The organism is Mesorhizobium calcicola (assembly GCF_042682105.1).
In the GTDB taxonomy this organism is placed as follows: Bacteria; Pseudomonadota; Alphaproteobacteria; order Rhizobiales; family Rhizobiaceae; genus Mesorhizobium; species Mesorhizobium calcicola.
Genome location: NZ_JBHUGY010000072.1, coordinates 1 through 57671, shown reverse-complemented (window position 1 = coordinate 57671; position 57671 = coordinate 1). Strand labels below are relative to the sequence as shown.

General features: G+C 61.5%; 43 protein-coding genes and 2 pseudogenes (1 of these 45 running past the window's edge). 26 read left to right on the top strand and 19 right to left on the bottom strand.

Annotated elements, in window-relative coordinates:
- Positions 1-71: the 5' portion of a type II toxin-antitoxin system Phd/YefM family antitoxin gene (locus ACFSQT_RS35960; RefSeq protein ID WP_379026783.1), read on the bottom strand. Its footprint begins 115 nt before the window's first position; 71 of the gene's 186 nt are visible here — the first part of the coding sequence; the start codon lies at positions 69-71; the stop codon falls past the left edge of the window.
- A 64-nt stretch (positions 72-135) separates the two neighbouring features.
- Positions 136-1251 carry a 4-hydroxyphenylpyruvate dioxygenase gene (hppD, locus tag ACFSQT_RS35955; protein WP_379026782.1) on the bottom strand — a complete coding sequence of 372 codons (1116 nt, stop codon included), beginning with the start codon at positions 1249-1251 and terminating at the stop codon, positions 136-138.
- Positions 1252-1388: 137 nt separating this feature from the next.
- On the opposite strand from hppD, the gene ACFSQT_RS35950 reads away from it, so the two are divergent.
- Both ACFSQT_RS35950 and ACFSQT_RS35945 read left to right on the top strand, forming a co-directional pair.
- A complete protein-coding gene (locus ACFSQT_RS35950) occupies positions 1389-1856 on the top strand; it encodes an Lrp/AsnC family transcriptional regulator (RefSeq protein WP_379026792.1) in 468 nt (155 codons plus the stop codon).
- 51 nt (positions 1857-1907) lie between these two features.
- The gene (locus ACFSQT_RS35945; RefSeq protein ID WP_379026781.1) at positions 1908-2246 is read left to right on the top strand and encodes a hypothetical protein; all 339 of its coding nucleotides are present in this window, start codon (positions 1908-1910) and stop codon (positions 2244-2246) included.
- Positions 2247-2267: 21 nt separating this feature from the next.
- Here ACFSQT_RS35945 and ACFSQT_RS35940 read toward each other — a convergent pair whose 3' ends face one another.
- From ACFSQT_RS35940 to aztA, 6 genes are all read right to left on the bottom strand, one after another.
- Positions 2268-2606, bottom strand: coding sequence for a protein tyrosine phosphatase family protein (locus ACFSQT_RS35940; protein WP_379026780.1), 339 nt, complete (start codon positions 2604-2606; stop codon positions 2268-2270).
- Between the two features lie 68 nt (positions 2607-2674).
- Positions 2675-3112: a DUF6691 family protein gene (locus ACFSQT_RS35935; RefSeq protein ID WP_379026779.1), complete on the bottom strand. Its 438-nt coding sequence runs from the start codon at positions 3110-3112 to the stop codon at positions 2675-2677.
- A gap of 4 nt (positions 3113-3116) precedes the next feature.
- Positions 3117-3539: a YeeE/YedE family protein gene (locus tag ACFSQT_RS35930; protein ID WP_379026791.1), complete on the bottom strand. Its 423-nt coding sequence runs from the start codon at positions 3537-3539 to the stop codon at positions 3117-3119.
- Between the two features lie 154 nt (positions 3540-3693).
- Entirely contained in the window at positions 3694-4635 is a 942-nt protein-coding gene (gene aztC, locus ACFSQT_RS35925) for a zinc ABC transporter substrate-binding protein AztC (protein WP_379026778.1), read from the bottom strand.
- Positions 4636-4666: 31 nt separating this feature from the next.
- Positions 4667-5542 carry a zinc ABC transporter permease AztB gene (gene aztB, locus ACFSQT_RS35920; RefSeq protein WP_379026777.1) on the bottom strand — a complete coding sequence of 292 codons (876 nt, stop codon included), beginning with the start codon at positions 5540-5542 and terminating at the stop codon, positions 4667-4669.
- A complete protein-coding gene (aztA, locus tag ACFSQT_RS35915; RefSeq protein WP_379026776.1) occupies positions 5542-6366 on the bottom strand; it encodes a zinc ABC transporter ATP-binding protein AztA in 825 nt (274 codons plus the stop codon). The genes aztB and aztA overlap by 1 nt, the downstream gene beginning before the upstream one ends.
- Before the next feature lie 226 nt (positions 6367-6592).
- On the opposite strand from aztA, the gene ACFSQT_RS35910 reads away from it, so the two are divergent.
- The gene (locus ACFSQT_RS35910; protein WP_379026775.1) at positions 6593-6937 is read left to right on the top strand and encodes a RidA family protein; all 345 of its coding nucleotides are present in this window, start codon (positions 6593-6595) and stop codon (positions 6935-6937) included.
- 129 nt (positions 6938-7066) lie between these two features.
- Here ACFSQT_RS35910 and hutC read toward each other — a convergent pair whose 3' ends face one another.
- On the bottom strand, positions 7067-7807 hold the full coding sequence (hutC, locus tag ACFSQT_RS35905) for a histidine utilization repressor (protein ID WP_379026774.1): 741 nt from the start codon (positions 7805-7807) through the stop codon (positions 7067-7069).
- Positions 7804-9156 (bottom strand): formimidoylglutamate deiminase, encoded by a 1353-nt coding sequence (locus tag ACFSQT_RS35900; protein ID WP_379026773.1) that lies wholly within the window; start codon positions 9154-9156, stop codon positions 7804-7806. Before ACFSQT_RS35900 ends, hutC begins: the two co-directional genes overlap by 4 nt.
- 98 nt (positions 9157-9254) lie before the next feature.
- Between ACFSQT_RS35900 and hutI the strand changes: the two genes are divergently transcribed.
- The 8 genes from hutI to ACFSQT_RS35860 all read left to right on the top strand — a co-directional run bounded on the left by hutI (position 9255) and on the right by ACFSQT_RS35860 (position 27153).
- Positions 9255-10490 carry an imidazolonepropionase gene (gene hutI, locus ACFSQT_RS35895; RefSeq protein WP_379026772.1) on the top strand — a complete coding sequence of 412 codons (1236 nt, stop codon included), beginning with the start codon at positions 9255-9257 and terminating at the stop codon, positions 10488-10490.
- Positions 10487-12025, top strand: coding sequence for a histidine ammonia-lyase (gene hutH / locus ACFSQT_RS35890; protein ID WP_379026771.1), 1539 nt, complete (start codon positions 10487-10489; stop codon positions 12023-12025). Before hutI ends, hutH begins: the two co-directional genes overlap by 4 nt.
- 2 nt (positions 12026-12027) lie before the next feature.
- The gene (gene hutG / locus ACFSQT_RS35885) at positions 12028-12840 is read left to right on the top strand and encodes an N-formylglutamate deformylase (RefSeq protein ID WP_379026770.1); all 813 of its coding nucleotides are present in this window, start codon (positions 12028-12030) and stop codon (positions 12838-12840) included.
- 26 nt (positions 12841-12866) lie between these two features.
- On the top strand, positions 12867-14537 hold the full coding sequence (gene hutU / locus ACFSQT_RS35880) for a urocanate hydratase (RefSeq protein WP_379026769.1): 1671 nt from the start codon (positions 12867-12869) through the stop codon (positions 14535-14537).
- Between the two features lie 12 nt (positions 14538-14549).
- Entirely contained in the window at positions 14550-15137 is a 588-nt protein-coding gene (locus ACFSQT_RS35875; RefSeq protein WP_379026768.1) for a HutD/Ves family protein, read from the top strand.
- Positions 15138-15405: 268 nt separating this feature from the next.
- Positions 15406-24003, top strand: a complete 8598-nt coding sequence (locus ACFSQT_RS35870; protein WP_379026767.1) for a glycoside hydrolase family 94 protein — start codon at positions 15406-15408, stop codon at positions 24001-24003.
- A gap of 493 nt (positions 24004-24496) precedes the next feature.
- Positions 24497-26278: a glucan ABC transporter ATP-binding protein/ permease gene (locus ACFSQT_RS35865; protein WP_379026766.1), complete on the top strand. Its 1782-nt coding sequence runs from the start codon at positions 24497-24499 to the stop codon at positions 26276-26278.
- Between the two features lie 110 nt (positions 26279-26388).
- Positions 26389-27153 (top strand): heme ABC transporter permease, encoded by a 765-nt coding sequence (locus tag ACFSQT_RS35860; protein ID WP_379026765.1) that lies wholly within the window; start codon positions 26389-26391, stop codon positions 27151-27153.
- Positions 27154-27373: 220 nt separating this feature from the next.
- Here the strand turns inward: ACFSQT_RS35860 and ACFSQT_RS35855 are convergent, their stop codons facing one another.
- Entirely contained in the window at positions 27374-28432 is a 1059-nt protein-coding gene (locus ACFSQT_RS35855) for a D-TA family PLP-dependent enzyme (protein ID WP_379026764.1), read from the bottom strand.
- A gap of 186 nt (positions 28433-28618) precedes the next feature.
- Here ACFSQT_RS35855 and ACFSQT_RS35850 point away from each other — a divergent pair, with 186 nt between their 5' ends.
- Complete coding sequence (locus ACFSQT_RS35850; RefSeq protein WP_379026763.1) at positions 28619-29305, top strand: D-lyxose/D-mannose family sugar isomerase; 687 nt, start codon at positions 28619-28621, stop codon at positions 29303-29305.
- 9 nt (positions 29306-29314) lie between these two features.
- Here the strand turns inward: ACFSQT_RS35850 and ACFSQT_RS35845 are convergent, their stop codons facing one another.
- Complete coding sequence (locus ACFSQT_RS35845; RefSeq protein ID WP_379026762.1) at positions 29315-31000, bottom strand: tetratricopeptide repeat protein; 1686 nt, start codon at positions 30998-31000, stop codon at positions 29315-29317.
- Between the two features lie 784 nt (positions 31001-31784).
- On the opposite strand from ACFSQT_RS35845, the gene ACFSQT_RS35840 reads away from it, so the two are divergent.
- A complete protein-coding gene (locus ACFSQT_RS35840; protein WP_379026761.1) occupies positions 31785-32324 on the top strand; it encodes a hypothetical protein in 540 nt (179 codons plus the stop codon).
- Positions 32325-32523: 199 nt separating this feature from the next.
- Here the strand turns inward: ACFSQT_RS35840 and ACFSQT_RS35835 are convergent, their stop codons facing one another.
- The 3 genes from ACFSQT_RS35835 to ACFSQT_RS35825 form a co-directional block, all read right to left on the bottom strand.
- The gene (locus ACFSQT_RS35835; protein ID WP_379026760.1) at positions 32524-32952 is read right to left on the bottom strand and encodes a hypothetical protein; all 429 of its coding nucleotides are present in this window, start codon (positions 32950-32952) and stop codon (positions 32524-32526) included.
- A gap of 590 nt (positions 32953-33542) precedes the next feature.
- Entirely contained in the window at positions 33543-35000 is a 1458-nt protein-coding gene (locus tag ACFSQT_RS35830) for a hypothetical protein (protein WP_379026759.1), read from the bottom strand.
- A 115-nt stretch (positions 35001-35115) separates the two neighbouring features.
- A complete protein-coding gene (locus tag ACFSQT_RS35825) occupies positions 35116-37083 on the bottom strand; it encodes an HsdM family class I SAM-dependent methyltransferase (protein WP_379026758.1) in 1968 nt (655 codons plus the stop codon).
- Positions 37084-37820: 737 nt separating this feature from the next.
- Between ACFSQT_RS35825 and ACFSQT_RS35820 the strand changes: the two genes are divergently transcribed.
- From ACFSQT_RS35820 to ACFSQT_RS35795, 6 genes are all read left to right on the top strand, one after another.
- Entirely contained in the window at positions 37821-39488 is a 1668-nt protein-coding gene (locus ACFSQT_RS35820) for a TIGR04141 family sporadically distributed protein (RefSeq protein ID WP_379026757.1), read from the top strand.
- 504 nt (positions 39489-39992) lie between these two features.
- A complete protein-coding gene (locus tag ACFSQT_RS35815) occupies positions 39993-41165 on the top strand; it encodes a DUF6361 family protein (protein ID WP_379026756.1) in 1173 nt (390 codons plus the stop codon).
- Positions 41162-43003: a phospholipase D family protein gene (locus ACFSQT_RS35810; RefSeq protein WP_379026755.1), complete on the top strand. Its 1842-nt coding sequence runs from the start codon at positions 41162-41164 to the stop codon at positions 43001-43003. The genes ACFSQT_RS35815 and ACFSQT_RS35810 overlap by 4 nt, the downstream gene beginning before the upstream one ends.
- Positions 43000-45135: a DEAD/DEAH box helicase family protein gene (locus ACFSQT_RS35805; RefSeq protein WP_379026754.1), complete on the top strand. Its 2136-nt coding sequence runs from the start codon at positions 43000-43002 to the stop codon at positions 45133-45135. The genes ACFSQT_RS35810 and ACFSQT_RS35805 overlap by 4 nt, the downstream gene beginning before the upstream one ends.
- A gap of 85 nt (positions 45136-45220) precedes the next feature.
- Positions 45221-46353 (top strand): IS3 family transposase gene (locus ACFSQT_RS35800; RefSeq protein ID WP_379018563.1). Its coding sequence is split into 2 segments (ribosomal slippage): positions 45221-45485 and positions 45485-46353, totalling 1134 coding nucleotides; the frame shifts between segments, so codons are not numbered across the junction.
- A gap of 162 nt (positions 46354-46515) precedes the next feature.
- The gene (locus ACFSQT_RS35795) at positions 46516-47472 is read left to right on the top strand and encodes a helicase-related protein (RefSeq protein ID WP_379026753.1); all 957 of its coding nucleotides are present in this window, start codon (positions 46516-46518) and stop codon (positions 47470-47472) included.
- A 6-nt stretch (positions 47473-47478) separates the two neighbouring features.
- Here the strand turns inward: ACFSQT_RS35795 and ACFSQT_RS35790 are convergent, their stop codons facing one another.
- Positions 47479-48645 carry a hypothetical protein gene (locus tag ACFSQT_RS35790; RefSeq protein WP_379026752.1) on the bottom strand — a complete coding sequence of 389 codons (1167 nt, stop codon included), beginning with the start codon at positions 48643-48645 and terminating at the stop codon, positions 47479-47481.
- A 993-nt stretch (positions 48646-49638) separates the two neighbouring features.
- On the opposite strand from ACFSQT_RS35790, the gene ACFSQT_RS35785 reads away from it, so the two are divergent.
- Entirely contained in the window at positions 49639-49953 is a 315-nt protein-coding gene (locus tag ACFSQT_RS35785) for a hypothetical protein (RefSeq protein ID WP_379026751.1), read from the top strand.
- Between the two features lie 190 nt (positions 49954-50143).
- Here ACFSQT_RS35785 and ACFSQT_RS35780 read toward each other — a convergent pair whose 3' ends face one another.
- Positions 50144-50818 (bottom strand): NYN domain-containing protein, encoded by a 675-nt coding sequence (locus ACFSQT_RS35780; RefSeq protein ID WP_379026750.1) that lies wholly within the window; start codon positions 50816-50818, stop codon positions 50144-50146.
- A 283-nt stretch (positions 50819-51101) separates the two neighbouring features.
- On the opposite strand from ACFSQT_RS35780, the gene ACFSQT_RS35775 reads away from it, so the two are divergent.
- The 3 genes from ACFSQT_RS35775 to ACFSQT_RS35765 all read left to right on the top strand — a co-directional run bounded on the left by ACFSQT_RS35775 (position 51102) and on the right by ACFSQT_RS35765 (position 55242).
- Complete coding sequence (locus ACFSQT_RS35775) at positions 51102-53297, top strand: HigA family addiction module antitoxin (RefSeq protein ID WP_379026749.1); 2196 nt, start codon at positions 51102-51104, stop codon at positions 53295-53297.
- Positions 53272-54369: a hypothetical protein gene (locus ACFSQT_RS35770; RefSeq protein WP_379026748.1), complete on the top strand. Its 1098-nt coding sequence runs from the start codon at positions 53272-53274 to the stop codon at positions 54367-54369. The genes ACFSQT_RS35775 and ACFSQT_RS35770 overlap by 26 nt, the downstream gene beginning before the upstream one ends.
- 84 nt (positions 54370-54453) lie before the next feature.
- Positions 54454-55242: a hypothetical protein gene (locus ACFSQT_RS35765; protein ID WP_379026747.1), complete on the top strand. Its 789-nt coding sequence runs from the start codon at positions 54454-54456 to the stop codon at positions 55240-55242.
- 77 nt (positions 55243-55319) lie between these two features.
- On the opposite strand, the gene ACFSQT_RS35760 is transcribed toward ACFSQT_RS35765, so the two are convergent.
- Positions 55320-55568: a helix-turn-helix domain-containing protein gene (locus tag ACFSQT_RS35760; RefSeq protein WP_379026746.1), complete on the bottom strand. Its 249-nt coding sequence runs from the start codon at positions 55566-55568 to the stop codon at positions 55320-55322.
- 470 nt (positions 55569-56038) lie between these two features.
- Here ACFSQT_RS35760 and ACFSQT_RS35755 point away from each other — a divergent pair.
- Positions 56039-56291: pseudogene (locus tag ACFSQT_RS35755) on the top strand (substrate-binding domain-containing protein); the annotation flags it as partial.
- Between the two features lie 116 nt (positions 56292-56407).
- On the opposite strand, the gene ACFSQT_RS35750 reads toward ACFSQT_RS35755, so the two are convergent.
- Positions 56408-56626 (bottom strand): hypothetical protein, encoded by a 219-nt coding sequence (locus ACFSQT_RS35750; RefSeq protein ID WP_379026794.1) that lies wholly within the window; start codon positions 56624-56626, stop codon positions 56408-56410.
- Here ACFSQT_RS35750 and ACFSQT_RS35745 point away from each other — a divergent pair.
- Together ACFSQT_RS35745 and ACFSQT_RS35740 are read left to right on the top strand one after the other, a co-directional pair.
- The gene (locus tag ACFSQT_RS35745) at positions 56538-57185 is read left to right on the top strand and encodes an ATP-binding cassette domain-containing protein (RefSeq protein WP_379026745.1); all 648 of its coding nucleotides are present in this window, start codon (positions 56538-56540) and stop codon (positions 57183-57185) included. The two genes, ACFSQT_RS35750 and ACFSQT_RS35745, sit on opposite strands and share 89 nt — an antisense overlap.
- Before the next feature lie 97 nt (positions 57186-57282).
- Positions 57283-57671: pseudogene (locus ACFSQT_RS35740) on the top strand (hypothetical protein); the annotation flags it as partial.

The following is a 57671-nucleotide window of genomic DNA, read 5'->3' as shown; positions in this document are numbered from 1 at the left end:
TCCTCGCCGGCCTTCGCGCGCCTCACGAGTTCCGACAGTCTAGCTCTGGCTTCGGTTATGGAGACGTTCACGGCTCGACCTCTTATGATCCGAACTTAAATCAAAGCCGATCGAGCCGCAAACGAGCTTGAGATTTCAGGCCGCCTTGCCATCCACCTTGATCACGCCGCGCTTGATCTGGTCCTGCTCGATCGATTCGAACAGGGCGCGGAAATTGCCCTCGCCAAAGCCTTCGTCGCCCTTGCGCTGGATGAACTCGAAGAAGATCGGGCCGATCACGGTCCTGGAAAAAATTTGCAGCAGGATCTTGGTCATGCCGCCGTCGACGACGCCTTCGCCGTCGATCAGGATGCCGTGCTTCTTCATGCGCTCGATCGGCTCGTCGTGGCCGTTCACGCGGTCATAGGACATGTCGTAATAGGTTTCCGGCGGGCCCGGCATGAACTTCAGCCCGTTCTCGGCCAGCCTGTCGGTGGCGGCGTAGATCTCGTCGGTACCCACCGCGATGTGCTGGATGCCTTCGCCATTGTACTTCTTCAGATATTCGGCGATCTGGCTGGTCTCGTCCTTGGACTCGTTGAGCGGAATGCGGATCTTGCCGCAGGGCGAGGTGATGGCGCGGCTGATCAGGCCGGTTATCTTGCCGTCGATGTCGAAGAAATGGATCTGCTTGAAGCCGAACAGATTGCGGTAGAAATCCCACCATTTGTCCATCTGGCCGCGATAGACATTGTGGGTGAGGTGATCGAGATAGTAGAAGCCGACGCCTTGCGGCCGCGGGTCGCGCGCGCCCAGCCACTCGAACTCGGCATCGTAGGCCGAGCCCTTCTTGCCATAGGTCTCGATGAAATAAAGCAGCGAGCCGCCGATGCCTGCTATGGCCGGCACGTCGAGCGCCTTGTCGTTGCCTTCGTAAGGCGTGGCGCCCTTGGCGACGGCGTGGTCGAAAGCGTGTTTGGCATCGACCACCCGCCAGGCCATCGAGGCGGCGCAGGGGCCGTGCTTGTCGGCGAACTTCATCGCGTGCGAGCCGGGCTCGGCATTGACGACATAGTTGATGTCGCCCTGGCGCCAGACGGTGATGTTTTTCGTGCGGTGCCTGGCCACCGCGACATAACCCATGCGGGTGAACAGTTCGGCGAGCTTTTCCGGCTCCGGATGCGCGAACTCGACGAACTCGAACCCATCGGTGCCGGCGGGGTTGTCCTTGCTGATCTTGGCGGGCGGGGCGTCGTGCGGGAAGGGGCCCATGATATTCCTCCGGATCTGGCTTGGCCTGAAAAGGCCACCTGATGCCATCATAGCGCGGAGCCGATGCATGGTGCTTGCATTCAAACGCTTGAAATGATCAGTTCATGCGTGAAGCGTGCATGATGAAGGGCAAATCCATGGATGAGACGCGCATTGATCAGTTCGACCGCAAGATAATGGCGCTCTTGCAGGACGATGCGGGGCTAGGCAACAGCGATTTGTCGGAGCGAGTGAACCTGTCGGCGTCGCAATGCTCACGCCGCCGCCAGCGGCTCGAGGAGGACGGCTACATCAAGGGCTATCACGCCGTGCTCGACCGCGACAAACTCGGCTTCTCGCTGGTCAACGTCATTTCGGTCACGCTCGCGACCCACAACCGCGACAATGCCAGGCGCTTCGGCGAACTGGTGGCGCGGCTGCCGGAAGTGCAGGAGGCACATGCATTGACCGGCGAGATGGACTATATCCTGAAAGTTGTGACGCCCGACCTGAAATCGCTGTCGGAATTCGTCAACGGCGTGCTCCTGCCGCATGAATCGGTACAGCATGTGAAGACGGCGATTGTGCTGGAAACGCTGAAGGAAACCGGCGCGCTGCCGATTTGAACTCTTCGGCGGAGCCTGCGCAATATGGAATTGCCAGACCTGTGGTGAACCATGTCCAACTTTCAGCTTGCCGGCATAATCCTCTTTATGGTCGGGCTGGTGCCGTTCACGATCGCCGGCCTGATTTTCCTACGGTACGATTGCCCGAATTGGAACGCGTCGCTTTTGCGCGATACAAGTTGGTCATGGTGGGTTCGCAAGATTGGTTTTGAGGGCATCCTGGCCGATCCGAAGTCCCGCTGGTGGTGCGGAATCGGCTTTTCAATCTGTGTCTCGGGTTTTGTCTTGCTGGTCGTGAGCACGATCCCACTCGGTACGCTCGTGCCTTTCATCGCTCTTCTAGGGCTTCTTTTTGGCATCCGAAGCTTCGTCGCCAAAGGGCGCCAATAAGCTCACGCCGATCAGGTACGCTCACCCCTTAGACTGCTGGATCAGCCCGTAAAGGTTGGTGCAACGTGCGCCGGAACGGCAATAGGCGAACACCGGGCCGTTGAGCTCGTCGAGTGCCTCGGCCTGGTCCTCGACATTCTCGGCCGTGATCTGGCCGCTGATGACGGGAATGTAGCGGAAGGCGAGCCCCGCGGCTTCGACCGCTGCCTTGACGGTGTCGGCCGCGGGCTGGCCGGGCTGCTCGTCATCGGGCCGGTTGCAGATGACGCTCTTGAAGCCGGCAGCCTTGATGGCGGCGACGTCTTCAGGTTGGATCTGGCCCGAGACCGAATAGTTCTCACTGATCTCGCGGTATTCCATGGCAGCATCCTCGCAATCTGGTTTGATGGAGAGTCTTGCCACTCCCTGACGTGGTCGGCAACTACTTCCTATGCCGCGGCCGTCTGAGCAAGCCGTGCTCTGGCGAAACGCGCCACGACGATGCCGGCGATCACCGCCGCGACAAAGATCGCCGTCGCGGAGGAACCGAGACCAAGCGCGGGAATGGCGCCGCCGGGACAGAAGCCGGCAATGCCCCAGCCGATGCCGAAGACAGCGGCGCCGCCGGCCAGCTCCGCGTCGATGGGGCGCTTTGTCGGCAACGCGAACTCGGTTTCGAACACCGGTGCCTTGCGGCGCCGGAATATCAGGCGATAGCCGGTGAAGGCGACCGCAAGGCCGCCACCCATGACGAAGATCAGGCTCGGATCCCAGGTGCCAGCGATGTCGAAGAAGTTCAGCACCTTGGCTGGATTTATCATCCCGGACACGGCGATGCCGAGCCCGAAAATCCCGCCGATGAGAAATGCCGAGACGAGCTTGTTCACGGGCTCAGCCTCCGATCACATGGCGGATGATGAAGACGGTGACGAAGGCTGTGACCATGAAGATCGCGACGGCGACGATCGAGCGTGGCGATAGCCGCGCCATGCCGCAAATGCCGTGTCCGCTCGGGCAACCGCCACCGAAATGCACGCCGATGCCGACCAGGAAGCCGCCACCGACAAGTGCCAGCGTCGGCACGGGCACGCTGAAGGCGATGTGTCCGCCGACAGTCTGATAGAGAAGCGGCGCCGCCACGGCGCCGGCGAGAAAGGCTGCCCGCCAGCGCCATTCAGGCGAAAGCGGCGGGATGACACCGGTCAGGATGCCGGTCATCCCGGCAATCCGCCCATGCAGTGCCATCAAGAGCACCGCCGACAGGCCAATAAGAGCGCCGCCAAGCAGTGACTGGAAAGGCGTAAAGTCTGTCATGGCGATGCCGGCTTTTTGATCCACGGTCGATCCGCGTCTTTGCGTACTCGATACCATGGCGCAGATAGACATTTTCGGCGCGGAATCCAGCTCAAACTGCCAGAACGCAAACAGAAAGGCGGAGACCGGCTCCGCCTTTCCGGAGAGGGCCGCGTCAGCTGCCGAGGATGGCGCCTTTGATCTGACGGATGTTGTTGTGCATCATGTCGATATAGGTCGAGGCCGGGCCGTCGGGCTGCGACAGCGCGTCCGAATAGAGCGTGCCGCCCACCTTGATACCGGTTTCGCTGGCGATCTGCTCGATCAGGCGCGGGTTGGTGATGTTCTCGACGAAGATCGCCGCGGCCTTGTCCTGCTTCACCTGGGTGACCAGCTTGGCGACGTCGGCGGCGGACGGTTCGGAGTCCGTCGAGATGCCTTGCGGGGCGAGGAAGGTCAGGCCGTATGCGTGCTCGAAATAGCCGAAGGCGTCATGCGAGGTGATGACGACGCGTTTCGCTTCGGGGATCGACTGGATCGCGGTCTTCACTTCGCCCTCCAGTGCATCGAGCTTCTTGGTATAGGCGGCGGCATTGGTCTGGTAGCTGACACAGCCGTCGGAGTCGGCCGCGCAGAAGGCTTCGGCGATGTTCTTCACGTAGATCCTGGCATTGGCGATCGACTGGAACGCGTGCGGATCGGTGACCGTCTTGCCGCCGCCGGTGCCGGCGCCTTCGGCCGCGTCGGCGTCGGCGAATTCAGGTTTGAAATCGATCGGCGTCACGCCTTCGGTCAAGGTGACGATCGACGCCTTGGTGGCGCTGGCATCGACCAGCCTTTGCAGAAAACCTTCGAAATGCAGGCCATTGACCAGCACGATGTCGGCCTTGGCCATGGCCACCGCGTCGGCCGGGCTCGGCTCGTAGACATGGGCGTCGCCATCCGGACCGACGATGGTGGTGACATCGATGCGGTCGCCGCCGACATTTTTGGCAAAATCGGCAATGACGGTGAAGCTGGCGACCACTTTCAACGGTGCCGCGAAGGCCGACGATGCGCCAAAGGCGGTTAATGTTATAACGCTCATTGCCAGGGCGGCGCGGATCGATTTCAGCATGGGCGATCTCCTTCTAGGGGCGGGGGTGGGATCAGGCCGTTCTGTGACGGTGATGGATGATGCGGGCGCGCAGAATGCCGCGCGTGCCGAACAGGATCGAGGCGAAATAGACGACCCCGGCGGACAGGATGATGGCCGGGCCGGATGGCAGCGACGCGTGATAGGACAGAAGCAGCCCGGCGATGCACGAGCCAAAGCCGATCAGCACGGCCAGCACGCACATCGGCTCGACGCGCACGGTCCAGAAGCGGGCGGCAGCCGCCGGCAGCATCATCAGCCCGACCGAAAGCAACGTGCCGAGCGCCTGGAAGCCACCGACGAGGTTGAGCACGACGAGGCCGAGGAAGATGAAATGCACCGGACTGCCGAGCCGGCTGACCGAGCGCAGGAACAGCGGATCAAGGCATTCGGCGACCAGCGCCCGCCAGAAGATGGCGAGGCTGACCAAAGTGACGGCAACAATCCCGCCGATCAGCGTCAGCGCTTCGTTGTTCAGTGCCAGCACCGTACCGAACAGCACGTGCATGAGATCGACGCTGGAGCCGCGGATCGACACCATCAGCACGCCGATGGCGAGCGAAATCAGATAGAATGCCGCCATCGAGGCGTCCTCACGCTGGATGGTGAAGCGCGAGACGGCGCCGGCGCCGAGCGCGACGATGATGCCGGCGATCAACCCGCCGATGGTCATCGGCAGGATCTCCAGCCCATAGAGCAGGAAGCCGGCGGCGGCACCCGGCAGGATGGCATGCGCCATGGCGTCGCCGGACAGGCTCATGCGCCGCAGCATCAGGAAGACGCCGACCGGGCAGGCGCCGAGCGACAGCATCAGCGAGCCGACCAGCGCCCGCTGCATGAAACCGAAATCGGCGAAGGGCGCAATGAAAAGGCCGTAAAGCGCGTCCATCAGGCAGCCCTCGGTCCGGCGCCATGGTGATGATCATGCCCGGGAGCATGGCCATGATGGTCGTGATCGTGGCCATGATCATGAGCGTGCTCGTCTGGCTCGCACCAGGGCGCATTCTCTTCCCAGGCCTCGTGGAAACGGCGGGCGCGCAACAGGTTCTCCGGCTTCAGCGTTTCCCTGGTCTCACCCCAGGCGATCGGCTGGCGCGCCAGTAGCAGCGTTTCGGGGAAGTTCTGGCGCACCAGATCCAGATCGTGGACGACCACCATGATGGTGCGCTCCTCGCCATGCCAATGCTTGATCAATGCGATCAGGTCGCCAACCGTCTTGGCGTCGACCGCATTGAACGGCTCGTCGAGCAAGATGAGGTCGGCGTCCTGCAGCAAGACCCGCGCGAACAGCGTGCGCTGCAGCTGGCCGCCTGACAGCGTGTCGATCGGCCGCTTTTCGAAGCCGCCGAGACCGACGGCCATCAGCGCCTGGCTGACGGCATCGCGATCTTCCCTGGTGTGGCGGCCGAGCAGTCCGCGCCGTGGCCACAGGCCGAGCGAGACCAGGTCGACCACCCGCGCCGGGAAGGAGCGGTCAAGCTCCGACTGCTGCGGCAGATAGGCGGCACGCACGCCGGGCGCGCGGATGACCTCGCCGGCCATCGGCTTCAGGACACCGACAATTCCCTTCATCAGCGTCGATTTGCCGGAGCCGTTGGCGCCGACGACAGCGGTCAGCGAGCCCTTGCGGATCGTGCCGTCAAGGTGATGGATCGCCGGGTGGCTGTTGTAGCCCAGCGTCAGGTCGCGGAATGTCAGGCATGTATTTGTCATTCTGCGATCCGTGGAGGCAGCGAGATGCGGCTGCTGGCAGTGGGCGATTGGATATGTGATGTTATTACATTAGTCAACAAGCCAATCGGGCGGAATTGCGGCTGCCGGTCAACTTGCCGTGTGTGGATATCATAGGTCGTTGGCTCAACGGGAATTGCCGGGGCGACCTTGCCCGAAGCCGGCCGCAACTCTAAACAGGCGCGACCACAAAGGAAGGAACCATCCAATGAGCATTCGTCGCATCGATGTTGGCCCGCGCATGAGCCAGATCGTCATTCACGGCAACACCGTCTATCTGGCCGGTCAGGTCGGCGCGCCGGACGGGAATGTCGCTTCGCAGACCCGGGACATCCTGGCGGCCATCGACGAACTGCTGGCCAAGGCCGGCTCCGACAAGACCAAGATCCTGCAGGCGATCATCTGGCTGGCCGATATGAGCACCTTCGCCGAGATGAACGGCGAATGGGACAAGTGGGTGCCGCAAGGCAACACGCCCGCCCGCGCCACCGGCGAAGCAAAGCTCGCCGGACCGGAATATCTGGTCGAGATCATTATTACGGCGGCGATTTGACTTCTACCTCCCCCTCGTGGGGAGGTCGGACCGAAGGTCCGGGTGGGGGCCGGCGCCGCCCCCCGTTTCGCCAGCCTTGCTTCGCAATGCCGGCTCGCCGACCCTCCCCACGAGGGGGAGGGTAAAAAACTACCCCTGCGACGGCGTGAATCGCGCCACCAGCGTGTGGCTCTCCGCCGCGTAGGTGAAGCGGACATGGGTGACCGGATGTTCGGCGCTCCATGTCCGACGCTCGACCACCAGGCAAGGCGCGCCGGCCGCGATGTCGAGCGACGCCGCGATGTGCTTGTCGGCGGCAACCGCGCGAATGCGGTGCTCGGCTTCGCTCCACGGCACGCGGCCGATCAGCCATGGCCCTGGTGCCGAGCCGAGAAATTCCTCGTCGCCTGCTTCAGGCACGGCGGCCAGGTTGATCAGCCGCTGCTCATGCGCGAACGGCCGCTTGCCGGCGAAATGCCGGCATTCCAGTGCCAGCACCCGCGCGGCGGCACCGAGCTCCAGCAAGGCGCGGTCCTCGGCGTCGCTGCGCCTTTTGTGCCGCGCCACGCGCTCGTACCGATAGGGCAAGCCGAGTGCTTCGACCTCGACCCGGATGTCGTGGATTTCCAGCACCGCCGCTTGCGACTGCGGCTGGCGCACAAAGCTGCCGGAGCGGCGGCGTCGCTCGATCAGTCCGGCCTTGGCGAGCTGCGACAGCGCCTTATTCACCGTCATGCGCGAGCAATTGTATTGCGCGCTCAGCTCGTGCTCGAACGGGATGCGATGGCCGGGCGCCCAGGCACCGGACATGATGCGTTCCCTGATGTCGGACAGGATGCGCTGGTGCAGCGAGCCGCCACCTTCCGCATCCGCTGTCTCGATCACGCTCATGCCGAAAGCGCCGTCATCACGCTGCGAAACCGCTCGGCGATGGACCCGCGCCTTGCATGCCGGCCGCCGCTGACCTGTTTGTCGCCATGCACCCAGACGCAGTCGACCTTGCCGCCATTGGCGAAGATCCAGGCGTCAAGGATCGCGTCACCGGTCTTGCCGGCCAGCGAGGGATTGCTGGCGTCGAGCGAGACGAGATCGGCAGATGCGCCCGTGGCGATCTCCGAGGCCCCGGCACCAAGGGCGACACTGCCGCCGTCGAGCGCGGCATCGAACAGCCCGCGTCCGGTCGAGCCGCCGGCCACCGCCAGCACGTTGCGGGCGCGGTGGGCGAGGCGCTGCGAATATTCGAGCTGGCGCAACTCGTCGGGCAGGCCGATCAGCACGTTGGAATCGGAGCCAACGCCGAAGCGGCCGCCGTGCTCCCTGAACAGCGGCGCCGCAAAAGTGCCGTCACCGAGATTGGCCTCGGTGATCGGGCAAAGGCCGGCGATCGCTCCGCTTTTCGCCATGCCGACCGTTTCCGCATCGGTCATGTGCGTGGCGTGGATCAGGCACCAGCGCTTATCGACCTTCGCTTGGCCAAGCAGAAATTCGACCGGCCGCGCGCCGGACCAGGCAAGACAATCCTCGACCTCCTTCACCTGCTCGGCGACGTGGATGTGGATCGGCCCATCCGGAGCTATAGTGGCCACCTCGGTCAATTCCTCCGGTGTCGCGGCACGCAAACTGTGCGGAGCAACGCCGACGACAGCCTGATTCAACGCGCGAACCGATTCGCGGCTTTTCTCAACAAGCCGGGAGAACCTGCCCACATCGTTGATGAATCGCCGTTGGCCTTCGTTTGGCGCGGCGCCGCCGAACGAGGAATGGGCATAGAACACCGGCAGCAGCGTCAGGCCGATACCCGTTTCGCCGGCCGCGGCCGCGATGCGCTCGGCCATCTCGGCAAGGTTGGCATAGGGTTTTCCGTCGCGGTCGTGATGCAGATAGTGAAATTCGCCGACGCGGGAAAAACCGGCCTCCAGCATCTCGACATAGAGCTGCGCGGCGACCGCCTCGACCTGATCGGGCGTCATCGACAGGGCGAAGCGATACATCACCTCGCGCCAGCTCCAGAAACTGTCGGCGGAGGGGCCGCGAAGTTCTGCCAATCCGGCCATGCCGCGCTGGAAGGCGTGGCTGTGCAGATTGGGCATGCCCGGCAGCAGGATCGCGTGACGTTCGTCCCCGGCCAACGCCGTGGCTCCCGGCTCGACGGCTGTGATGCGCCCGTGGGCGAAAGTGATCCGCACATTGCTGTGCCAGCCATTGGGAAGGAGCGCCTGTTCCGCGAAGATATCAGTCACTTTTCTCTCCGGTTTCCTGTCTCGGATGCGATGATGGTACTTGCAGTGCGCTTCAATATGTATATACATAATCGCCACCGATTGAAACGGAAAAGATGATGGCTGCAGAGAACAAAAGCCGGGCAGGGGGTCTTCGTCTGTGGCGCAATGCGCGCCTGGCGACCATGGCCGAGGGGTCTGCCGGACTTGGCGTCGTAGACCACGGCGCGGTCGCCGCGCGTGACGGCCGCATCGTTTATGCCGGTCCGGAATCGGGGATGCCCGCAACGCTTGCCCAAGGTGCCGAGATGATCGATTGCGAGGGCCGCTGGATCACGCCGGGCCTGATCGATTGCCACACCCATCTTGTCCATGCCGGCAACCGGGCCAACGAGTTCGAGATGCGGCTGGCCGGCGCCACTTATGAAGAGGTCGCCAGGGCCGGTGGCGGCATTGTCTCCTCGGTCAAATCCTTGCGTGCCGCCAGCGAAGACGATCTTGTCGCGCAATCGCTGCCACGCCTCGACGCGCTGATCGCCGAGGGAGTTACCACCGTCGAGATCAAGTCGGGCTACGGGCTCGATCTGGAAAACGAAAAGAAGTCGCTGCGGGCCGCCCGCCAGCTCGGCGAACAGCGGCCAGTGACGATCCGCACAACCTTTCTTGGCGCCCATGCGTTGCCGCCGGAAGCCAAGGGCGACAAGGACGCCTTTATCGATCTGGTCGCAAAGGAAATTCTCCCGGCGGTTGCCGCCGAGGGGCTGGCCGACGCCGTCGACGGTTTTTGCGAGGGCATTGCCTTTTCGCCGGAGCAGATGACGCGCGTCTTCGACGCGGCCAAGATGGCAGGCCTGCCGGTCAAGCTCCATGCCGATCAGCTGTCCAACCTGCATGGTGCCGAACTCGCCGCCCGCTATGGCGCGCTGTCGGCCGATCATCTCGAATACACCGATGAGGCAGGCGCCATGGCGATGGCGAAGGCGGGAACGGTGGCGACGATCCTGCCCGGCGCCTACTACTTCATTCGCGAAACCAAGAAGCCGCCGATCGGCCTGTTCCGCCAGCACGGCGTCAGGATGGCTGTCGCCACCGACAACAATCCCGGCACCTCGCCGCTGACCTCGCTGTTGCTGACCATGAACATGGCGGCGACCCTGTTCGGCCTGACGGTCGACGAATCCCTGGCCGGCATTACCCGCGAAGCCGCCCGCGCGCTCGGCCTGCTGGCCGAAACAGGGACGCTCGAAGCCGGAAAATCCGCCGATCTGGCGATCTGGAACATCGAGCGCCCCGCCGAACTCGTCTACCGCATGGGCTTCAACCCGCTGCATGCCCGCATCTGGAGAGGACAATGACCGAACTGACCCTGAAGCCCGGCAATGCGACGCTGGCCGACTGGCGCGCCATCTACCGTGGCGCCGTGCCGAAGCTTGAGGATGCCTGCCGGCCAAAAATCAAGGCGAGCGCCGAGGCCGTCGCTAGGATCGTCGCCAAGGGCGAGCCGGTCTATGGCATCAACACCGGCTTCGGCAAACTGGCCAGCGTGCGCATCCCCGCCGGGGACCTCGAGACCTTGCAGCGCAACATCGTGCTGTCGCATGCCGCCGGCGTCGGCGAGCCGATGCCGGTCGCTGTCTGCAGGCTGATGATGGCGCTGAAGCTGGCCAGCCTGGCGCAGGGCGCCTCCGGCGTGCGGCCGCAGACCATCGAGCTGCTCGAAGCAATGCTGGCCAACGACGTCATCCCTGTGGTGCCGGCGCAAGGCTCCGTCGGCGCCTCCGGCGATCTTGCCCCGCTGTCGCACATGACGGCGGTGATGATCGGTGTCGGCGAATGTTTTACCCCGCACGGCCGCTTTCCAGCCAAGGTCGCCTTCGTCTCGCACGGGCTGGAGCCGGTGACATTGGGCGCCAAGGAAGGCCTGGCACTGCTTAACGGTACGCAGTTTTCGACCGCCTATGCGTTGGCCGCTCTGTTCGAGGCCGAAGTGCTCTACCAGTCGGCGCTGATCGCCGGTGCCTTGTCGACCGACGCGGCAAAGGGCTCCGACGCGCCCTTCGACCCGCGCATCCACATGCTGAGAAAGCATCGCGGCCAGATCGAGACGGCGGACACGCTGCGCAATCTGATGGCCGGCAGCGCCATCCGCGAGTCGCATCGGGTTGGCGACGAGCGCGTGCAGGATCCTTATTGCCTGCGCTGCCAGCCGCAAGTGATGGGTGCGGCACTCACCGTCCTGCGTCAGGCGGCGGATACGCTTGGCACCGAGGCCAATGGCGTCACCGACAATCCGCTGATCTTCGCCGAGGATGACACCGCACTTTCCGGCGGCAATTTTCATGCCGAGCCGGTGGCCTTCGCCGCCGACATGATCGCGCTCGCCGTCTGCGAGATCGGCTCGCTGTCGGAGCGCCGCATCGCCATGCTGGTCGATCCCGCGCTGTCCGGCATGCCGGCCTTCCTGACGCCCAAGCCCGGCCTGAACTCCGGCTTCATGATCCCGCAGGTGACGGCGGCGGCACTCGTTTCCGAGAACAAGCAGAAGGCCTATCCGGCCAGCGTCGATTCCATCCCGACCTCGGCCAATCAGGAAGACCACGTTTCGATGGCGGCGCATGGCGCGCGCCGCCTGATCGGCATGGTCGAGAATGCAACGGCGGTGATCGGCATCGAACTGCTGGCCGCGGCGCAAGGCTGCGACTTCCATGCGCCGCTGGCGTCGAGCGGTGCCCTGGAGGCGGTGCGCAAGCTGGTCCGGGCCGAGGTGCCGCACCTCGACAATGACCGGCATTTCCACCCCGACATGGAAAAGGCCATCGCCATGGTGCGCAGTGGTGCGACCATCAAGGCAGCCGGCGCGGTAACGCTGCCGTCGATCTCAGGAGCCTGAACATGACCGACTGGCTCACAGTAACCGAAGGCACGGCACCTTTGCTGGTGTCGATCCCGCATACCGGTATCGATCTCGCCGGCATCGACAACCGGCTGGTCTCGCCCTGGCTCGGCCGGCGCGACTGCGACTGGTGGATCGACCAGCTCTACGATTTCGCCGCCGACCTTGGCGCGACGGTTGTGCATACTTCGATCTCGCGCACCGTCATCGACGTCAACCGCGATCCCTCCGGCGCCTCGCTCTATCCGGGGCAGACGACGACGACGCTTTGCCCGACAGAGACTTTCGACGGCGATCCGCTTTACCTGCCCGGCGGGGAACCGATGCCGGCGGAAATCAGCCAGCGCTATCAGTCGTATTTCGCACCCTACCATGAAATGTTGGGGTACCAGGCCACCAGACTGCGCGGCATGCATCCGAAGGTCGTGATCTACGATTGCCACTCGATCCGCTCGGTTCTGCCGCGTCTCTTCTATGGCACGCTGCCGGTGTTCAATCTCGGCACCAATGACGGCCAGACCGCCGACCCGGCGCTGCAGGAGCTGGTCGTCCAGGTCATGGCCAAAACCGGCGACAGCTATGTCATCAACGGCCGTTTCAAGGGTGGCTGGATCACGCGCTACTTCGGTAATCCGCAAGGCGGCTTCCATGCGCTGCAGATGGAGCTTGCCAATCGCGGCTACATGCATGAGCCCGAGGGCAAGGGTGAACCGGACAATTGGCCGGTGCCCTACGATGCGGCGTTCGCCGCACCCATGGCCGCGAAACTGAAGAAGATTCTCGAGACCGCGATCACCTGGGCGCAGAGCTGAAATTCGATCCTTTATGGAGTGACGACATGAACAATCCTCGCCACAACATTCGCGAAGTCCGCAGCCCGCGCGGCACGGAAATCAGCGCCCGCTCCTGGTTGACGGAAGCGCCGCTGCGCATGCTGATGAACAATCTCGACCCGGACGTCGCCGAAAACCCCAACGAGCTGGTCGTCTATGGCGGCATCGGGCGGGCGGCGCGGACCTGGAACGACTTTGACCGCATCGTTGCATCCTTGAGGACGCTGGCCGATGACGAGACTTTGCTCGTGCAGTCGGGCAAGCCGGTCGGCGTCTTCCGCACCCATTCCGACGCTCCCCGCGTGCTGATCGCCAATTCCAACCTGGTGCCGCATTGGGCAACCTGGGAGAAATTCAACGAGCTCGATAAGAAAGGCCTGATGATGTACGGCCAGATGACGGCCGGCTCGTGGATCTACATCGGGACGCAAGGCATCGTGCAGGGCACCTACGAGACCTTCGTCGAGGCCGGCCGCCAGCACTATGGCGGCAATCTTCGGGGCAAATGGATCCTGACCGCCGGCCTCGGCGGCATGGGCGGCGCACAGCCGCTCGCCGCCGTCATGGCCGGCGCCTGCTGCCTGGCGATCGAATGCAACCCGGATTCGATCGATTTCCGCCTGCGCACCCGCTATGTCGACGAGAAGGCCGAGACGCTCGATGAGGCGATGGCGATGATCGAGCGCTGGACCAAGGCAGGCGAGGCGAAGTCCGTAGGCCTGCTCGGCAATGCGGCCGAGATCGTTCCGGAAATGTTCAGGCGCGGCATTCGCCCCGATATGGTCACCGACCAGACCTCTGCCCACGACCCCATCAACGGCTATCTGCCGAAGGGCTGGACGATGGCTGAGTGGCGTGAGAAGCGCGTCAGCGACCCGAAGGCAGTTGAAAAAGCCGCCCGCGCCTCGATGCGCGAACATGTCGAGGCAATGGTAGCGTTCTGGAACGCCGGCGTGCCGACGCTTGACTATGGCAACAACATCCGCCAGGTGGCCAAGGAGGAAGGGTTCGAGAACGCCTTCGCTTTCCCCGGTTTCGTGCCGGCCTATATCCGTCCGCTGTTTTGCCGCGGCATCGGCCCGTTCCGCTGGGCAGCCCTGTCGGGCGACCCGGAGGACATCTACAAGACCGACGCCAAGGTGCGCGAACTGACGCCCGGCAACACCCACCTGCACAACTGGCTCGACATGGCGCGCGAGCGCATCGCCTTCCAGGGCCTGCCGGCACGCATATGCTGGGTCGGCCTCGGCGACCGGCACAGGCTCGGCCTCGCCTTCAACGAGATGGTGGCCAAGGGCGAGCTGAAGGCGCCTGTCGTGATCGGCCGCGATCATCTCGATTCCGGCTCGGTCGCCTCGCCGAACCGCGAGACGGAATCGATGAAGGACGGCTCGGACGCGGTGTCCGACTGGCCGCTGCTCAACGCCTTGCTCAACACCGCGTCGGGCGCCACCTGGGTGTCGCTGCACCATGGCGGCGGCGTCGGCATGGGCTTCTCGCAGCATGCCGGCATGGTCATCGTCGCCGACGGCACGCGCGAAGCGGCCAGGCGCCTGGAGCGGGTGTTGTGGAACGATCCGGCGACCGGCGTCATGCGCCACGCCGACGCCGGCTACGACATCGCCATCGAATGCGCCAGGCAGCACCAGCTCAACCTGCCGGGCATCCTCGGGTGATTGGCTGAACCGATGCGCGTCCTGCGGGCAGCCGAATACCGGTCGATGCCGTGGAAGAACGGCGGCGGGGTGACGACGGAAGTCGTTGTCTCACCCGCAGGCGCCGGGCTCGACGACTTCGACTGGCGCGTCTCGATGGCGCGCGTCGAAGGCAGCGGTCCATTCTCGCAATTTGCCGGTATCGATCGCACGCTTGCCGTGCTCGAAGGCGAGGGCATCGAGCTCGATATTGCTGGCCGCGCGCCGATATCGGTCACCAGGGCGACCGACCCGATTTCCTTCCCGGCTGACGTGCCGACCGCGGCCGAGCTGATCGGCGGGCCGATCACTGACCTCAATGTCATGACCCGCCGCGGCCGGATGACGCATTCGGTCGAACGCCTGGTGGTTTCGAACCCTGTGGAAATCAGGACGGCGACCGGGACAACCCTCGTCCTGTGCCTGAACGGCGACGTCACCGTACCCGGCACCGAGCCGGTTCACCTCGGGCCGCTCGACACGCTGCTGCCCGGCCCGGACATCGCCAGCCTCTTTATCCAGTCCGTCCATGACACGACACTGTTCGTGATCCGGATCGGCGGCATCTCCGGCAACGATTAACGCTTGTTTCCAAACATGATCGCGGTGTCGGCCAAATATAGCGTAAGCTGCTGGCGGCATCACGAAAAAGCCTGAATCCTCTCCGTCGATCGCGCTTGACGGGAACAGGGGCGATCGTCGTTGAAACTTTTGCCGAGAGATGACGCCCTGTCGTGGTGCGGAAACAAACTTTCGGCAAGTGGGACTAATGCAACCAATTGCATTTGAATCGGTTTTAGGGCCATTGCCGTGGCGGTGACGCCGCTCAGTGCCGCATACGGAATTTTCAATGAATATTCAGACGACCCCTGCCCAAATCGAGAAGACGAGCGCGAGCTTCCCGGCCATCACGGAAGAGCCGATCCGTTCCAATTTCCTGCCCGAAGAGCGTCTTCGCCTGCTTGGCGAAAGCCTGGCAAAGGGCGATCTCACCGATCTGTTCGGCCTGACGCCGTTCGATTTTCAGGCCCGTATCCGCGACAGCGCCAAGAGGATTTTGGAAGTCTACCGCTCGACCAATGCGGCGCAGGCGAGGGGCGAGACCATCACGCCGGCGGCGCAGTGGCTGCTCGACAACAATTACCTGGTCGAAGAAACCATTTTCCAGGTCAAACGCGATCTGCCGCGTCGCTTCTATCGCCAGCTGCCCAGCCTGAAACTGCCCGATGGCGGCAGTGTGCCGCGCGCGCTGGCGCTGGCCTGGACCTATGTGGCGCATTCCGACAGTTCCGTCTCGGCGACGATGTTCAAGTCCATCGTCCAGGGCTTCCAGTCGGTCGAGCCGCTGAAGATCGGTGAACTCTGGGCGCTGCCGTCGCTTCTGCGCTTCGTCCTGATCGAAAATCTCCGCCGGCTGGCGGTCAGGGTCAACCGCACCCGGCAGATGCGCCAGATCGCCAACGATGTCGCCGACCAGGTTCTGGCGACCGACGACAGCCCGGACCGGCAGGCGATCCTGTCCAAGTTCAGCGCTCACGCACAGGACACCACCTTCGCCACCCAGCTGCTCTACCGCTTGCGCGATGGATCGCAAAATGCCGGCAAGGCCTTGGAATGGCTGGAAGGCGAGCTCGAAAAGACCGGCTCCGACGCCGAGGAAATCATCATTTCCGAACATCACACGCTGTCCAGCGGCAATGTGACGACCGGAAACATCATCCGCGGCCTGCGCCTCATCAACGACGTCGACTGGACGGTTTGGTTCGAAGGCGTCAGCCGCATCGACACCGTGCTACGGGAACGCACCGATTTCGCGGCGCTCGACTTCTTCTCGCGTGACCAGTACCGGACCGCGATCGAGGAACTGGCGCGCCGCTCCGACCTTTCGGAATATCGCGTCGCCGAGAAGGCCATCGAGCTGGCCGGCCACGCAGCCAGCGACACCATGCCAGGCGACGATGAAGTCGATGCCGTTCCGGTCGCATCCGCCCACACCGATGTCGGTTTCTTTCTCGTCGGCCCACGCCGGCTGGAACTGGAGAAATCGATCGGCTACCGGCCGACCATCAGCCAGACGGCCAAGCGTGCCTTCCGCAAGACCGGATGGCTTGGCATCGTCGTACCGGTCTTCGCGCTGACGGCCCTGCTTCTCGTCCTCTCCGGCAACGCGCTGGCCAATCTCGGCCTGTCGGTGCCGTCGATCGTCTTGATGCTGGCGCTGTTTGCCGTGCCGGCCAGCGAGGGCGCGCTCGCCTTCTTCAACACCGTCGTATCGCTGTTCCTGAAACCGACGCGCCTCGTCGGCTATGATTACAGGCACGGCGTACCGCCCGAGGCGCGCACGCTGGTGGTGGTGCCGTCGCTGATCGGCTCACGCGACGACGTCGAGGAGAACATCCGCAATATCGAGGTGCATCATCTCGCCAACACGGCGGATGAGATCCATTTCGCGCTGCTGTCGGACTGGCCCGACAGCAAGACCGAGATCGATGCGGCCGATACCGAAATCCTCGAATTCGCCCGCAACGAGATCGCTCGTCTCAACGCCCGCTACCCCTCAGAAGGCGCGCCGCGTTTCTACATCCTGCACCGGCGCCGGCTGTTCAATGCGGCGCAAGGATCCTGGATGGGCTGGGAGCGCAAGCGCGGCAAGCTGCACGAGCTCGACCTTCTGCTGCGCGGCGACAGCGACACCACATTCCTGCCGCTCGACGTGCCGCTGCCGGAGAACGTCGTCCATGTGATGACGCTCGATGCCGACACGCGCACCACCCGCGACGCGGTCGCGACCCTGGTCGGCAAGCTCTGCCATCCGCTCAACCGTCCGCATTTCGATGCCGCCAGACGCGTCGTCACGGCCGGCTACGCGATCCTGCAGCCGCGCATCACCGCGTCGCTGACGAGCGGCGACGACGCGTCGTTTTTCCAGCGGGTCTTCTCGGCCAATCGCGGCCTCGACCCTTATGTCTTTGCCGTGTCCGACCTCTATCAGGACGTCTTCGGCGACGGCTCCTTCACAGGCAAGGGCCTCTATCACGTCGACGCTTTCGAGGCCGCGCTGCAGGGCCGCATCGAGGAAAACACCATCCTCAGCCACGATCTTCTGGAAGGCGCGCTGGCGCGCTCGGCGCTGGTCACCGACGTCGAACTGGTCGAGGACTATCCGACCCGCTACTCGGTCGACGCCTCTCGCCACCATCGCTGGGCCCGCGGCGACTGGCAGCTTCTCGGCTTCATGCTCGATCCGCGCTCCGGCGTGCCGGCCCTGTCGCGCTGGAAGATGATCGACAATCTGCGCCGTTCGCTGACGCCGATCTTCTGGGTGATGGCGGCGATCGCCGGCTGGACGCTGCTGCCCTTTACGCAGGCCGCGCAATGGCAGGCCCTGCTGATCCTCAGCCTGTTCATGGCGCCGACATTCGATATCGTCAACGCCATCCTGCCCAAGAGCGGCGACCAGACGCCACGCGGCCATTTTTCGGCGCTCGCGCGCGACGTTGCCTTCGGCACCGCCATGGTGGCGCTCAAGATCGTGCTGATGGCGCACAACGCCTGGATGATGGGCGATGCCATCATCCGCACGCTCTACCGGCTGTTCTTCAGCCGCCAGAACCTCTTGGAATGGCGCACCGCCTCGCAGGCGCACAAGGCGGGCGACAACGATCTCGGCTCCTATTACGGCATGATGTATGGCGCCGTGATCATCGGCTTCGTCGGCCTCGCCATTCCGGTGCTGGCCGATTCCACCGGCACCTTCGTCGCCTTCTTCTTCGCCCTGTTCTGGATCGCTTCGCCGGCCATCGCCAGCTGGATCAGCCGTTCGGCGGAAACCGAGGATCGCTTGCGCATATCGCAAGCCGATATCCACGCACTGCGCACGGTGGCGCGGCGCACATGGCATTATTTCGAAAGCTTCGTGACCGCGGAACATCACAATCTGCCGCCGGACAATTTCCAGGAAAGCCCGGCGCCGGTCGTGGCGCCGCGCACCTCGCCGACCAATATCGGCGTCTACCTGCTGTCCGTCGTCTCTGCCCGCGACTTCGGCTGGATCAGCCTGTCCGACGCCATCACCCGTATCGACGCCACCATGACGACGATCGAGGGCATGCCGCGTGATCGCGGCCACCTCTTCAACTGGTATGACACGACGACGCTGAAGCCGCTCTATCCGCTCTACATCTCGGCTGTCGACAGCGGCAATCTTGCCGGCCATCTGGTGGCGGTGGCGGCAGCTTGCGCCGAGTGGGCGGAAGCACCCTCCGTTCATCTCCAGGGCGATTTCGAAGGCATTCTCGACACGGTGACCATCCTCAGCGAGAGCCTTGACGAGCTGCCTGACGACCGCCGCCAGCTGCGGCCCTTGCGCCAACGCCTCGCCGACCGTCTCGACGGCATGCGGCGCGCGGTCGACACCATCAAGGCGCAGCCGGAAATGGCGTCGATCCGCACCATCAATCTGGCCGTACTGGCCGGCGAGATCCGCAAGCTCGCGACCGCCATCCACACCGAGGCGGCGTCGCCACAGAGCGACGTCATCGTCGACTGGGCGGCCAGGCTCGAGGCCACCTGCGAGGCGCATGTCCACGACGCGCACAGCGACGACAATGCCGTCGAGGCGCTGCGCGCCAAGCTGCTCACCTTGCGGGAGCGCACGCGCCGCTTTGCCTTCGAGATGGATTTCTCCTTCCTGATGCGGCCCGAACGCAAGCTGCTGTCGATCGGCTACCGGGTCGAGGAACACCAGCTCGATGAAAGCTGTTACGACCTTCTGGCTTCCGAGGCGCGGCTGACCAGCCTGTTCGCCATCGCCAAGGGCGATCTGCCGACCGAGCACTGGTTCCGGCTTGGCCGGCCGATCGTCGAGATCGGTTTCAAGGGCGCGCTGATGTCCTGGTCCGGCTCGATGTTCGAATATCTGATGCCGCCGCTGGTGATGAAGGAAGCGCAAGGCAGCATTCTCAACCAGACCAGCAAGCTGATCATCAAGCGCCAGATCCAGTACGGCCGCCAGAAGAACGTGCCGTGGGGCATTTCGGAAGCGGCCTACAACGCCCGCGATCGTGAACTGACCTACCAGTACACCAATTTCGGCGTGCCTGGGCTCGGTCTGAAGCGCGGTCTTGGCCAGAATACGGTGATCGCACCCTACGCCACGGTGCTCGCGGCACAGTTCAACCCGCGCGAAGCCGTGCACAATCTCGCCCGGCTGCGGGAGATCGGCGCGCTTGGCCGCCACGGTTACTATGACGCCGTCGACTTCACACCGCAGCGCGTGCCGGAAGGCACCGATCATGTGGTCGTGCAGAACTACATGGCCCACCATTCAGGCATGTCGATCGTCGCGGTCGCCGACGCCATCTTCGAAGGCCGTATGCGCGATCGCTTCCACAGTGATCCGGTCATCGAATCGGCCGAATTGCTGCTGCAGGAGAGGGCGCCACGCGACATCCCGACCGCGACCGTCAGGACCGAGGCCGACGAACGCTCCAAGGACGAGACCGAAGTCGAGAGCCCCGACACCCGCATCGTGCTCGATCCGTCGCGATCGCTGCGTTCAACCAGTGTGATGTCGAACGGCCGCTATTCGGTGATGGTCACCGCGACCGGCTCGGGCTACAGCCGCTGGGGCGATCTCTCCGTCACCCGCTGGCAGCCGGACCCGACCGAGGACAGGCTCGGCTCCTACATCTTCCTGCGTGACGCCGGCACTGGCGACTGGTGGTCGGCGACGACCGAGCCGAAGCGCGCGGCCGAGGAAAAGGCGCAGACTTTGTTCTCCGACGACAAGGCGAGCTTCGTCAAATCGGTGGGCACGCTGCGCTCCGAGGTCGAATGCATCGTCATCTCGGAAGGCAATGGCGAGGGCCGTCGGGTCACGCTCTACAATGACGGGCCGTCCGACCGTCACATCGAAGTGACGTCCTTTGCCGAACTGGTGCTCGGTCTAGAGGCATCCGACAACGCGCATCCGGCCTTCTCGAAGATGTTCGTGGAGACCGAGATCGCATCGAACAACGCGCAGATATTCGCCGTGCGGCGCAAGCGCGAGACCAGCGAGCCCGATATCGCCATGGTGCATTTCGTCACCGATCCGTCCGGCTCGGCGCGCGATGCCGAAGCCGAGACCGACAGGCGCGCTTTCATCGGCCGTGGCCGCACCATCGTCGACGCGGCCGCCTTCGATCCGGGCGCCAGGCTTGGTGGCCATTCGGGCTTCACGCTCGATCCCGTCGCCGCGCTGCGCCGCCAGGTGCGCGTGCCCGCCAACAAGAAGATATCGCTGACCTTCTGGACCGTCGTCGGTGCCAGCCGCGCCGAACTGGAAGAGGCCCTTGCCCGGCTCGACCATCCGGAGAGTTTTGCCCGCCAGGCCATGCTCGCCTGGACCCGCAGCCAGGTGCAGACGCGCCATATGGGCCTTAGCCTGACCGATGCCGCCAATGTGCAGAAACTGGCGCGCTATCTGATCTATCCGGATCCGTTCCTGCGTCTTCCGGCCGAATCCATCGCTTCGGGACTGGGCAAGCAGTCGAGCCTGTGGCCGACCAGCATTTCGGGCGATTTCCCGATCTTCCTGGTCAGGATCGGCGACGTCGCCGATCTCGAAATCGTCGCCCAGGCGCTGCGTTTCCAGGAATACATGCGCACCCGCGGCATGATGATCGACTTCGTCGTCGTCAACGAGCAGGCGTCCTCCTATGTCCAGGACCTGCAGCGGGCGGTCGAGACGTTGTGCGAAAACAGCCGCCTGCGTGGCAAGGAACTCGGCCCTCGCCAGCACATTTTCGCGGTGCGCCGCGACCTGATGGACGAGACCACCTATAAGACATTGCTCGCTGTCGCCCGCGTGGTCCTGCACACGCGCAACGGCACCATCTTCGACCAGATCGAGCGGGCCGAGGCAGCGGCCCTGCAGGCGCGCGACGCCCTGCAGCCGGCAGCATTGCCGGTGCCGCGCGAATTGCCGTCGCCGGTGCCCGTGATGCACGCCTCTCTGGCAGTGGCGGATGTCAGCACCGATGGAAACGGGCTCAGCCAATGGAACGGCTTTGGCGGTTTCGACGGCGACGGGCGGCACTATGTCGTGCGGCTGGCTGGCCGACGCTCCACACCACAGCCGTGGATCAACGTCGTCTCCAACGCTTCGTTCGGCTTCCACACCTCTGCCGAGGGGGCTGCCTTCACCTGGAGCCGCAACAGCCGCGACTACCAGCTGACGCCGTGGTCGAACGATCCGGTCTCGAACCGGCCGGGCGAGGGCTTCTACATCTACGATCAGGCCAGCGGCAAGGCGTTCTCGCCGCTCGCCGCCATGGTGCGCGATCCCGCGATGACCTACGAGGCCTGGCACGGCCAGGGGTTCTCGACCTTCCGCTCGAAGCGCGGGCCGTTGTCGATGGACCTCACCCATGTCGTCGACCCGATTGACCCGGTGAAGATCTCGCGGCTGCGCATCCAGAATTCCGGTTCGGTGCCGGCGCGGCTGCGGATCTATGCCTATGCCGAATGGGTGCTCGGCGGGCATCGGTCGCGCACGGCGGCAACCATCGTCCCGTCGAGGGACGCCGCCACTGGAGCGTTGCTGGCGCAAAACCCTTACGGGCTCGATTTCAGCGAGCGGGTGGCCTTCCTTGCCGCCGACGGCGGTGTCCATTCGGTGACCACCGACCGCTCGGAGTTCCTCGGCCGGCATGGTTCCAGCGAGCTTCCACAGGCGGTGCTGAGCGGCGCGGCGCTGTCGGGTCGTGTCGAGGCAGGAGACGATCCCTGCGCGGCGATTGCCCGCGACGTCGAGATTCCGGCCGGCGGCGACGTGACGCTGCTCTGGCTGCTTGGTGACGCCGAGTCCGTCGAGGAAGCCAGCGCCCTGGTGGAGGAGCACCGGGTCAAGGATTTCGACCGGCGGCTTGCCGACAACGAGCGCGAATGGCGCGGTTTTCTCGACACCATCCAGGTCGAGACGCCGGACAAGGCGCTCGACGCCATGGTCAATCACTGGCTGCCCTATCAGAGCCTGGCCTGCCGCATCCGCGCCCGCTCCGCCTTCTATCAGGCAAGCGGTGCCTTCGGCTTCCGCGACCAGTTGCAGGATACGCTGGCGTTGCTCGCGCATGACCCGCAACTGGCGCGCGACCAGATACTCAACGCCGCGCGGCGGCAGTTCCCCGAAGGCGACGTGCAGCACTGGTGGCTGCCGCGCACCGGGGCCGGCGTGCGCACGCTGATCTCCGACGACGTGGTCTGGCTGGCCCACGCCACGGCGCGCTACCTGCTGGTCACCGGCGATGCCACCATCCTGAAGGAGCACCTGCCCTTCATCGATGGACAGGCATTGGGCGAGGGTGAGCACGATGCGTTCTTCACCCCGGAAATTTCGAAGAAGACGGCATCGCTCTACGACCATTGCGCGCGAGCGCTCGACCTGGCCATCAAGCGCAGCAGTCCCGCCGGGCTGCCATTGATCCTCGGCGGTGACTGGAACGACGGCATGAACCGCGTCGGCGAGAACGGCAAGGGCGAGAGCGTCTGGCTCGGCTGGTTCCTGCTGAAGACGCTGGGCGACTTCGCTGCCGTCGCCAAGACAGAAGGCGATGCCAAGCGCGCGCAAGCCTGGGCAAAGCATGCCGATGCGCTGAAGCGGGCGCTTGAAAGCACGGCATGGGACGGCGAATGGTACCGGCGCGGCAGCTTCGACGACGGCAGTCCATTGGGATCGCGCAACTCGCAGGAGTGCAAGATCGACTCGATCGCCCAGTCCTGGAGTGTGCTTTCGGGAGAGGGCGATCCGGCACGGTCGACGACGGCGATGGGGCAGGCGACCAAACTGCTCGTCGACGACAAGCTCAGGATCGTCAAGCTGTTCACGCCGCCCTTCTCGAAGACGGACAAGGACCCGGGTTACATCAAGAGCTATCCGCCCGGTGTTCGCGAAAATGGCGGCCAGTACACCCACGCCGCCACATGGTTCGTCATTGCGCTCGCCGAGATGGGGCGGACCGACGAGGCCTATCGCTGTTTCTCGATGCTGAACCCGGTCAACCATGCGACCGACGAGGCCTCGGCCGAGCACTATCGCGTCGAGCCCTATGTCGTGGCAGCCGACATCTACGCCGGGGACGGCAATGCCGGCAACAACAAGGGCGGCCGTGGCGGCTGGACCTGGTACACCGGCTCGGCCGGCTGGCTCTACAGGGCGGCAGTCGAAGGGATTCTCGGCATCGAACGGCGCGGCAAGCGTGTTCAGTTCAAGCCAAAACTTCCCGGCCATTGGGACGGATATTCGGCGACCCTCAAGATGCTGGGAGCCGAACTCAGGGTTCGCGTCATCCGCGACAACAAGGCCAAGGCGGTTTCGCTGGAGCTGAATGGGACAAAGACCAAGGCTTCGGCGGTCGAACTGAAGGAGGGCGAAGTCTCCGACGTCGTCATCAGAATCCCGGCCTGAGGCATTTTGCCCAAAAAAGCATGCTCCCGGGTTCAAGCCCGGGGGCGGTTTTCGGGACCACGACAGGATGAAAGGCGCCGTGCTGCCCGGCGTTTGCATCCGCCCCGGCAGATAGCCGCCGGGAAACAAGTAAAATCAAAGGCTTGATGTGTCCTATGGTCGGGACGTCGCGTCCCGTCGTCTGGAGCGCGCGCAAGGCCGCCTAGTTTCGCGCTATACTGCGCACAGGGCGATTTCGGCCTTGGTCATCCGCCCGACATTGTTGCTGATTAAATTTGTGGCAGCACGTGCCAGCTGCCATGATTTCGCCGCATGCATGACATTTTACCTGTCTTCTCAAACCGTTAGGTGATCACGGCAGATTTCGGAACGTCGCCATCTTTTGTTCGCTCTGAGGGAACTGAAGAGGTACACGGCCATTGTTTTGCGACGTATCAACCGATACGAGTCAAATGATGCAGTGCACAATAAACAGCATGGCGGAGTAACCGGGGTGACCCTTCTGCAAATCTACTGGCGAGCGCTTGGTTATCTAGCCGCGGACAGGAAACGCGTCGCGTTTATCTGTTCGGCCAATGTCGCTCTCGCCATCATCGCCATTCTCGAGCCGATCATGTTCGGACGGGTGATCGATGCGATTTCCGAACGCGGCTCGGTGTTTGCCACGCTTGCCCTGTGGGCTGGCCTGGGTGCCTTCAACATCGTCGCCTTCGTCCTGGTGGCGCGCGGCGCCGATCGCTTTGCCCACAAGCGGCGCAGCGAGGTGCTTTGCGAGTCATTCGAGCGCGTGATCACCATGCCGCTCGCCTGGCATCACCAGCGCGGCACCTCCAATGCCCTGCACACGTTGTTGCGCGCGGTCGAGACGCTGTTCAGCCTGTGGCTTGAATTCATGCGTCAGCATTTGTCGACGGCGGTTGCTCTGTTCCTGCTGATCCCGACCGCGATCAGCATGGATCTGCGCATGTCGATGGTGCTGTTGGCCCTCGGCGTGCTCTATGTCGGCATCGGCCGGCTGGTGATGAAGCGGACCAAGGCAGGTCAGGCCGCCGTGGAGCGCCACTACCACCAGGTGTTCGCGCATGTGACCGACTCAGTCTCCAATGTCGCCGTGCTGCAGAGCTACAACCGCCTCGGCCACGAGGCGGACACGCTGCGCCGCTATGTCAAGAACCTGCTCGACGCGCAGAATCCGGTGCTCGACTGGTGGGCGATGGCCAATGCGCTGCACCGTCTGTCGTCGACGATCTCGATGATGGTGGTGCTGTTGATCGGCGCCTACCTGGTCACCCATGGCCAGCTGCGCATCGGCGACGTCATCGCCTTCACCGGCTTTGCCACGCTGCTGATCGCCAGGCTCGACCAGATGTCGGCGTTCGCCAACCAGATTTCCGAGGCCCGTGCCAAGCTCGAGGACTTCTACCATCTCGAGGACTCCGCGGCCGACGCCGCCGAGCCGGACGGCTTGCGCGATCTCACCAACGTCACCGGCCATGTCCGCTTCGAGAATGTCGGGTTCGAATTCGCCAATTCGGGCCAGGGCATCGACGACGTGTCGTTCGAGGTCCAGGCCGGCCAGACGGTCGCCATCGTCGGCCCGACGGGTGCCGGCAAGACCACGCTCATCAATTTGCTGCAGCGCGTCTTCTCGCCGTCCCATGGCCGTATCCTGATCGACGGCATAGACACCCGCAGCGTGACCCGCAAGTCGCTGCGGCATTCGATCGCCACCGTGTTCCAGGATGCGGGCCTGCTCAACCGCTCGATCGAGGACAACATCCGCGTCGGCCGGGCTGACGCGACCAATGACGAAGTCCATGCCGCCGCCAGCGCGGCTGCCGCGCAGGATTTCATCCTGTCCAAGAGCAATGGCTACGACACGCCGGTCGGCGAACGCGGCGGCCAGCTGTCGGGCGGCGAACGCCAGCGCATCGCCATTGCCCGCGCCGTGCTGAAGGACGCCCCTATCCTGGTGCTCGACGAGGCGACCAGCGCTCTCGACGTCGAGACCGAGGACCGCGTCAAGGAAGCGATCGACGAATTGCGGCGCGACCGCACCACCTTCATCATCGCCCACCGCCTGACCACCGTTCGCGACGCCGATCTGGTCGTGTTCATGGACAAGGGCAAGGTGGTCGAAATGGGCGGCTTCGCCGAACTGTCGATGCGCAATGGCCGCTTTGCCAGCCTGCTGCGCGCCGGTGGCCTGCTCAACGACGAGGAGGTTCGCCGCCTCAGCCGCACCGTGCAGCAACAGCAGGAAGCCGCCGCCTGAGCAGGTGGCGCTTCTGCCTTCTCCCCCTGGGGGAGAAGGAAAGGCGCTATCTCGCCTGCGACACCGCCGCTCGATTGCCCCAGACGCGCCGGCGGTCTATGTAGAGCCGCATGAGCGACACGACTTCACGCCTGACCGGCTGGATGGATCTTGCCAACCCGACGCGCTTCGTCGGGCTGGCGGACAAGATCGTGCCATGGTTGGCGTCCATCGCGGCACTTGTCCTTGCCGTCGGGCTCTATCTGAGCTTCGCCGCCCCCGAGGATTTCCAGCAGGGCATCACCGTTCGGATCATGTACATCCACGTGCCTTTCGCCTGGCTCGCCATGATGTGCTACACGCTGATGGCGATCTCGGCGCTCGGCACGCTGGTCTGGCGGCATCCGCTGGCTGACGTCGCGCTCAAATCCGCCGCCCCCATCGGCGCCGTCTTCACCGCGCTAGCGCTGATCACCGGTTCGATCTGGGGCAAGCCGATGTGGGGCACCTGGTGGGTCTGGGACGCGCGGCTGACCTCGGTCTTCGTGCTGTTCCTGATGTATCTCGGCATCATCGCGCTGACCCGTGCGCTCGACGATGCCAGCCGCGCCGCCTGGGCCGCCGCCATCATCACGCTGGTCGGCTTCATCAACATTCCGATCATCAAATTCTCGGTCGACTGGTGGAACACGCTGCACCAGCCGGCCTCGGTGTTCAGGCTCGGCGGCCCGACCATCGATCCCAGCCTGCTGTGGCCGCTGCTGGTGATGGCCCTCGGCTTCACCGCGCTGTTCTTCGCGTTGCACCTGATGGCAATGCGCACCGAAATCCGCCGCCGCCGGGTTATTGCGATGCGCCGCGTCGCGGCCCGGCAGGCTGAGCGGCAGGCAGGCTGATCAGGATCAACCCTGCTCCGGTGGAGTTTCTTCCCACCCCCTCTGTCCTGCCGGACATCTCCCCCGCAAGGGGGGAGATCGGATGTCGTTTCTGCTTTCGCCAATCACAGACGTTGTAAAGTGAGAGCCGATGGCAAGGCTGCCAATCTCCCTCCTTGCGGGGGAGATGGCCGGCAGGCCAGAGGGGGGTGCTGTCCTGCCAGCGTCTCAAAAGAGGCGCTCACCCCATCCGGCCGCGCGCCGCCACCGGCAGCGTCTCCAGCACCTTGTCGCCGTCGATCAGATTGACCTCGTTGAACAGATTGGTCACCACGCAGCAATGGTCGGGCACGACGCGCACGCGTTCGCCGATGCGCAGCCTGGCATGGTCGGAAAGCGTGACAGTGCCGTGCTCCTCGCTCAAGCCCGTTACCCGCGCCCCCGAAACGCCCAGCAGCTCGCCGAAATCGGCGAGCCCCAGCGTGTCGCTGGACAGTGCCTTGCTGCCGGCATCGAGGATAGCGCGCGTTGCTGTGGGACGGCTGACCACCGTCGACAGCACCGTCAGCGCGCAATCGTCGAGAGTGCCGACGCCTTTGGCGACCTGATAGCGGTCGAGATAGATGTAGGTGCCAGGGCGATACTCGGTGACGACTGATGCCGCGCTGGAGCGCCACATGTCCGGCGTGCCGCCGCTGGAGATGCGGTCACAGGCGAGGCCCGAGGCGGCCAGCGCCTGCCTGGCGTCGGCAAGCCAGGCTTCCGCTTCCGCCGCGCGGCCGGCGGCCGGGTAGGTCATCAGCCCGCCGAAGGCGAGGCCGCCGGCCTTGTCGATCTGTCTTGCCAGCGCAACCGCTTCATCCGCCGTCTGCACGCCGCAGCGGCCCATGCCGGTGTCGAACTCGACCAGCACCGGCAGACGATGACCGGCATCGGTGAAAGTGGCGGCCAGCCCTTCGATGGTCTCCAGACTGTCCGCCGTCACCGACAGGGTGATACGACGATGCAACGCCAGAAGCCGCTCCAGCTTGGCGCGCCCAAGGATGTTGTAGGGAAGAAAAATATCGGTCAGGCCGGCGTCGGCCATCACCTCGGCCTCGCCGATCTTCTGGCAGGTGATGCCGACGGCCCCGGCCGCAACCTGCTTCTTCGCCCAATAGGGCAATTTGTGCGTCTTGATGTGTGGCCTGAGCTTCAGCCCGTTCTTGTCGGCATGGGCCTGGGCGCGGGCAATGTTGGCTTCGGCGCGCGCGGCGTCGATCAGGATCGATGGCGTATCGAGATCGTGGATGGTCGGCATCGTCTGTCATCCCATGGAAATCCGCAGGGTTATGACCCTGAAAGCGCGCGATGTCACGCGGCCAGCGCAGCGGATCGGTGGTCCATGCCAAGGCGCAAGGCGGAGCTGGGCGGCAAGTTGAATCGACACCGCATCGGCGTTCCGCTATGCGATTTGTCGAAAAAATCGACACGAAGGACCATGATCATGAAACGCTCCGCCATCAACGACATCATCCGCGAAGCCGACGCTTTCATTCGCTCGTTCGGCTACATCATGCCGCCCTTCGCTTATTGGTCGCCGCAGGAGGCGAAGGCGCGCCAGATCGATTCCTCGGCCGTGTTCACCTCGCGGCTCGGCTGGGACATCACCGATTACGGCCAGGAGAAGTTCGACGAACTCGGCCTGTTCCTGTTCACCGTTCGCAACGGCCGCTACGAGGACATGAAGAAGGGCATGGGCATGCTCTATGCCGAGAAGATCATGATCTCGCGCAAGGACCAGCTGTCGCCGATGCACCGCCATAACATCAAGGCCGAGGACATCATCAACCGTGGCGGCGGCAAGTTGGTGCTGGAACTGTTCATGCACGATCGCGACGGTGGCATCGATCCCAAGGCCGAAGTATCGGTGCCTGTCGACGGAACCATCCACAGGCTGCCGGCGGGCGGGCTCCTGAGGCTCGACCCGGGTCAGAGCGTCACGCTGCTGCCCGGCGTCTGGCACGCCTTCTGGGCCGAAGGCAAGGATGTGCTGATCGGCGAGGTGTCGACCGTCAACGACGATCTCACCGACAACGTCTTTCGCGAGCCGATCGGCCGTTTCTCCAACATCGACGAGGACGTCGCCCCGGTGCACCTGCTGGTGTCCGACTATGAGAAGTGGCTGGGGTAAGTTCGGGGCTCAATGACAGCAGCCTGGTGTTGACTGTACGCTCGTCCTGCACAGGCACGACGAGCTGATCGGCACGTCCGCCTTGGCCAGCGCCCTGGCAAGATTTGCCTGCAGCGCCGGCAGTTCTTCGGTCTCGCCGCGTCGTTTGAGGCATTCCACCAGCCCGTGCAGCGCCCAGACATTGTTCGGATGCTGGGCGCAGCGTTGCACCTTGCCGCTCAGGCCCAGATCGTCGCGATAGACCTGTTCGGCCTCTTGTGCGTGGCCCTGGTCGAGAAGCAGCGCGGCCAGCGCATGGCGCGGCGGGTGCATCCACGCCCATGGCTCGGTGTAGGACAAATTGTCGTCAAGTTCGACCGCTTGCCGCAGATGGCCGTACGCCTCGTCATGCCGGCCCTGGTGATAGGCAAGTTCGCCGTCGAGAAGAGCCGCGCCGACTGCCAGCGAGGCCCGGGTCGGGTTGCTGAGGAAGCGCCGCTCGGCAGGAATGCCTTCCAGATGCCGGTGGAATTTTTCGCGCTCGCGTTCCGCCTCCGCGAAATGCGTGAGCGTCGCATGCGCCACACCCTTGGCGTAATGCTGCATGGCGCTCGTCAGCACATAGAGGCCGGGCTCTTCGGTCACCGGCTCGTCGATGATCTCCCGCCAGCGGCCGAAGCGCACCTCAACATGCGACTTCATGGCGTGGTAGCCTTCCACCGTCTGGGTGAGCTTTGGCCGGTCGGGCAGGCTGACCACGTCGCGCGTCACCAGGCTGCGCACCTTGTCGGCGGCCCACAGTGCCGCCTTGGACTGGCCAAGGAACATGCAGGTGAACATCATCAGATGCAGGTCGTGGCAGCAGCCGAGCAGGTAGTAGGTCGGCTCGTCGGCATAGGCGAGATAGAGGTCGTTGGCGCGAACCGCCTTTTCGCTGGCAAGCTTCGCCTTCTCATACTCGCCGCACAGCACATAGATATGCCCGGGCATATGGTTCATGTGCCCGGCGTCGGGGCACATTTCGCCAAGCTGATCCGCCGAGCGCATGCCGCGTTCCGGCATGGTGGACATTTCCAAGAGATGGATGTGCAGGTGGACGATCGCCGGATGCTGTGCGATCCCGGCCTCGTCGGCGAGCTGGATCGACCGCTCGCAAACCGCGAGCGCCTCGACCACGTCCGAGTTTGGCGCCGGTGCACCGGTCTTGAGGTTCCAAAGCCGCCGCACCGTGCGCATCATCAGCGCTTCGACCAGCAGCGCCATCACGTCGTGGTCGTCGGGAAAGCTCTGGTAAACCAGCCGCATCGCGGCGGCGTAGGCGTCATCCCACTGCTCGAATTCCGGCGGCGTCACCCGGTGCGGCTTCTGGAAACGGCAGGCCAATGCCTCGATCAGCCGCCTTTCGATCTCGCTGGCGGAAGCAGCAGCGGCACGCGCCAGCCGGACATGCTCGAAACAACGCTTCGTCGCGCTGTTCGCCTCGGCCTCGCCATGCTCCTTCCAGGTCAGGTTGTAGAAAGGCCCGGCGGCATAGGCGATGCCCCAATGCACCATCGGGCAGCCGGGATCCGTCTCCAGCGCCCTCTCAAAGCACTTGATGCCTTCTTCATGGTTGAAGCCGTAGCACCAGTTCAGGCCGATATCGAACCAGCGCTGGGTTTCCGCCGAGCGGGTGGAGATGGGGCGGCGGTAGCTGCCGAGGTTGAAGCGGTCCATGGATTCTCGCGCAAGTCCTGGCCCGTCCTGCGAGCCAGTATTGGATTCATTCGCAATCAATGTGTGCTGAAATGCGCAAGGATGGAACTACAGGTGTTTGACCCAATGCTCTTCCGATACGGACGAGATCGGAACGCCACGGTAGCGCTATTGGCAGGCCTGAAGGATCTTGTTGCCGGACGAGGAGTGCTTCCAAGATCCCGTCGCACCGATGGCGAGGTATTGGACTTCCTGTCGTCTTTCAAACATCCGCTCGCCCCAGCGGCCCGGCGTCGGGGGGGTATCGAGGGGACTGGCGCCGAGCCTAACCGGCTTGCGAGGGGGGGGCAGTGCCGGCTGTCTGAATTGTAAGCCTTTTTATGCGTTACTGCTAATTTAATTCAACGGAGCATGTTCGCAAGCCATCAGAGGCGCGGGGCTTTCGCATCCTGCATCGCTGCAGGATTTCCGGGACGGGTAAATCGGGCCGTTTTCGAGAAATATGTGGCTGGGGTTCCTGGAAGCTTTTCGAACTTTCTGGGTCGCGCCTCAGCCCGAATTGCGGGTGCTCATGGACAACGTAGGGCACTAGATTCGGTTTTTGGATAATTTCGACGGTGTCGAACTCTTGCACGGGTGCCTTGCTGATAGCGCGCGTTAGCACGCTCCTCCAAGTTCTTTACGTCGTGAACGCCGGGCAAGAGTTCACCGTCGGTTAGCTTCGTTCTCCCCTGACTAGACGATTCCGCTTGACCGATGCCATTGACCGATCATGGTTGGCTCATTCGCGCAAGGAGCCGACATAATGCAGCTGATTAATCCGTTCCGCGCTGGGCTTCTCAAGGATTGCGAGAAGGGCGAGCTGATGGTGCTGAGCTACGGGCAGCAACGACCGGCCTATGCTGTGCTGTCGCATTTCATTAGCCCTGACGGCGACGATCTCGCAGTTCTGGCAGTCCTTCGACCGTCAGACCAGGACGTGCCACATATCACGGTGATCAATAGCCACAACGACTGCATCAGCCTCGGATCGAAATGGATATTCGAAGTCGAGATGCCAGATCCGGCTTCCGGTCAAGGATTTGATGATGACGGATCCAGGCCAGGTATAGTGACGATCGCTGGCAACGAGCCCGTTATCAGGCTCGGTCGCGAGCCGGGAGACAGCCGTTCTGCGCCGCGACACTTCAATCTTTCCACGATGCAGGCGGAAGCCGCCGCGCCGCGTGGATACACCGTTTCGGTAGGCAGATGGGCTGTTTGGCTCAATGAGGAGCAACGGAGCAGAGTAAACGCCGAACCGCTGTTTCGGTGGCCTCCGTCGGCGGCCCGGACGCCGGCCTGATGTCACCTCTGCCCATTCCGGAACAGCAAGCGAAACCTTGGGATCGAAGAATACAAGCTCTACGCGGTACGCAAGGCTAGTGAAATTCCGTATCTAGGGCTCGGCCGGAAGCGGTTGGCGCATCGTCCCGCAGTACGACGCCGTCTAGTTGCGCAGCGAAGCTGAAAGCCATAAGGAAGCCCGCTTGGAACGAGGCGGGCTATCCGCCACCCATTGCTTGTGCCAAACCGCCAAGAAGTCCGCCGACTGCAGACCCAATCTTAGCATAGACGTCGGCGCCTAGGCCTCCCTTGGGCGGCTCCTGGATCGTTTTCACGATAGAGTACTCGAGGTCGGATCCCTCCGGTGGCTTGGCTTGGACTATTGCAATTCCCTTCGATGTGAGCTGCACGCCATTGAAGTAATCGCATGGATCGCCGTCTTGAATGCTATCGGTTCGGATCAAACCTTCGTCGATCATCCAGTGAAGGACATCGTTGAAGGTGGCGTGAACTTCGTCCTCATCACCTGCACGATAAAGCATGACCTCCATGGAATTTTCGGCCGAATAGTTGACCTTTCGAAGCCCGTGATCGAGTAAGTCCTTCAAAATGAAGCCGATCGTTTGGAAGTGGTAGTCCAGAGCCATCTATGTTGCATCCCATGTTGCATCGACTCGCCAAGTGTCGCAGCAAACCCTTGAAGATCAACGGTAGCCGGTTGCAACGCGGCGCGATATGCAGGCGCCCAGCCTAGTAGGCTGACCATCCGTCAGGAAAGCAATGTTTGAGGGAGACCGCCACATCGCCAAACTCCACTATCGAGGAGGGCGGTGTTTTACTGTCGGCTACGGTCCGAGTAGACGCTGAGTCGGAAATCCACTATTGAGCGAGCGATAATCAGCTTTTGGCGACGTCCAACTTCGGTGCAAACGTCGCCACATGCGGGACATTCGTAATTTCCCAGCGTTGCCGTCCTTGTTAGGTTACTTCAGGGCGCTGTATACGAGAACACGCCGATGCAGGCCGAACTTAGTGACTGTCGAAAACGTAGGCTTAGCCGATGAGAGTGTGACGAGCGATATACGACAGCTCATCGGCAAATAGAATTCTGCACTTGGTGTCCGTTTACAAGCCACTGTGAGAACCCTCAAAATTTCCATAGTCATTCTGACTTTCTGGAAAGCGGTCGTTTGTGGACGTAGAGCGCGTCGCATGAATCCGTTTGACGCGACGCACTTTAATTCAATTTGCGAGACGATTTTACGGTTTTTTGCGCGGCAAGGGCGTTCTTTCGGCAAGCCTGGAACCAGTGTCTTCTAGCAATTTCTACAACCTCTGAAATGGCCTCCTTGCCGGAAACGTATTTTGCCGCGTTTTCAGACGCCAGTTCATGGAAGCGTCGCTGCTCCTTCTCAAAGAGTTCGACGATCGCCGCCGCTTTGGTTGCGGAGGTTGGCACCTCAATGTTTCCGACCAAGCCGAGTTGGCGCAACATCGACACATAGCGCACCCGCTCATACGACTTCAGATCTACGGCTTTGGTTTTCGTTCGTATCGTTCCCTCTTCAAAAAGCGGGCGCGACACTTGGATCGAGGCGCCTGCCGGGATGTTTACCAACTCCAAAATCTCTTCGTTTGGCAAAAACGCGCGCGGGAAAAGAGAGACTAGATGTTCCAATTCTTCCCACACGCGCTTGCCGGCTGTTTCCGCAGGGCGCTGGTTTCGATTTAGCCCCGTGACATTCATTTGGCGGCGGTTAACCCGCATCTGGGCCTCAACATCTTCGATGTTGCCGCGCCATCTGCCGTAGCTGGCATATAGCGGATCGAGAAAGGCGGCGGCGAGGCCGCGAGACATTCCCAGGGCGACGAGTAGCGAGCTATCGAGGTCGCGCCTGAGCTGCAATACGTTCCCCGTTCGCGACGGACATGGCAGCATCTCACCATTCTCTCGGATCGCTTCGAAGGCAGCCAGCACCAATTTTCGTCCTTGCTCGTCGAACAGACGAATATCAGGTACCTTGATTTTGCGAGCGGCGGGCGGGCCAACGTCAAAGGCTCCTTCCACGCCAGTTGCGACACCTTCAATAAGGCGGCCCATCGCCGCAAACGTGCTGTTGAGCACGGCGCCAATAAGCTCTGAATTGTTTTTGTCGATCGGCTCCGCCCCCACGAAGCGGCCGTTCAGAACCGCCGCATGAGGATTGTGCCAGGCCCCATAGTCATAGGCAGAATTGTAGGGGAGTACCCATTCGCTTGTGACCAAGGAGCGAACCTGCACGTACCAGCCAGCGTCACTGCCGTTACTTTGCACAAGCTCGCCCTGGTGGATCCCGATTAGCTCACCAAGACGCACATACTCGGCCAATCCGTGACGTAGCCTGCCTGACTGCGGGCACAGGTATAGATGCTTCGTGTCCTTCGAAATAGCGAAGAGCCGCGTGTCGCCGACGAATAGCTGATGGGGATTGAGAATAGCGGGACGCAAGTCTGCAGACGCGATTTCCCCACGCCAGCCATCTTGGCCTTCCACTAGAATAATTCCGCGGCGGGACAAAAGCTCCCCGCCAGAACTTGGATTAGGCAAGCGTTCGACGAAGAAAAACCCATCCGCCCCCGTCTTCAAGCCGAGCTTCACGGTGGCAAATGTATGCAGAGGGACAAAGTCCTCCCGCACGGCGAGTTGCAAAGCCATCTTTGGGGCGCGTAAGAACCGAGCTCGCCAAGCCGATCCTGCATAGCCGACGGCAGGGCTGTGATCATCCAATGCTAAAGAGTCTGTGATGTCGGACGAATTCACCATCGCGGACCTATTTTGCGCCCAATACGCGCAACTGCCTTTGCGAGACCGCACTCCAGTCCATATCCGCTCCCTCACCATCTCCACTTAGGGCTAGAATTCGATCGCGGAGCCTGTCCACCGCTCCCATATGTTCGATCGCAGAATCGTGCAGTCCAATCAGGTTGCGCACGGTCTTACGCAGTGTAACAAACCGCACCGTGTTTTCATCCCGCGTTGCCTTATCGGAGCATTGCCGAGCGATTGTTACCACAGTTCCAACGCGCGCTTCGGAAAACCAAGCCTCTGCACCGCTTTCAATAAAAGCTTCAATCGCAAAATTGTTGAGAAGCCATTCCTGCAGCGGCGCACCATAGTCGCTGTCGAGCCACTCGCCAGATGTTAGAAGTGCCAGGTAGCCTCCCGGCTCGAGAAACTGGGCACCATGAAACCAGAAATAGACATGGTAGTTCGCGGATTTTGGCAATTTTTGAGGGGACCGCACGCGACTACCTTTACCAAGCACGCCGGCAACTTCCGCCTGACGCTCCTTTCCCAGCTTGTGGATGCGGATATAGGGCGGGTTTCCTACAACTGCCCGCATCGCAGGCAGGGCGATGGTGACCATCTCCCGCGGCTCTGCGGAGGCATCCAGCGGCAGTTGCATGAACTTGTCGCCTGGCTCGATGCTGAAGAAACTTTTCGTCGCAACGCGCGGGTAGTTATTCTCAAATTCCAGCTGCTTCGCCGCAAGGTTGACCGTCGCGATTGTGGCCGCGAAATGAGACACGTCCACACCGAACAATTCGGTGAGGCGATCTTGATGCGACTGCGTTGGGCAGAGCGCCTTCTTTCTCGTATAAGCGCGAACGAGAAATGTCCCGCCGCCGGCGGCAGGGTCAAGAAGATTTCCTTCACCATTCGGCAGAGCAAAAGAGAGCATCAGGTCTACGACGTCCGAGGACGTATAGTGTTGACCCCATTCATATCGCTCATTTGGTTCGATCAAGCGCTCAAAGAGCCTTCCGAGTATGTCGTGATCGATAGTACTTAAGTCAAAATGCTCAATGTGCTCCACCATCCTCCTCCAGAACGGCACGCAGCTATCAGCTATGAATGCATACTGCGAAACACGATCCCATGAAAATAGGGTCTCGTAGTCTCCGGAGATTCGTCGAGCCTCCCCGAATTGGAAGCTTAGCATCTGGGCCGCCAGCTTTGCATTGGTGGAAGGAGGTGCAGGTAAAGACAGCGCTTCTAATCCAAGCTTTGATCGCCTCAATGCTTCATAGAACAATAAGCGGGTAACGAAGACATAAGCTGTCAGTTTTGCGGCGCGATTAACTTCGGCTTCCCATTTAGCAGGATCGTGCGTCCATCCTTGCTCGTCTACCATCCATTGAATCAATGCGCCTTGGAATGCAGGATCGGATGCGCGCTGCGCATGCATCGCATCTCGGATCGCTGCGACGGGAGCAGTCATCAATTCGCGCAAGGCTTCGACAAAGAGCTCATCAGGAGCCATTCCGGCAGGTTTCGAGAGCCCGGTAATGATAGGGGCAAGATCGTGAAGCGCACTTACCCAGGCCTTGGACATCCGTGTGAGAACGATAGGATCATCAAGCTCTTCGCGGAGAAAGGCCTCCCCGAGCACCTCCTTGTGAACGATCTTTGTAATGAGGGAGCCGGTTTGCTGGGTGTCGATCAGGTAGAGCGATTTAGCATCGGACGTGAACGCCCATCGGCATCCGTGCGCCAGAGCTTTGGACACGGCATCTCGGAGATTTTCAAAATCGAGCGGCGAGGGATTGGCGTGATCAGGAAGCCGAATTTCTCCACATAGCGCCGCTTGATCCCCTTGTATGATCAGGTCGCTCCTCTGCCTGCTGCCCGGTACATGTTCCTCAACTTTCACCTTGTGAAATCGCCACGCCGGATTGGCAGCGGCGGTCTGCTCCCACCACTTGCTGACCTCGGCCGCAAAACCCCATTCATTCACGATTAATATCTCCGTACGTGCACATTGGTTACGCCGGAGAGCTTTCGGAACAATTAACCATCTAAATATTAGATTTAATTGGATATTGCTTTGTCAGACTAGGGCCCATTTTGGGGAAGTCCGCTAAGGTTGGCTGTCCAGTTCTTAGGCACGCGCCAGGTTCTATGGCTCCAGTTTCTTGCACCGAACGCGCCATGGTGGCCTGTGCCCGCGCGCATGGCGCGCTTGCCACTCGGAACAAGGAGTGAGCACAATGAACACGACGACCATCATCAACGGAGAGGGCAATAGTAAGCAGAAGCCGACGTCCAGCGGCTTTCTCGTTAATATCTCGCGTGGCGAGAATCGGTCGGGACATATCGGAATCATTTTCGCGTCCAGGCGGCCGACGCGGTTCCGCCTCGCCGTCTTGGGACATTAGATTTGGGGAAGATCGACGTTCTGCCGCGCGTGCTTTTCTCGCTCATGCACGTCAGCTCGATCCCCACTGTAGTTCCACCTCCTGAACGGTGGCCATGCGCGTCAGACTGGACGTTATCGCAACTCTTACCCTACCACAGCAGTTTTCGTAGGACGCAAATCCCAGGGGAGGCAATGGGTGGCGGACGGAGTGCCCTGCAAATGACGCCAAGCAAGGCTGGCGCAGAGTTTCTGACCTCTGTACGTATGCAGCGATATTTTGCTGCTATCCGGTACCCAGCCGACTAGTGTATTCGGAATTTGGCTGGGAGGGGACTGTGACGGAAGAAAAACGGAAATTCGCTCTTTATTTGGGCGCTGCAACGGCGACGCGACAGACAATTCTTTCTGCTTCATTCCTTGCCAAGATTGAAGAAGGCGAGGCAGAGAAGCTAGTGCCACACAACGCCGGTGACGCCGACTACGATGCTTACTTCATGGTGTCTAAGGCTAAGACGCCACGCTGGATGCAGATTTTATCTGGTGTGTTTAATATGCCACAGTTCAAGAAGGGTAGTCCGGCCTCAGTTGTAATTTTCGAGGAGGCAGGACGTATATTCGCGGTGACCTTTGGATACGGGTCAAAGCTATTGAACGAGTATCAAGTCGAAGGCGACTTTGGTATTAAGGTAGCTATCAACGCTGTTGCCGATACGGCATTGAAGGCCGTCCAAAAATCAAATGTCGCCAGCGCTATTCAGCAATTCGCGCAGTCTGCCTTCAAAGCCCGCTTCGGTTCATTTGGCGGGCAGAACAAGTTTGAGATTCTGAAACGCGTATCCGGCGCGGTGGCTGCGGACGACGACCTGAATTCTGTGGTGGGCGCTGCGGGCCTTTCTCTCACAACGAAATTGAATTTCGCTGACATCAAGCAGATCGCAAGCAAGGCTCTTACTTTCTATGCGTCCGACGCTTACAAAAAGACTGCCTTTTCCGTGGTTGACGAATTTAAGCCGGTGTTGGCTTTGGCGGAGGTAGAGCGGCTCGATGCTCTGCTATTACAGAGCGTTCAGAGTCAGCAGAGTACCTTTGAAATATGTCTCCCCCAATTGAATGTTGAGGATAGCGGATACGTAAAAATATATGGCTCGGGTTTGAAGGGCGATTTCCCGGACGTTAGTCTCGATCTTTACAAGACATCGTTCGATAATCTGGGCGACATAACTCTTGCTGACCTGAAGGACGATAGCGTCTGTCTCTACAACGACGAACACGTCAACGTGGGGAACTGGTCGGTCTATAAGTGCCTGATAGGTGGCCTCGATGATGCTGACGGGACCCGCTTCGTACTCAACGATGCGCACTGGTACATTCCGTCGGAAGCTATTGTTCAGTTGGTGGAGAAATATTTTGATGATCGTAAGGCAGCCTCAGATCCGAAGCTCGCGACGTTTGAGGTTACGGAATGGGAAAAAGAGGTAGGCAAGAAGGGTAAGACCAAAGCCGTGCCCGTTTACGAACGCGAGGAGACTTATAACGAGCGAGTAGCCAATGATTCGGGATATGTGCTGTTCGATCAGATATGGCACGTGGCAGACGATGGCACTTTTCAAAAGCTAGAAGTCTGTGATTTATACGATCCTGTGAGGCTGCGGATGATCCATGTGAAGCGCACATCCCGTCAGCCGAGCATGCTATCTTACCTATTTGAGCAAGGACAGCGGGCTGCCGATTTGTGGCAGAGAGATGATGTGAGAGCTCAGTTTATCGCCCGCGTCAGAGCCGAAGCAGGCGATGCGGCCGCGGACAAGCTGGCTGCAGTAGCCCTTGAACCTGGCGCATTGATCATAGAATTTGCAATTGCCGATCATGAGAATGCGCAAGGGCATCACACCATTCCGTTCTTAGGTAAGCTCTCGTTCGAGAATAAGGCGCGGGATGTGGAGCTTCGTGGGTTCAAGTCGCAGGTACGTTTCATTACGTTAGAGAAGCCTCACGCGATTTAGCCGTATGAGGTTTTGCGGTGAACGCAGGATATGTGGGTGCTACCGTGCCGGAACCGCAATCTCGGCAAAGGGATCATTGCGCTCCAGTTGCATGCCTACGCCCCGTCGTGACATTCGGCATCAAGCCTGGCGAGCGAAAATCGCCGCGAGACTGCTATTTTGATCTTTAGAGTTTGTTGCGGTGCAAAAAAAACCAGAGAAAAGCCGAGAATATATGCACTGCGAGCATTTGTTGACAAAGCTCAATCCCAAAGCCATTTCGGGACAATACCCGGGTTTCATTGACTGTACTGTTGACTTTCAATAGTGGCCGTGGATATTCCGTTTGCAGTGAACATCCCGGTGCCGCTACAAAATTGAATCATACGTCATCGGGGACGACTCACAAGCCGGTAGATCAGATCGTGCGATCATGCCGGGCCGGCAAGGTTCCCTTGTCCGGAATGGGGGCACGCCGGAACTGGTCGACAACGCATGAGAGGCAACGCGCCGATCGAGCCGTCCTTGGGATGGACCTATTTGTCGCGCGCAGCGCTGGCTCGCGCCAAGGCGCAGATGGATGAAGAATCCACAGGTGTGCGCGACGAGATCGGTTTCCTGACGATCCATCAGCGATATGCAGACCGCTTCTTCCCGGGCACCTCGGTGCTTCACACCCGCGCCCGGTATGCAATTTTCGTCCCCTGGCTGTTCGAGGATTTAGCCGGCCTGATAGGACCGGCCGCCGCGCGGGCGTTGCGCGAGCGTGAAAGGGAGCTGGCTGGCCGGTTAAAGAACGCGGGCGAATCCCAGGTGATCGGAGGGCGTGTTTTTCCCAAAGCTTCAAGTCAGCCGCCGTCTACCGTTTATTGGAACGCGCTGGCGGTTTGGGGGATTCTACGGTCGCGTGCCGACGGGCGAACGATCTCCCGGTCACAAGCTCATCGGCAGCTGAAGGGTGCCGGCGCAGCGATTGATGACGATGGCCAGCCGCTCCTGAGTCCCGAGCCGCCATTCCTTGCGCTTCCCGAACGGCCGGGTAGCTGGCGAAGCGGCCCCATCACGCTACGGCTGACCTCTAAAGAGGCATCGTTCCTGCGCGAACACCTCGGCCAGCTGCGTCCCATTGGTGGGAAAGAACTTTCCTTGCTCTCCAGGCTGGTGCGGGCAGAGATAGGCGCGCCCTCTGGAATGTGGGCCGCTGAGACGCGGGCGCTGGCTGGCCCAGACCAGTTCGCGCTTGGCCGGGCCGAGCAGGTCGCAAGTCTCGCCGGTATAGGCCGAGCGGTCTATGACGCACTGCTGGAACATACACTTGAGGCGGTTGACAGGCGCGAGATGTCGACGCGCCATCGCAACCATCTCACAGCGATCGCCAGGGAAGTCGGTCCTGTTGCGGCGAATCTCGATGTCAAGGGGCTTGAGGGCGATATCGGGGCGTTGCCGGTCAAACTGCGGGCTGTCGTCTTAGCCACGAAGGACTGGATAGCCTCAAAGACACAAGATCCCGTTCCGCTCCTTGACATTTACACAGCGGCGGAAGCTCGCAAGGGGCCGCGGGCACGCCTGGCGCCGACGCCCAATGGTCGTGCCAGACGTCTGGAGTGGTCCAGCGATGAACATGGTCTTGCAACTCCACTCCATTACAGATGGTCGCAGGTCAGCACGCTTCTCAACGACCTGGTGGATGCAGAATGAGCGCTGCCGTCGATAACTGGCCGGCGCTGTCGTTCCTCGAGGCTCTTCGCCCCGGTCCTGATGAACATATCGAGCTGGCGCTTTTGGCCTCCTATTCCGCTGATCTGACCTCCATTGGCGCCACTTTGCTTGCCCTGGCAGGCAAGGACAGCGATGCGGGTCGTGGCAGTCCGAGCGATCTTGCCGACGCGGTCGAACGGCTCCGTGGCAAGATGCGCATCGTTATCCAGCGTGGCCGCCTGGCAAAGATGCGCCGAACGCCGCGCATCGCCGCCGTGCTTGACCAATTCGTGCGTGAGGTCGATTTCGACGAGGCGAAGCATAGCTGGCATCCCAAAGCCGCCCTGGTGCGCACACGAAACAACAAACACGAGGTCGGCTGGCGGCTGTGGATCGGAAGCCGCAATCTTACCGAATGCGTCAACCGCGATATGGGTCTGCTGCTGGTCTCGGGCCGAGACGGCGCAAAGCCGATAAGTGGGTCTGGCGATCTCGCACGTGCTCTGGCCGAGCGCGCGGCGCTCAATGGCATTCGTCCGGCGTCCTTGGCGTCGGCAGTCTCGAAGATCGCTTGGCGCGCACCGCCCGGCGTGACAGTTGAGCGGATCCGCTGGTCGACCGGGTCCGGCGCCCTGCCGCTACCGGTTCCGCCGGTCAATGCCGATGAGGTCGTGGTTGTCAGCCCGTTTATCGACAAGAGCTTCTTGGCCAGCCAGACGCCAAAGGAGAAGAAACCGCCGCGGCGTGTGCTGTTGACGACCATGCGCGAGATCGAGCGGCTAGGCCCCTCGCTCATCGCATTTGACGAGCTTCTGGCCCTCGACGCACCGGACTATCCGGCCGGCGATCCCGAACCGGAGGCGCCGCAGTCTCACGGCACAGCAGAACCCACGGCGGAAGACGACGAAGAGGAAGAGATCGGTCTTGGCCTACATGCTAAGCTCTTGTTCGTGCGTGTGGGACGCGACCGGACCTTGTGGGTTGGAAGCGCCAACGCCACCAATCGCGCTTGGTCGGGTCGCAATGTGGAGGTGATGGCCGAACTGCGGGTCACCGAGGCAGTCGAAAAAGGGCTCAAGGCGCTCACCAACTCAGCAAGGCTCGTTAGCGCGCCGGAAAAAGAATATGAGCCGGATGCCGCCGTGGTGGAGGAGGAGGCCCTCGAACGCGCCCGCGCGCAGGTGGCTGCGCGATGGGCCGCCACGCTCAGTTTCGATGGCGACGAGGCCCGCCTGCAGCACATCTCTGATATCCATCCCGACGGTCCTCATCCGGAGGAAGTCGACTTCGTGCTCGAGGCCGGCTCTCTGCAGGGGCAACTCACGGTGTGGCCGCGGGATTCAACAAGGTTGCAACTTGGAGCCATGCCGCTGTCGGAACGGAGCGAGTTTGTTCGCTTGCGCGTCAGCCGCGGGGAAAAAGGCCTCTCCTGGCTGCAGCGTGCGCCGGTCGATCCACCTTTTGGTGAGGAGCGCGATCGTGCCGCTTTCGTGCGTTTGCTGGGGGCGAGGGGGTTCTTGCTTTGGCTGGCCGGACTGCTGGCCGATGACGGCCGCGACGAGGGAGACTGGACGACCGAAAAGCGAAAAGAGCCGACACTTCCGAGTCAGAAGATCGGACTCGATCCTGGTTTGCCGACGCTGGAAGAGATACTGGCGGCCTGGTCGCGCGACCGGCAAAAGTTTCGTGAGATCGAGCGAAGGGTCTCCGAGTATCTGCCGGCGGTGCGGGAGCAGGCTAAACACGAGGACGCGCAAGCCGGGGAACTGCTTAGGCGTTTCGAAAATCTCTGGAGGAAGCTCAAAGAGGGTCTTGGCGACAAGGGCAAAGGCCGATGAGCGCGTCGCCCAAATCGTTTCAGCAGGCGGCCGTCAAGGCAGCACTATCGAATTTCGCCGACCTAGGCGGACGGCGGCGCTTTCTGGTCGCGGACGAGGTGGGCCTGGGCAAGACCGTTGTCGCCAAGGAGATCGCACGTTCGATGTCGGAGGGTGGCAGGCGGCCGCTCGTCATCTACTATATAGCCAACGGTCACGCCGTATCTCATCAGAACAAGGGACGAGTGGTCGATTTTCTCGAGGAGGACGATCGCGAGGCGGCCATCAACACGCCGGATCGACTGTCCCTGATCGCCGTTTCCCCGCGACCGAGGAACCCCGTATTGATTTATGCGCTGACTCCGGCGACGTCGTTTCCCGGTGCCCGTGCACGCCTCACCGGTGGTCGAAAGGAAGAGCGCGCCTTCCTGCAGGTACTCCTGGCCCGTGCATACCCTGCCTTCGCGGGTGATCTCGATCCGGGCATCTTGCGACTTTCGGTCGGCCGATCGTGGGACTGGCTTGTCGATGACGCGGGAAGGAAGCTGGCCAACGCGCCTCCGGGTTTGGCGCAGCGGTTCAGGGACGCGCTCGCGCTAGAGTTCGGCGATCCGGTCCGCCCCGCGATGGAATTGGCGCTCGACGGCGATCAGGCGCGAAAGATCAAGCCGCTCAAGCCGGCCACTTTCGTAGGCCGTCTGCGCCGGGCGCTGGCGTTGGCGACACTGCGCCATCAACCGCCGGATCTTGTCGTTCTGGACGAATTCCAGCGCTACCAGCACATTCTCGATGAAAAGGATGCCGATCCACTTCTCAAGGCGCTACTTGAGCCTGAAGGGTCGACTCTAACGCCGGCAATCCTGCTCTTGAGCGCTACGCCGTACCGGCTGCTAGGCACGAGATGGGAGGAAGCACGCGGTGCTCTCGCCCAAGTGGAGCTCTTGAAGCTGATTGAGTTCCTCGGTGGCGCGCACGTACGTGAACGCGCAACCAGGTTGTTCTCCGATTTCGGGGACAGGCTGCGCGACATTGCAGCCAACGCCGACGCGAACCATTCGGAGCTGGCGCATTCGGTGGCGGAGGCAGCAAGGCTCAGGAATGAGTTGCGCGGCCTGTTGGTGCCGGTGATGTCGCGCACGGAACGGGACAGTGTGACGACTGCGGATCCGCTCGCAGCGACGAAATTTCTCAACGCCGATCCTTTGCCGGAGGATTTTCGGATCTACCGGCATCTGGTCGACAGCTTTCCTGAACAGATCCGCTATGAAGCGCTGCCCTACTGGTCGTCGGTCCCGCTGCCCGCCCAATCTCTTGGTCCGCGCTACGTAGCCTGGAGGCGAGCAAATATCAGGCCGGCGCCGAACCTGACACGCATGACAAGGGATCGCCGCAACAGACTGGATGCGCCCGCAGCCTGGCCAGATGCCAAGTTTCGCGCGCTCGGCAGAATTGCCCCACCTGAGCTGCTGGCGCTCCCATGGGTTGCTCCATCGCTGCCGTGGTGGCCGCTGCGCGAAGGCTGGAGCGCCCAGGCTTTTGATCCCAAAATCTTGATGTTCAGCCGCTTTCGGGCAACGCCGCCCAGCGTGGCCGCACTTCTCAGCTTTGGGTTGGAAGCGCATCGCCTTCCCGAGCACCGAGGCGGGTATGAGAGGGCCTACAAGCGCCGCCGCTTTAAATTATCCGCCGTCCCCGGGCCCGTCATGGCCGCCTTCCATCCCTCGCCATGGCTGATCCGGCATACAGATCCGCTCGCCAAGGCCGGAGCAACGCTGCGTGCAATTCGCAACAGGGTGAAGCGGCAGATCCTCAAGGCCCTTCCCAAGGGCATCGCTGAGAACGACACGGTCAAAGCTCAGGAGCGCCACAGATCGATTGCGCAGGTGCTGGCTTCGATCGAGCAGGCAGCAGGCATGGCGGAACGATCCGCGGCAGCCTGGGCGAGCGCGATCGGCGTTGATCGCGCTGCACGTTCCGCGATTCGCAAATGGCGACAGGCAAAGCGGATCGACAGCATTTCCGAGCGGGAACTCTCAGATCTCGTTGATTATGCAATCGGGGCGCCAGGTGTCGCACTCGGCCGCGCGTTGCTGCGCCACGACCCGACGATCCTGGATGAAGCACGGTATCCGGAACTGGTTCACCTTAGCTAGAGCTGGCTTGGGGAATCTGGACAGAGCGATAAGTGGATTTTCCGCCTGACAACGGCAACGTGGTTGCCGCGAATCAGGAGAGACCATGACGAAGCGCACGCGCCGGAACCACACACCGGCTTTCAAGGCCAAGGTGGCTTTGACTGCCATCAAGGGCGAAAAGACGCTGGCCGAGTTGGCTCAGCTTTTCGATGTTCACCCGAACCAAATCACAGCCTGGAAGGCGCAACTGCTTGATGGCGCCGCCGGCGTCTTCGGCTCGGGCGTTGCGAGCGCCGAGGCGCCATCGGTGGATTTGAAGGCGCTTCACGCCAAGATCGGAGAGCTGGCGCTGGAGAACGATTTTTTGGAAGGCGCGCTCATCAAGGCCGGCATGCTGAGCGTAAAGCGATGATAGACCGCAACCACGACCTTCCCATCGTCCGTCAGGCCAAGGCTCTGAACATCAGCCGCGCCAGCGTCTACTACAAGCCGCGGCCGGTGTCGGCCGAGGACCTCGCGCTGATGCGCCGCATCGATGAACTGCATCTGGAATACCCGTTCGCGGGCAGCCGGATGTTGCGCGACCTTCTCAACCGCGAGGGCGTCGAGATCGGCCGCCGCCACGTCGCCACGCTGATGAAGCGCATGGGCGTCGAGGCGATCTATCGCCGACCGAACACCTCGAAACCCGCGCCGGGCAACAAAATCTATCCCTATCTCCTGCGCGGACTGAAGGTCGATCGTCCGAACCAGGTCTGGGCGATGGACATCACCTATATCCCGATGGCGCGCGGCTTTGTCTATCTGGCCGCCGTCGTCGACTGGTTCAGCCGGCGCGTGCTCAGCTATCGCGTGTCGATCACGATGGAAGCGGACTTCTGTGTCGGGGCGCTGGAGGAAGCCCTGACAAAATATGGCGCGCCCGGCATTTTCAACACCGATCAGGGTAGCCAGTTCACCAGCGAGCCCTTCACCGACGTTCTGATCGCCAACGAAATCGCGATCAGCATGGATGGTAAGGGCGCATGGCGCGACAATGTCTTCGTCGAGCGCATCTGGAAATCGGTCAAGTATGAAGAAGTCTATCTGCATGCCTACGACAGCGTCGGCGTGGCGCGCGCCTCGCTTGGCCGATATCTGGATTTTTATAATCGACTGCGCCCCCATTCCAGCCTTGACCGGCGCACGCCGGACGAGGCCTACTTCGATCCGACGCACTTCATGGCGGCGGCATGAATTTTCCGCCGCCGGGTGTTGGATGCGACTACGGTCGGGCTATCGCCCTCCCTGCGTCACACCCAACACCCGGCGCAATCGAATGAACGAAACCCGGCGGAACGCCACTTATCATTCGCGGGAAACTGTTCAGACAACCGGAGCCAGCGCTGCTGGCACGGTTTGCGGGCCTATCTCGACAATCCGGTGATCCTGGCGTCGCTACCAGGCGAGACGGCCGTCGAGCAGGTGATGGGGGCGGTCGTTGATGGTGGCTTTGAAAGTGTCCTCGATGAGCATTTCTGGTTGCGGGCACAAAATCTTTATGACGGAGCTGCTGGTCTCGCCAAGGATTTGAAATCCTCGCTGGGGCTGCGCGCCGGCGGTTTCAGCTTTCACGGCATCGGCGGGCAGCCACACAAGATTCCGGTGCGCTGCCACGTTGCCGTGCCTTTTGGCGATGCCGAGGCCGAGCCTCTCGTCAAAGTCAGAGACGGGGTTGCCCAGGCCGCGCCGGTTCGTCCCGACGAGGTTCGCCGCAGCTTCAACACGCCCTTCTGGCCGCACGTGCTGGCGACAACATCCGTGGGTCAGGAGGGCCTAGATTTCCACCCTTGGTGTTCGCGCGTGGTCCATTGGGACCTCTCGTCCAACCCACTTGATCTTGAGCAGCGCGAAGGCCGCATTCAACGCTATGCCGGCCTGGCGATCAGGCGCCAGCTCGCGACCGTGTTGCGCGACAAGGCGTTGAAAGACCTCGAGCAGACCGGCGGTTCACCCTGGCAGAGTTTGCAAAGACAGGCAGACCTCACCGTCGATGCGAGCGGGCTTCGCCCTTGGTGGGTGCTCGACGGCGCCGAAATCAGTCGTCACATTTTTGAGCGCCCGTTTGGCCGCGATGTCGCGCGTTTTCATCAACTTCGCGGGCAACGTATGATCTACCGCTTGGCGCTAGGACAGCCCAACCAGGAAGACTTCATTGACGTACTGGCGCGTGGTGGGGAGGCAGCCCGCAGATTGCTGCGACCACTCGTGCTCGATCTTTCGGCGATGGGATTCCGGCAAATGGTGTTGGCACCGGGAAATGACCCTTTGGTATCATCGGATATTGTCGACATCTTTCCGGCTGCGGCCAAGTGAGACAACCTATCGATTCCTGGGAGCGTGCAGATGGGTCATAATTTGACCGGACCGTACCGGATCAAGGCGGTCAGCCTCTGCGAGCGCCCAACTTTGCCATGCGTCCAGAGCCGAGGCATCGATGTCAGTCAAACCTCCATCGATCGCGCGACGGACGCGCTCAACAAGCGCGCGAATGTCTTCAGCCTGACGCAGCAGCTCCCCGCTGGTCCGCAGGTTTTGCAGGCGCTTTTGGTTGAGTTGAACCTGCCATTCCTGGCGTTGCTTCTCCTTTTCAATCCGTTCCCGCTCTGCACGCTCCTCGGCGTCCCGCAGGCTAAGTCGGAACTTCTTCTCGCCCGCCACGATGATTGCAGCTGTGATCTCAGCGATCTTTGATTCAAGCTTGGTGTCACCGTCATCCTGCCACGAAACCGTATTCTTGCGGTCGAAACCTGGATCGATCCGCAGAGCAAGCGGGGTTGTTGCTGGCAGGTCTGGCGCCGGTCGCAGGTACCCCTGCTGACGCACGGTGCGGTGGCTGCCGAATATTCCTATTTCCAATCCAAGATAGGTGTCGCCGATGGCTGCTCGCGCGTGAATTTCTCCATCGCGCTCGTAGGCATCACCGTCATGGCCGCGCTTGCTGAGCGCCAAAAACAGCGCATTGAAGATTTTCAGCCGCCGCTCGCCCAGTGGATTGTCAAACTTTGGTTCGTCAAAGGTCCACTCGCGTCCTGCATTTTTGTCGCGCCGACGCTGCTCCTGCTTGAGCATTTGAACGAGCCCTTTGTGGGGCCTGTCCAACGTCTGCGGGACAGACACTTTGCCAATCGCCTTCAACTCTTGTGTGTGGAGTTCGTCGAGGTCTTCTGGAACCAGAGCCGATGCAAATGGCCCATTGGATGGAAGTGGGGCCGCAATTGTCAGAACCTTTTTGAAGCGGGCGTCGACACTTGCTCGGCCCAATTCACCGGGGCGCCGCGGTGGCGCCTTGGGTAGTGCTGGCACCTTCTTTCCGGCTCGGATTTTGTTCCAATATCCCTGCGGCGGCGACGCAATTCCACATCGCGTCAGCAGCTTCTTCAGCCCGACGTCGGACAGTTCAAGCTTCGCTGCCAGGTCCCGCATCGGTGCAGACCAGGCGAACGCAATCAAATCCTCAGGCAACACAAGAATGTCTTTCTGCCACACGTTGGCGTACCTCCATTTTGTTCAGCCGGGCTGCTTTTGGCACGCCTTCGCAGTGTCGATATGACAGGCTGGCCAGTGCCATCTAAGGTCAAATCTGGCAACTCCAACGTGCCCCAGATCGTGCCAAGGGTCGCGCTTACGTCATCAAGGCAGCTGCAGATCGGCTGCAGCTGAAGCAGCGCTCTCTGTGAGCATCAGAGGGACGCTCTAGAAGCGATTTGCTTCCTTTCGTTGTTCCTCGCGCAACGGGGGGCAGCCGGACATTGCGGCGTGGCAGAGCGAGGTTTGGGGCTATCGAGCGTGGGCCACGAAATACGACCGAAGACCGATGGCGAGATAAAAGGCCGCGAGGTGCGGGCTGTGGCGGTCGTGTTATTCCAATAGGTTATTCCCAATTTTCGCGAGGTGCGGGTTTTCCCTGCACCTCCCAAGATCGTTGGTTTTCGTTCTTCGTCCGTAGCTTAGTGCGATGTGTGGCCGCCCGGCTGGCCTTTGCGGGGGCTGGGGCCGGGAAAGGAGGGCGTGGTCAGAGATTGTTCTTGAGGTGGCCGCTCGTCGTTAGATAACGAGCGGTTGGGTAGACTACATTAGCAGCTCGCCGACCTAGCCTGAGGTGGCCCGCGATCGGCGAACTGCCCGCAGGGGCGTCACTCCGGCCCGTGGAGCCGACGTCGCCAGCGCCGGCCGTAGGATGGCGGCCGAGCGCAGGGCTTGTCGGCTGGCGCCATCCTCCGCATTGCGGTGCATAGGCTTCACGCCCAGTGGGAGCGAGCCAGTCGCGACACGTCCGCCCTCAAATCCAAGCTTCCGTCGGAGTGTTCGTCGGGCACGGCATCCTATCCGAGATGCAGGCGCAACGCATCGCCCAGCCGCACTGGCTCTCGACTGCTTGGGTCTGTTGATCCTGACACGAATGCGCAAACCGTCGTGTTACGCTTTGATGGTTTTACGCCGCTGGCGTGATGGCCAGCAAAGCGAATGGGAGAGGTTGCCATGCCTAGGATCAACCGCCGCGCCTTGCTCCTCCACTCCGGCAGCGCAGTCGTCGCCTCGTCGATGACGGCAACGGCGCTCGGTGCAGAGCCGCCGAGCCGAGACCAAGAACTGTCCAATAGTCTTCGAGCGCTGATTGAGGCGCACAAGACAGCCTATGCTGAGTTCGGCAAAGCCCTGCACGAGATAGACGGTGGCAGCGGCGACTCCGCCAGAGCCAGTCGGGAAGAGGAGAGGGCGCTCGAGGCGTGCGGTGAGCTCGACCTTGCAGAGCATATGCAGGCTCTGCTTCACTCAACGATGTGGAGGGCATGAGACCCACCGCTGTGTTGCGGGTTAGCCTCCATCAGATCGTCCGCAAATCGCTGGCTGATGTCTTTCAATTGCCCGCATTGAACGGGCTTCGTTCTCAGACCAGAACGCCGGTGCGCGCACCTAGTCGGTCATTGGCGCCAGCGTCGCGGTCTCCCCGGCGGCCGATCATCGCGACGATGGCATAGGAGATCTACTTTGCAATTTTCGCTTTTTGGGGGCGGTCGTCTGGGTGGATCCAACCTGCCGGCGGCGCGTACTCGGCCGGCCTGACAACGGCCTTCTTGCCCTCTGCAGTCACCAGCCCCGGGAAGAGCGCTAGGTCCAGCATATCCGTCGTGATCTTGATCTGCGTCCGGTTATAAGCGAGATCCTTCAGCTGTGTGTTGCGGTCCCGGTTAGGCGGTGCAACGATGATGATCCGCTTGTCGGGGAATCGTTTAGCCATGGACTTCATCGTTGCCGCCTGGTCGGTGTCGCCGGTGACAAGAAAGGCCACGTCAAACAGGTTGTCGATCGCATCGTCATAGAGCGCCATCGCGACGTTGATGTCCGTCTCTTTCTCGCGTGGTGCGTACCAGCCTTTTTGGCATTTGTTACAGTGGCAGTACTCCGAACCCTCGTGACCCATGCGGATCTCGACGTTTACGTTTCGAAGCGCGTCCATATAGAACCGGTGCCGCGCAGACTTGCCGGTATCTCCCTTGAACGTGGCCGTGCAAAACACAACCTTCTCAATGGTGTCTGCGTGTCCTCGCCGGAAAATCTCCGCCAACCGCCACAAATTCAGCCATTTCAAATAGGGCTGGTTGAGCTCATCGAGCCCGTGGTAAAGGTTGAACCCATCTACATAAGCAGCGCCTCTCAACGGCGTGACTCCTTGACATTCATGCCGTCTTGCTGTAGTTACGGCATGCAACGCTGCATGGTGCGCCCAGCAGCTCCCCCGTAGACGACAGTCTGCGGGGTTTTCTTTTTCAGCTCCGATTCATCGCGAATCTTGCTTTGGGTCCTACCAACGAGCAGAAGGATCCGTTTTCAGGCTAGAACTTTCCGGACCACAGGGAGGTCGGACTGTTACTCACGCTTTTCGTCGAGTAGGAGTCTGTAAGGTGTTGCGTTACACATAACGTAAACGCTATGCTCAGTCTATGGCTAAAAAATCATTTCCTCTGCATCCTGGGCAATACGTTCGGGAAAATGTCCTAGATCGCCGCGGGGTGAACGTCACTGAGGCCGCGAAGCTGATCGGCATCAGCCGCCCTGGTGTGTCCAACTTCCTGAACGGAAAAGTTTCGGCGACGCCTGATATGGCGACGCGCATCGAACGGGCTTTTGGTGTTCCAGCGAAGAAGATCCTCGATTTACAAAGCGCATACGATGCTCATGCAGGCAAGGCGGCAGGCACGGCGCAAAACGCGCGCGCGTATGTGACGCCATTCCTGAATGTGCAGGCGAACGATCTTGTGAATTGGTTCACGACAACCATCCAGGCCCGCACGAAGCTTTCCGTCTTGCTGCGCACGCTGGTCCATTCGACGGGACACGATCTTGAGAAGGTCGATTTCCCCGGCAACGATGATGCGGAGCGTCCCGGTTGGGATGGCTTTGTTGAGGCTGGCTCGGGTACTCCGTGGATTCCGGCTGGCACGTCGGGCTGGGAATTTGGCGTCACCGCGGACATCAATGATAAGGCCAACGGCGATTTCGCAAAAAGCGTTAAGGCGACCAAGAAAGCCGATCGCGACGACATTACCTTCGTTTTCGTCACGCCGCGCCGTTGGACCGGCAAGACTGCATGGATTGCGGCTATGAGAGCGAAGAAACTCTGGAGGGACGTCCGTGCCTACGATGCCAGCGACCTAGAACAGTGGATGGAGCAGTCGCTTGCGGCGCAGACATGGTTTGCGAACCAGACGGCCCGGCCCTCAAGTGGTGTGCGAACGCTGGATCGATGCTGGATTGATTGGGCTAACGTTACAGACCCTGCACTTCATCCCTCGCTGTTCAGTACAGCCAACAAGGTTTGGGGTGACAGGATTAAAGGATTCGCAGCGGCAGACCGTTCCGAGCCCCTTGTGATTGTCGCCGACTCTGTCGAAGAAGCGCTCGCTTTCCTCAGTCAGGTTCTGGCCGAGCCAGAGCTGGAACTACACAGGGACCGTGTGCTCGTCTTTGATGAACCTGGGGTTCTTCCAAAGTTTGCCCAAGGCACCGTCGATTTCATTGCGGTTGCGCACACGCGCGAAGTCGAACGCGAGTTTGGACCTTACAGTTCAGTGTTGCGTACCATTGTTGTCTATCCGCGCAACGCCACCAACTCTGAACCTGACATCGTGCTAGAGCCGCTTGGCTACGATGCCTTCAACAAGGCCCTCGAGGCGATGGGTAAGGGGCGTGATGACTTGACCTCACTCGCCGAGGCATCGGGCCGCTCGCTAACTGTTCTGCGCCGTCAGCTTTCGACAATCCCGGCGATCCGCACACCTGTGTGGGCCAGGGATCACGAGACTTCGTCAGGCCTCGTCCCGCTGGTGCTGGTTGGCGCATGGGATGCCCAGAACGAGGCAGACCAGACAGCGCTGTCACTGCTTGCAGGCGACATTCCTTTTGAGCATCTCGAAAAGCGCGTCCAGGAGTTTGCACAGCTGAACGACGCGCCTGTGTGGTCGATAGGGGGCTATCGCGGTGTCATCTCTAAGATCGACTCCCTTTTCGCGATTGCGGGTGCGTTTACCAAAGCAGATCTCAATCGCTTTCTTGACACTGCGCGCATGGTGCTTGGCGAAGACGATCCTGCACTTGACCTTCCAGAAAAAGACCGCTGGGCAGCATCAATGCACGGCAGGAAACGCGAGTTTTCGGGCGCAGTGCGCGAAGGTATCTCCGAGACGCTCGTCTTGCTCGCCGTGCACGGCAAGAACCTGTTTGGCAAGCGCCTAGGGTTCGATGGCGATCTCGCTGCCGCTAAGCTGATCCGAGATCTTCTCGACCCAATCTCCACACGCAAGCTCGAAGCCAATGATCGCGACCTTCCGCTTTATGCCGAGGCGGCGCCGGATGCGTTTCTTGACATCATCGAACGTGATCTGCGTGCTGCGCACCCCGAGACATTGGGCCTCCTCCGCCCAGCAGACACTGGTCACTTCGGCTCGTCCACTCCGCGCACCGGTCTGCTTTGGGCTCTGGAGGGACTGGCATGGAGCCCTGCAACCTTCTCACGTGTCGTGAAGACTTTGGGTCGGCTGTCAGAAGTCGAAATCAACGACAAACTGGGCGAACAAGCCTATCAACTCGCTCGGCTCGATCTTCCGCGCGTGGATGCCGCAGACCGCAGCCGATCATGACGCGCGGCTCAAAGCTATTCGCCTCTTGCTTGAAAAGCATCCTGCGGTGGGCTGGCAAATCGCCCTTCAGCAGTTTGGTGACTATGGTAGCCGGGTTGGCGACTATAGCCATAAGCCCAAATGGCGGTCCGATGGCTATGGCTTTGGTGAGCCTTTCAAGACATGGGGTCCAATCAACGCCTTCGTGCTTGAAATGGTAGAACTCGCTCTAAGCAGGCCATCCTACACGGTGGAGATGCTCTGCGATCTAATCGGTAGACTTCATGCGCTTGGACCTGATTTCCAGGACCGGGTCTGGGATATCATCGACGAGTGGCGCAAGAGCGGCGCCAACGATGACGAAATTGCCAAGGTTCGCGAAAAATTACGGGTGACAGTGCTCTCGCGGCGCGGCCGTAAGAAAGCTGACGAGAAAGGACACGCAAGTCTTTCCAAAACCGCGAAGGCGATCTACGACGCGATGCGTCCGACAGATGTTGTAAATCAGCACGAATGGCTTTTCCGTCAGGACTGGATCGACGAGTCGGCCGACGAGTTCGCCGAAGAAGAAATCGACTTTGAGGCGCGAGAGAAACGCGTCGAGAAGCTTCGTATCGAAGCACTGACGGCAGTCGCCCAGGAGCGTGGCCTCGATGGTGTGTTTGATCTGGCGACTAAAGGCAGTTCGCAGCGTCGGATCGGCGCGTATCTGGCGAACGGCATCCTCAAGAAGATCAGCTCCAGGACCTCGTTTTGCGGTCCCTACGTCCGCCCCTCGGGCGAAACCGGCAGGGACAGTATCGCGGCAGGGGCAATGTGGGCCATGGACACGGATCGCCGTGAGGCCCTGTACACGACCTTACGCCCAATCCTCACAGAAGAAGAGGCTCTTCGCCTCCTACTTCTATCTCCCTACCGGATGACAACCTGGGACTTGTGGATCAGCTGTCGACGGAGGCGCGCGCTACCTATTGGCGCGATGTTGTGCCTCAGTACGCATTTGACGCGCCGGACGAGAACAACGAAAGCGTGCGCCGTCTTCTCCAAGCCAAGAGACCCCGCGCTGCCTTTGCGGCCGTGCACTTCAAGCTAGACGAGATTCGCCCGCCTCTTCTCATCCAAATCCTGTCGGGCATGGTGCAGGAAGGGAACGATAGGCCCGGGGAATACCAACTGCGTGACTACGACATTCAGCGGGCCTTCCAACTGCTTGACCCGCAACCCGGATATTTCGATCGAGGAGAAAGCCGGGTTGGAGTTCGCCTACATCGATGTGCTCGCCCGAACGTTCCGTGGCGGCGACGGTCATCAAATACCGAATCTTGAACGCTACGTAGAGGACCATCCTGACCTATTCGTCCAGGCGGTCGCCTGGGCATACAAGCGCAAGGATCGCGGTGAAGATCCTCTCGAATACCGCACTGGGGAAGGTCGCGAGCATCTCGCGACCCGTGGCTATCGTCTGCTCGAAGCGCTTGAACGAATTCCCGGACAAGGCAACGCTACTGAAAAAGAACAGCGCGAAAAGCTCAGTGAATGGTTTTCTACTGTGCGCAAAGCGTGCGCCGAGCTCGACCGTACCGATATAGCCGATGTCTGCCTTGGCAAACTTTTCTCAGGCGCACCAACGGGAAAGGATGAAGTGTGGCCGAACGAAGTGGTTCGCGACGTAATGGAAGACCTTCAGTCGGAGTCTCTTTCAAACGGGGCGCACACCGGTCTCTACAATGCGCGGCGGCGTCACTGGCGTGGCGAAGGCGGTGGGCAGGAGCGCGAGCTTGCGGACAAATATCGCAGGTGGGCGGACGCGTTGCAGTTCACGCATCCCTTCGTATCTTCCTCGCTGTTGATGTCGATGGTTAAGACCTATGAGCGGAGGCCGATCAGCAGGACACAGAAGCGGGCATTCGCCGCCGCCTTCGTCACTGAAGGTCTTCCACTTATTCTTAGCAGGTGGGGTCTGTAGCCGCTGGGCCGAAAACAAAACGGTTTGACGAGCGTTCCCCCACTCGGAAGGGGCTCCGTCCCGTAATGTTGGCAAGGTCACCGAACCAAGCGAATTGAAAACCTCTCGGCGTCATTTGCCGTGTTTACGAGGCAAATACCGTACGCCTGGGCCATTTCCGGCGTCTGGCATGAATTCGATCCCCTCTGCTTCGATGTGGCCCTGATCGTCGCAAGGGTTGAGTCTTTTAGGTCTTCGCCTCGCTCAAAACGGGCGACGGTATCAGGTGAGACCCCTGCCTTGCGAGCCAGGTCTCTTGTTCCCCAACCCAGCGCTACGCGCGCCATTCTACACTGGATTATGTTCATTTCGTAACATTGAATACGATTCTTGTTGATCCGGTGCGCTTAATGGATTTATCGTACCCCTGATACGATAATGGTGGCTGGCGGGGCGGTTGCTGAGGGAAGAGCAACCTGCCTTTACAGCCTGACCGTAACCCAAGAGCAGTTGAGAACTCGGATCATGGCTGATTCCGACAATAGCACGACTTGCCTTTCGTCACGCGCAGGAAGGTGCTTGCGGGAACGGCAATCGCAATGGCGGCGACACAGGCTAATCGTTTGCTCGCAGCGAGTTGGAGGGTGATGACGCCATTGATCCTGCGGTGGCGGTGTGGAAACGATGGCAGGCGGCTTGGGAGGAGACTGACGGCTTTGCAATCAGCAGCAGCGGTTGGAGAGGGTACTTATCGAGACCGTTGGTTTCCCTTGCACGACAGTGAAGTTGTCCGACGGCGGGAACGTGACCGTTCCGCGGGAGGAAGCCCGGCGACATCTTCAACTTCGGCTTCGGACACCAGCCCGCAGATCGTCGAAGCCTTCAAGGGCGGCTGGGTGCAGCTGACGGCTGACCAGCAGCCTTTCCTGCAGGGCTATCTGCCGATCCTCAGCCTCTGCCAGCAGGTGGTACTGGGTCTGGCGCCAATGAATGTCGACACCGGCGCCGGCTTCGTCACACCTGAGAATTACGAGATCGTCGCCGAGCTGGCCAAGCAGGCGCTACGCTGACCTCCCAAGCCGTCGGCCGGGATTGAGCCCGGCCGACGGAGCCGACCGGCGACAAGCCGGCAAGAGACAATCAAGCGAGGATACGATGGCCGAACGCATCATCGAACTGCGCGACATCAGCAAGTCCTATGGCCCACGTCTATGCCTTGGGTGGGGTCAATCTCAGCGTCGACCGCGGCGAGGTGGTCGGCCTCATCGGCGACAACGGCGCCGGGCAAGTCGACGCTGATCAAGATCCTGTCGGGCGTGGTCAAGCCGACCAGCGGCGAGATTCTCATCCGCGGCAAACCGGTGACCGGATGGAGTGCGGCGCGCGCTCGCGCGACGCCGGGCATCAGAGACGGTGTTCCAGGACCGGGCGCTGGCCGTACAGCAGACAATCGTGCGCAACATCTTCATGGGCCGCGAGCTCACCGGCTTTCTCGGCTGGCTGAAGGTCAACAAGGAGATCGAGGAGGCGAGCCGGCTGAATGCGCGAGATCGGCTTCACCTCGAAAGTGTTCACGCCGCAGTCGATCGTCGGCCAGCTGTCGGGCGGGCGAACGCCAGGGCGTGGCGATCGCGCGGGCCATCTACAAGCAGGCGGAGCTGATCATCCTAGACGAACCGACGACGGCGCTGTCGCTGACCGAGACCGCCAAGGTCTTCCATTTCGTGCGCAGGTGCGGGCGAGCCGGCCGTCTCGATCCTGTTCATTCGGCCACAACATCCATCATGTCTTCGACAATCGCCGATCGCTTCGTGGTGCTGGACCGCGGCAAGGTCGCGCTCTCGGCCGATGCGGCGCGAGGTCAAGTCGGCCGAAGACCTCATCAACTTCATGGAAGATGTCGCGCATCCCGGCGGATTGCCCGGGCTGCACGAGGCCGCGAAACGGAGCAGCGAGCGCGATGAGCAAGACCATGGAACCCGATCTCGATAGCTCGGCGGGCATGGGTGGGGCAGCTCGGAAAGAGTGGAAACACCCGTCCGATCACTAGGCTGCGCGGCTTTGTCCTCGACAACCGGGCGGCACTCGGCAACGCTCGCCGTGTTCATCGTCATGATGGCGGTGTTCATGATCGCCAACCCGACCGTACTTCACCACCTGGATCTCTACAGCTCGGTGCTGACCACGCTGCCGGTGGCGCTGTTCGTGGTGGTGCGTGCGGTCTTTGTCGTCACCTGCGGCGAGATCGACCTGTCGTTTCCAGCGACGATGGGTTTTGCTTCCTGGGTCCTTCGCGCTGGTCGGCAGGCCGGCTACGATCCGTTCCTGGGCATTGCCGCGGCACTCGTCACCGGCATGCTGCTCGGTTCCTGGTCGGCTCGCTGGTCGTCTATGCGGGCTGTCGTCGCTGATCGCCACGCTCGGCATGAATGTCCTGCTGCGCGGCCTGA

Coding starts and splice junctions, on each gene's coding strand:
- ACFSQT_RS35845 (WP_379026762.1), bottom strand. CDS start 31,000: ATGGACCGCTTCAACCTCGGCAGCTACCGCCGCCCCATCTCCACCCGC.
- ACFSQT_RS35770 (WP_379026748.1), top strand. CDS start 53,272: ATGCCGCAGACCGCAGCCGATCATGACGCGCGGCTCAAAGCTATTCGC.
- ACFSQT_RS35940 (WP_379026780.1), bottom strand. CDS start 2,606: ATGGAATACCGCGAGATCAGTGAGAACTATTCGGTCTCGGGCCAGATC.
- hutC (WP_379026774.1), bottom strand. CDS start 7,807: ATGAGCGTGATCGAGACAGCGGATGCGGAAGGTGGCGGCTCGCTGCAC.
- ACFSQT_RS35760 (WP_379026746.1), bottom strand. CDS start 55,568: ATGGCGCGCGTAGCGCTGGGTTGGGGAACAAGAGACCTGGCTCGCAAG.
- ACFSQT_RS35870 (WP_379026767.1), top strand. CDS start 15,406: ATGAATATTCAGACGACCCCTGCCCAAATCGAGAAGACGAGCGCGAGC.
- ACFSQT_RS35930 (WP_379026791.1), bottom strand. CDS start 3,539: ATGACAGACTTTACGCCTTTCCAGTCACTGCTTGGCGGCGCTCTTATT.
- ACFSQT_RS35875 (WP_379026768.1), top strand. CDS start 14,550: ATGCGCGTCCTGCGGGCAGCCGAATACCGGTCGATGCCGTGGAAGAAC.
- hutH (WP_379026771.1), top strand. CDS start 10,487: ATGACCGAACTGACCCTGAAGCCCGGCAATGCGACGCTGGCCGACTGG.
- aztA (WP_379026776.1), bottom strand. CDS start 6,366: ATGACAAATACATGCCTGACATTCCGCGACCTGACGCTGGGCTACAAC.
- aztB (WP_379026777.1), bottom strand. CDS start 5,542: ATGGACGCGCTTTACGGCCTTTTCATTGCGCCCTTCGCCGATTTCGGT.
- hutG (WP_379026770.1), top strand. CDS start 12,028: ATGACCGACTGGCTCACAGTAACCGAAGGCACGGCACCTTTGCTGGTG.
- ACFSQT_RS35775 (WP_379026749.1), top strand. CDS start 51,102: ATGGCTAAAAAATCATTTCCTCTGCATCCTGGGCAATACGTTCGGGAA.
- ACFSQT_RS35850 (WP_379026763.1), top strand. CDS start 28,619: ATGAAACGCTCCGCCATCAACGACATCATCCGCGAAGCCGACGCTTTC.
- ACFSQT_RS35805 (WP_379026754.1), top strand. CDS start 43,000: ATGAGCGCGTCGCCCAAATCGTTTCAGCAGGCGGCCGTCAAGGCAGCA.
- ACFSQT_RS35910 (WP_379026775.1), top strand. CDS start 6,593: ATGAGCATTCGTCGCATCGATGTTGGCCCGCGCATGAGCCAGATCGTC.
- ACFSQT_RS35830 (WP_379026759.1), bottom strand. CDS start 35,000: ATGGCTTTGCAACTCGCCGTGCGGGAGGACTTTGTCCCTCTGCATACA.
- ACFSQT_RS35835 (WP_379026760.1), bottom strand. CDS start 32,952: ATGGCTCTGGACTACCACTTCCAAACGATCGGCTTCATTTTGAAGGAC.
- aztC (WP_379026778.1), bottom strand. CDS start 4,635: ATGCTGAAATCGATCCGCGCCGCCCTGGCAATGAGCGTTATAACATTA.
- ACFSQT_RS35855 (WP_379026764.1), bottom strand. CDS start 28,432: ATGCCGACCATCCACGATCTCGATACGCCATCGATCCTGATCGACGCC.
- hppD (WP_379026782.1), bottom strand. CDS start 1,251: ATGGGCCCCTTCCCGCACGACGCCCCGCCCGCCAAGATCAGCAAGGAC.
- ACFSQT_RS35840 (WP_379026761.1), top strand. CDS start 31,785: ATGCAGCTGATTAATCCGTTCCGCGCTGGGCTTCTCAAGGATTGCGAG.
- hutU (WP_379026769.1), top strand. CDS start 12,867: ATGAACAATCCTCGCCACAACATTCGCGAAGTCCGCAGCCCGCGCGGC.
- ACFSQT_RS35945 (WP_379026781.1), top strand. CDS start 1,908: ATGTCCAACTTTCAGCTTGCCGGCATAATCCTCTTTATGGTCGGGCTG.
- ACFSQT_RS35785 (WP_379026751.1), top strand. CDS start 49,639: ATGCCTAGGATCAACCGCCGCGCCTTGCTCCTCCACTCCGGCAGCGCA.
- ACFSQT_RS35950 (WP_379026792.1), top strand. CDS start 1,389: ATGGATGAGACGCGCATTGATCAGTTCGACCGCAAGATAATGGCGCTC.
- ACFSQT_RS35810 (WP_379026755.1), top strand. CDS start 41,162: ATGAGCGCTGCCGTCGATAACTGGCCGGCGCTGTCGTTCCTCGAGGCT.
- ACFSQT_RS35750 (WP_379026794.1), bottom strand. CDS start 56,626: ATGCCCGGCGTCGCGCGAGCGCGCGCCGCACTCCATCCGGTCACCGGT.
- hutI (WP_379026772.1), top strand. CDS start 9,255: ATGGCTGCAGAGAACAAAAGCCGGGCAGGGGGTCTTCGTCTGTGGCGC.
- ACFSQT_RS35860 (WP_379026765.1), top strand. CDS start 26,389: ATGAGCGACACGACTTCACGCCTGACCGGCTGGATGGATCTTGCCAAC.